This is a genomic window from Pseudomonas asiatica (assembly GCF_040214835.1).
GTDB lineage: Bacteria > Pseudomonadota > Gammaproteobacteria > Pseudomonadales > Pseudomonadaceae > Aquipseudomonas > Aquipseudomonas putida_Z.
Genome location: NZ_CP157874.1, coordinates 4,371,909 through 4,427,137 on the forward strand (window position 1 = coordinate 4,371,909; position 55,229 = coordinate 4,427,137).

The following is a 55,229-nucleotide window of genomic DNA, read 5'->3' on the forward strand; positions in this document are numbered from 1 at the left end:
TAGCGGGCGTTCGATGTCGCAGAACAGGATCACCCGGGTAACGTCGGTCTCGTTCTTGACCCAGTGCACGTAGGTTTCATCGAACATCACGTCCTCGCCGTCACGCCAGGCATATTCCTCGCCATCGACGTAGATGCGGCAAGCATCGGAGTTGGGGGTGGACAGGCCCAGGTGGTAGCGCAGGGAACCGGCGAACGGGTCGCGGTGCGGGTTCAGGTGGCTGCCGCCGGGCAGCAGGGCGAACATCGCGCCCTTGACGTTGGGTATGCTGCTGACCAGCTCGACGGTACGCGGGCAAAGGGTTTCGGCAGAAGGCAACGGTTTGTCGTACCACTTCAGGTAAAAGCGCTTCCAGCCTTTCTTGAAGAACGAACCGAAGCCTGCGTCGTTATCCTTCTCGGCGGCGCGGATGTAGCCCTCGTCGAACAGGCGCATGGCCTCTTCGCGGATTTCCTGCCAGTTGTCCTTCAGCACGTCCAGCTCGGGGAAGCGCTGGCGGTCCAGGTAGGGCTTGGACGGTACGCCGGAAAACAGGTACATCAGGCTGTTATAAGGGGCGAACAGCGCCGAATGGTTGACGAACTGGCGCAACACCGGCAAGCGAGCCTTGCCGCGCAGGTGCACGAACAGCACGCTGCCAAAAAACACCAGCAAGACACCCGCCTTGGCTGCAAAGGAAAAGGTCATGCTTTCACTCCTTGAGGAAGAAACAGGGCTGCGCGCCCTGCACTCCGATAAATCATCCTGCCATCATAAACTGATGCCGCCAGGGTAAAAACAGCCTGGGCAGCAACTCAATCATGAAGATTTTGCAATAAACCACGCTGGCGAGCATTGCTGCGGGTCAGCAGTAGGGCATGAAACCTGGTGGCGCCTTGCGCCCCGTTCGCGACACAAGGCCGCTCCTACAAGGGATTGCGACCTGTTGTAGGAGCGGCCTTGTGTCGCGATGGGCTGCAAAGCAGCCCCAGAACTTACTGCTGGTTTTCCTGCTCGCTGAACATGTCGCTGAACAGCATGCTCGACAGGTAGCGCTCGCCGGAGTCCGGCAGAATCACGACGATGGTCTTACCCTGCATTTCCGGCTTTTCGGCCAGGCGCACGGCCGCCGCCATCGCCGCACCACAGGAAATGCCACAGAGGATGCCCTCTTCCTGCATCAGGCGGATGGCCATGGCCTTGGACTCTTCGTCGGTCACCGTTTCCACCTGGTCGACGATCGACAGGTCGAGGTTCTTCGGCACAAAGCCTGCGCCGATGCCCTGGATCTTGTGCGGGCTGGGCTTGAGCTCTTCGCCGGCCAGGGTCTGGCTGATCAGCGGCGATGCCACTGGTTCCACCGCCACCGACAGGATCGCCTTGCCCTGCGTATGCTTGATGTAGCGCGAAACACCGGTGATGGTGCCGCCGGTGCCGACGCCCGCCACCAGCACGTCGACCGCGCCGTCAGTGTCGTTCCAGATTTCCGGGCCGGTGGTTTTTTCGTGGATCGCCGGGTTGGCCGGGTTTTCGAACTGGCCCGGCAGGAAGTACTGGGCCGGGTCGGAGGCGACGATTTCGTTGGCTTTCTCGATGGCGCCCTTCATGCCCTTGGCCGGGTCGGTCAGCACCAGCTCGGCACCCAGCGCCTTCAGCACCTTGCGGCGCTCCAGGCTCATGGAGGCGGGCATGGTCAGCATCAGCTTGTAGCCACGGGCGGCGGCGACGAAGGCCAGACCGATGCCGGTGTTGCCCGAGGTGGGTTCGACGATGGTCATGCCCGGCTTGAGCTTGCCGCTGCTTTCGGCGTCCCAGACCATGTTCGCGCCGATGCGGCATTTGACCGAGTAGCCCGGGTTACGCCCTTCGATCTTGGCCAGGATGGTCACGCCGCGCGGGGCAATGCGGTTGATCTGCACCAGCGGTGTGTTACCGATGGAGTGGGCGTTGTCTGCAAAGATACGGCTCATGGCAGGGGTCCTTGGCATGAAAAAAAGCAGGGAAAGACCTCAAGGGTAAGCCCGGGCCGGTGGCCCGTAAAGCCTGTTCGAACTCACGCGGACTCGTTGCGGTCAACCGCATATCCTGCGTTGGAGACACTTCGATGAGAGCCCGTTATCGCTGGCCGCTGATCGGCCTGGCCAGCCTGATCGTGCTGTTGGTGGCGCTGCACCTGGCCCTGCCCTACCTGGTGCGCGACTACCTCAACGACAAACTGGCCGACATGGGCGACTACCGTGGCCAGGTGGCCGATGTGGACCTGGCCTGGTGGCGCGGCGCGTACCAGATCAATGGGCTGAAGATCGTCAAGACCACCGGCAAGGTGCCGGTGCCGTTTCTCGACGCGCCGCTGATCGACCTGTCGGTGAGCTGGCACGCCCTGTGGTACGACCGCGCAGTGGTTGCCGAAGTGGTGTTCGACCGGCCGGAGCTCAACTTCGTCGATGGCGGCAACAAACAGAACTCGCAGACCGGTCAGGGCACCGACTGGCGCCAGCAACTGGAAAAACTGCTGCCGATCACCCTTAACGAGGTTCGCATCGACAAAGGCGTGCTGACTTTCCGCAACTTCAACTCCAAGCCACCCGTCAACCTGAAGGCCACTCAGCTCGATGCCAGTATTCGCAACCTCACCAACATTCGTGACGAAAAGGGCCGACGTGATGCCAGCTTCGATGGCACGGCGCTGATCGTAGGCGATGCCAAGGTGGAAAGTCGCGCCACCTTCGACCCGTTCAGCGATTTCGATGACTTCGAGTTCCGCCTGCGCGCCACGGGTATCGAGTTGCGCAAGCTCAACGACTTCGCCAGCGCATATGGCAAGTTCGACTTCAATGCCGGGCACGGCGATGTGGTGATAGAGGCCGAGGCGACCAACGGCCGTTTGAATGGGTACATCAAGCCACTGTTGCGGGATGTGGATGTGTTCGACTGGCAGCAGGATGTGCAGGAAAAGGACAAAGGCTTCTTCCGCTCAGTCTGGGAAGCGCTGGTGGGCGCGACCGAGACGGTATTGAAGAACCAGCCGAAGAACCAGTTCGCGACCCGGGTAGAGCTCAGCGGTAGCGTGCACAAGCAGGATATCAGCGCCTTCGAGGCGTTTCTGCAGATCCTGCGCAACGGGTTCATTCAGGCGTTCAATGCGCGGTATGAGCGTGACGCGCCGGATTCCGACTAGGATCGAGTGACGGGGCATTCAGGGACTGAATACCTGGTCTGCGTTTCCAGTCGGCGAACCCCGCGTTATAGTCGGTGACAAATCGAAAACAGGTGTTGGGCCTCTTCGCGGGCACGCCCGCTCCCACAGGTACCCCACAGATCCGGAAGTTTGTGCAATTCCTGTGGGAGCGGGCGTGCCCGCGAAGAGGCCCTGACAGGCATACGGCAGAGGACAGACCCATGAAGTTCGAAGGCACCCGCGACTACGTCGCCACAGACGATCTGAAACTGGCGGTAAACGCGGCCATCACCCTCGAACGCCCCTTGCTGGTCAAGGGCGAACCCGGCACCGGCAAGACCATGCTCGCCGAGCAGCTGGCAGCTTCGTTCGGTGCGCGCCTGATCACCTGGCACATCAAGTCCACCACCAAGGCCCACCAGGGCCTCTACGAGTATGACGCGGTCAGCCGCCTGCGTGACTCGCAGCTGGGCGTGGACAAGGTCCACGATGTGCGCAATTACCTGAAGAAGGGCAAGCTGTGGGAGGCCTTCGAGGCCGAGGAACGGGTCATCCTGCTGATCGACGAAATCGACAAGGCCGACATCGAGTTCCCCAACGACCTGCTGCAAGAGCTCGACAAGATGGAGTTCTACGTCTACGAAATCGACGAGACCATCAAGGCCAGACAGCGCCCGATCATCATCATCACCTCCAACAACGAAAAGGAGCTGCCGGACGCCTTCCTGCGCCGCTGCTTCTTCCACTACATCGCCTTCCCCGACCGCACCACCCTGCAGCAGATCGTCGACGTGCACTACCCGAACATCAGCCAGTCGCTGGTCAGCGAGGCGCTGGACGTGTTCTTCGACGTGCGCAAGGTACCAGGCCTGAAGAAAAAGCCGTCCACCTCCGAACTGGTCGATTGGCTCAAGTTGCTGATGGCAGACAACATCGGTGAAGCGGTGCTGCGCGAACGCGACCCGACCAAGGCCATTCCACCGCTGGCCGGGGCGCTGGTGAAGAACGAGCAGGACGTGCAACTGCTCGAGCGCCTGGCCTTCATGAGCCGGCGCGGCAACCGCTGACAGGAGCCGGGCCATGCTGCTCAACCTGTTCAATGAAATGCGCGCGGCCAAGGTGCCGGTGTCGGTACGCGAACTGCTCGACCTGCACCAGGCCCTGCAAAAGCGCGTGGTGTTCGCCGACATGGACGAGTTCTACTACCTCGCCCGCGCCATCCTGGTGAAAGACGAGCGCCACTTCGACAAGTTCGACCGCGCCTTCGCCGCCTACTTCAAAGGCCTGGAGAACCTCGACCGGCACATCGAGGCGTTGATCCCCGAAGACTGGCTGCGCAAGGAGTTCGAGCGTTCGCTGACCGATGAGGAGCGCGCGCAGATCCAGTCGCTGGGTGGCCTGGACAAGCTGATCGAGGAGTTCAAGAAGCGCCTCGAGGAGCAGAAGGAGCGTCACGCCGGCGGCAACAAGTGGATCGGCACCGGCGGCACCAGCCCGTTCGGCTCGGGCGGCTTCAACCCCGAGGGCATCCGCGTGGGCGAGGCCGGCAAGCGCCAGGGCAAGGCGGTGAAGGTGTGGGACCAGCGCGAATACAAGAACCTGGACGACCAGGTGGAGCTGGGCACCCGCAACATCAAGCTGGCCTTGCGCCGGCTGCGCAAGTTCGCCCGTGAAGGCGCCGCAGAAGAGCTGGACATCGACGGCACCATCGACCACACCGCGCGGGATGCCGGGCTACTGAACATCCAGATGCGCCCCGAGCGGCGCAACACGGTGAAGCTGCTGTTGCTGTTCGACATCGGTGGCTCGATGGACGCCCACGTCAAGGTCTGCGAAGAACTGTTCTCGGCGTGCAAGACCGAGTTCAAGCACCTGGAGTACTACTACTTCCACAACTTCGTGTACGAGTCGGTGTGGAAGAACAACCTGCGCCGCACCTCGGAGCGCTATTCCACCTTCGACCTGCTGCACAAGTACGGCGATGACTACAAGGTTGTGTTCGTCGGCGATGCGGCCATGGCGCCCTACGAGATTACCCAGCCGGGTGGCAGCGTGGAGCACTGGAACGAAGAGGCCGGGTATGTGTGGATGCAGCGCTTCATGGAGAAATTCAGGAAGATCATCTGGATCAACCCGTACCCGAAGCAGGCCTGGGACTACACCGCATCGACCCACCTGGTGCGGGACTTGATCGAAGACAAGATGTACCCGCTGACCTTGCAGGGGTTGGAGGAAGGGATGCGTTACCTGTCAAAGTGATTTTGCCGGTACCGGCCTCTTCGCGGGCTCGCCCGCTCCCACAGGTATTGCGCAAGCCTTGAGGCCTGTGGGGTACTTGTGGGAGCGGGTTCACCCGCGAAGAGGCCGGCAGCCTTAACGCCAACGGTCCAGATATACCTGCTGCTCCCGCCACGCCTCATCCTGCACCACCGCCCGGAACCGCACCACCGCCCCCGGCATGCACTGCGCCAGTTGCACCAGCGCCAACGGCGTCAATGCCCCCAGCCGCGGATAGCCGCCAATGGTCTGCCGGTCATTGAGCAACACGATCGGCTGCCCATCCGGCGGCACCTGCACCGCCCCCAACGGAATCCCCTCGGAAATCATCGGCGCGCCCTGGTAGACCAGCTGCGGCCCCAGCAGGCGGATGCCCATGCGGTCGGCACGGCTGTCCAGCGTCCACTCGCGGTTGAACGCCTCGAACAGGCTGGTACCGCTGAAGTCACCGATCTGTGCGCCGATCACCAGGTCAAGCACTGGCTTTTGTGCGTACTGTGGCCGCAGCGCTGCCGGTACCTCACGCAAGGTCGCTGAAGCGCTGGAAAATGCCAGCAGCTGGCCTTTGCCGAGCGCAGAGCCCTGGCCATCGATACCGCCCAGTTCTTCCCGCACGACCGTGGCACGGCTGCCCAGCACATCCTCGCCCAGGAAGCCGCCAGGTGCTGCCAGGTACGCCCGCACGCCCTGCTTCGGCTGCTTCAGGGTCAACCGCTGGCCCTTGACCAACGCAAAGCTGCGCCAGGGCGCCAGCGGCTGATCATCGACCCGCGCATCCAGGTCGGCACCGGCCAGGGCCAGCACACAATCCTGCTCTGCGACCACACAGAAACCACCTAGCGCCACCTCGACCACCGGCGCCGCCAACGGGTTGCCCAGCAGCCAGTTGGCCCAGTGCATCGCCACCCAGTCCAGCGCCCCGCCCTGGGTCACGCCCAGGTGGCGTACGCCAAAGCGCCCGGCATCCTGCAACTGGCACAGCGGCGTACTGGCCTCGATCTTCAACTGCTTCATGCTTGTGCCTCCACATCACCGCCCAACGCCACGAACTCGCTGCGCGTAACCGGCACGAAGCGCACCCGGTCACCGGGTTGCAACAGGCTGTAGCCCTCGCGTTCACGGTCGAACAGGCGCACCGGGGTACGCCCGATCAGGTTCCAGCCACCCGGCGATACCGCCGGATAGGCCGCCGTCTGGCGCTCGGCAATGCCGACGCTGCCGGCCGCCACGCGCTTGCGCGGGGTGCTAAGGCGCGGGCTGGCCAGGCGTTCGTCCACCAGGCCCATGAAGCCGAAACCGGGGGCGAAACCCAGGGCGAACACCGGGTACTCGCGCTCGCTGTGCAAGCGGATCACCTCTGCTTCACTCAAGCCACTGCTGGCCGCCAACACCGGCAGTTCCGGGCCGACGCTGGCGTCGTACCACACCGGGATCTCATGGCGGCGGCCACCGCTGCCCGTGTCTGGCTGCAAGCCCTCCAGCGCACGGATGATCAGTGCCCTCGCCTCACCCGGTGGCAGGTCGAACTGCACCATCAGCGTGGTGTAGGACGGCACCAGGTCCAGCAAGTGCTCGCCGAACGCCGCACGCAAGCGCTGGCTGGCAGCAAGCATCCACGGCATGTTGCCCTCGTCGATGGAATCGAACAGGCGCACCATCAGGCTGTCGATGGCCACAACTTCAATACGCGGCTTCATCGCGACTCCAGGGCATCGAGGGCCTGGCGAATCTGCCGCACTGCCGCAACCGAACTGTCGTTGTCGCCGTGTACGCACAGGGTGCTGGCCGCCAGCCTCAACGCACTGCCATCGTCCGCCACCAGCGTGTCGCCACGGGCCAGGCGCACGGCCTGCTCCACCACCAGCGCCGGGTCGTGGTGCACCGCGCCGGGCAGGCGCCGCGACACCAGGTGCCCACTGGCGGTGTAGGCGCGGTCGGCGAATGCTTCGAACCACAGCGGCACGCCAATTTCATCGCCCAGGGCCTGGGCGGCGCGGTTGTCGGCGGTGGCCATCAGCATCAGCGGCAGGCCGCCGCCATAGGCCGCCACAGCCTCCAGTACGGTACGCAGCTTGAGCGGGTCGGCCATCATGTCGTTGTACAGCGCACCATGGGGTTTCACGTAGGCCACACGGCCGCCCAACACTTTGCAGATGCCGTCCAGCGCACCGATCTGGTAATGCAGCAGGTCGCGGATTTCCTCCGGGCTGCAGGCCATGGAACGGCGGCCGAAGCCGACCAGGTCCGGGTAGGCCGGGTGCGCGCCGATGGTCACGCCGTGCTCCAGCGCCAGGGCCACGGTGCGGCGCATGATGCTGGGGTCGCCGGCGTGGTAGCCGCAGGCGATGTTGGCGCAATCGATGTAAGGCATGACTTCGGCATCCAGGCCCATGCGCCAGCTGCCGAAACTCTCGCCCATGTCGCAATTGAGTAGCAGGCGTTCCACCGCACGGCCTCCGTTGTCGTTGTTCATATGCCTACCTTAACGCGCCTGCAGCTGTTTGCCGCGGGTTTCCGGCAGGCTCAGCGCCGCCACGATCACCACCCCGTAGGACACGGCGGAGAACACGCCGATACCCAGGCCCAGCGGTACCTTCTGGCCGAGCACGCCGATCAGCAGCGGGAACAGTGCCGCGATGACCTTGCCGATGTTGTAGCAGAAGCCCTGCCCCGAACCGCGGATACGCGTGGGGAACAGTTCGGTGAGGAACGCGCCCATGCCGCTGAAGATGCCCGAGGCGAAGAAGCCCAGCGGGAAGCCCAGCCACAGCATCACGCCGTCGCTGACCTGCATTTGCGTGTACAGCAGCACGATGACGAACGAGCCCACGGCGAACAGGATGAAGTTCTTCTTGCGCCCCAGCAGGTCGGACAGGTACGCACTGACCACATAGCCGACGTAGGAGCCGACGATCACCATGGCCAGGTAGCCACCGGTACCCAGCACGCTCAGGCCGCGCTCGTTCTTGAGGAAGGTCGGCAGCCACGAGGTAATGGCGTAGTAGCCGCCCAGCGCGCCGGTGGTCAGCAGGGACGCACGCACGGTGGTCCAGAGCATGCCCGGGGCAAAGATCTCGTAGAACTGCGCAGGTGCCTCGGCGTTTTCCACCGCCTTGGCCTCGCGGTATACCTCGGGGTCCTTGACCAGGCGGCGGACGAAGATCACGAAGATCGCCGGTACCAGGCCCAGCAGGAACAGCGCGCGCCAGGCCTGCTCGGCCGGCAGCCAGGAGAACAGCAGTGCGTAGAGGATGGCGGTGAGGCCCCAGCCAAGGGCCCAGCCGGACTGCACCATGCCCACCGCCTTGCCACGGTCCTGGGCGCGGATCACCTCGCCGATCAGCACCGCGCCGGCGGTCCACTCACCGCCAAAGCCGAAGCCCATCAGGGTACGGGCGATCAGCAGCTGTTCGTAGTTCTGGGCGAAGCCGCAGAGGAAGGTGAAGAAGGCAAACCACAGCACCGTCAGTTGCAGGGTGCGCACGCGGCCAATGCGGTCGGAGAGAATGCCGGCCACCCAGCCACCCACGGCCGAGGCGATCAAGGTGCTGGTGTGGATCAACCCGGCTTCGGTGGTGGTGATGCCCCACAGCATGATCAGCGTCGGAATGACGAAGCTGAGCATCTGTGTGTCCATGCCATCCAGGCCGTAGCCGATCTTGCAGCTCCAGAACGTCCGGCGCTGCTGTGAGTCGATGTCGCGATACCAGGCGAAGGGCCCGGACGAAGATGGGGAGCTGACCTGCTGCTGCACGCCGGTGGGGTTCATGCTTGCCTCGGCTTGTTGGTATTGTTTTATGGGCGACAATGAGTCGCGGCCTGGCTGCCATTGTTCAGACGCCGCGCCATTTGCGTCCAACGAGAAAAACCGCCGGTCTGGAACAAGAAAAACTGATCATGAACCTTCGCTTCCTCGAAACCTTCGTCTGGGTCGCCCGGCTCAAGAGCTTCCGCCTGACCGCGGAAAAGCTGTTCACTACCCAGGCCTCGGTTTCCAGCCGCATCGCCGCGTTGGAGGCCGACCTGGGCGTCAAACTGCTGTTGCGCGACTCACGTGGCGTCAGCCTGACCCCGGAAGGCGGCAAGGTGCTGGAATATGCCGAGCGCATGCTGGAAACCGCCAAGGCCATGAAGCAGTCGCTGGACAGCGACCGGGCCAAGGTCGGGCGCATCCGTATCGGGGTGATGGACACGGTGATCCACACCTGGATGAGCGCGCTGGTGGCGGAGCTGACCGAGCGTTACCCGCAAGTGGAGATCGAACTGGTGGCCGACACTGCGCTGAACCTTCGCGAGCAATTGCAGAAGGGCTTTCTCGACGTGATCCTGCAGACCGACCTGCTGCGCGAGCAGTCGATCCGTAGCCTGGACCTGGCGCGCTACCCGATGGGTTGGGTGGTGGCCGCCGGCTCGCACCAGCACCGCGACTACGCTTCGCTGGCCGAGCTTGGGCGTGAGCGCATCATCACCTTCTCGAAGAACTCGCGGCCGCACCAGGAAGTGCTGAGCCTGCTGCTGAGTGCCGGGGCCGAAACGCCGCGGCTGAACTGCGTGAACTCGGTGGCGGCGATTACCCGGCTGTTGCGCGACGGGTTTGGCATTGGTGCGTTGCCGCCGGCGCTGGTGGATGCCGAGTTGAGCCGGGGTGAACTGGTATTGCTGCAGGGGCTGCAACCGCCGCCGAGCCTGGAGCTGGTGGTGGCCTGGCAGACTGGGGTGGCGTTGGTGGATGAAGTGGTCGGGGTTTGCCGGCAGGTGCTGGAGCGGTATGCGCGGGATGTGGGTGGGCAGCGCATAGTGTTGGTCTGACAGATTTGCAGTGCCTGTGCTGGCCTCTTCGCGGGTAAACCCGCTCCCACAGAGTCACCACAGGTCTTGAGGGCTGCGCAGTACCTGTGGGAGCGGGTTCACCCGCGAAGAGGCCAGCACAGGCACTGCAAAAATCAGCGCCAGCTCTCTTTCACCGCCCCACGCCGCCCGCCCAGGATCACCCAGCCAATCGCCAGCAACAGGCTCTCGACCACGAAGGCCAGCACAAACCCTGCACCAAGCCCCCAGCCAACCGCCTCGGGCACCAGCAGGATCTGGTAGCTGTAGCCATTGAGGGTTTCTTCGCGCAACTGCGGGTCGGCCTGTACCAGCACGTGCCAGGTACGCTGCGCCCATGGCGCTTGCAGCGCCTGCCATTCGTTTTCCAGCAGTTCGTTGCGGATCATCAGGCTTTCGATGCTGTTGGCATCACTGTTGAACACCGGGTCGTCGCTGCTGCGGTAATGCCGCAGCAGCGCCTGCAGGTCACCATTAAAGAAACGTTCGGCGGTCTGCCGGAAGCCGTCGAGCGCCTCGCGTGATTCGAACAGGTGCGCCTCGACCCGCTGGCTGTAGTCCTTCACCAGCCCCGGGACCTGGATACCGGCCAGCAGGCCGAAGGTAAACAACAGCAACCGCAGGTAACTTCTGAACATGCCGCGTCCTTAGCTCTGGCCGTGCGCTACGCACTCGCCGTGCCGCCACAGGGCCCACTGACCCGGCTCGTAGCGCTGCCAGGTCTCGTTCTCGGTCAAGGCCTCGGTGGCGATCACCGTGACCACGTCATTAGGGGTGGTTTCGGTGTGAAAATCGACGATCAGGTCGACATCCTTCAACCGCGCCGCACCAAAAGGTGCCCGGCGGGTAATGTGCACCAGCTTGGTCGAACAGAAGCAGAACAGCCAATCGCCGTCGCTGAGCATGCAATTGAACACGCCCTGGCCGCGGTAGCCGGCACAGGCTTCGACCAGCACCGGCAGCAGCTGTTCCACCGGCACGGGCTCGGGGAAGGCGCTGCGAATGCGGTTGAGCAGGTCGCAGAAGGCCGCCTCGCTGTCGGTGTCGCCCACCGGCCGGTAGAAACTGGCCTGGCCCTTGAAGTCGCCCAGCTGGCCATTGTGCGCGAAGCACCAGTTGCGGCCCCACATCTCCCGCACGAACGGGTGGGTGTTGGACAGGCACACCTTGCCGACGTTGGCCTGGCGTATGTGGCCGATGACCACTTCGCTCTTGATCGGGTAACGCTGCACCAGGTTGGCCACTTCCGATTCGCTGCTCGCGGCCGGGTCCTGGAACAGGCGCAGGCCACGGCCTTCGTAGAAGCCGATGCCCCAGCCGTCACGGTGCGGGCCGGTACGGCCGCCGCGCTGCATCAGGCCGGTGAAGCTGAAGACGATGTCGGTGGGGACGTTGGCACTCATGCCCAGCAGTTCGCACATAGGCGTGTCTCCGCTTACAGACGTGGCTCGACCCGGCCGCCGCCTCGGGAGACGGCTGGGGCGGCAGGGGGTGGCGCATCACGGTAACGGTCGCGGCGCTCTGCGGCCAGCGGGCCCTGGGCGCCAATCTGGTCATCTTCGGCAGCCTGGCGCTGGGCAGCGGCCTCGGCCTGCGCGCGGCGCTCGCGGGCGCGCTTTTCCAGCGGCAAGCGCAGCAGTACGAAAAGGAAATACAGGGAAAACGCGCCCATGCCGTACATCGCGAAGTCGGATACCGCGCGCCAGGCGTTGTTGCCGACCTTGAAGGCGACATCCAGGGCGGTGATGGCAATGGCCGGGGCGAAACTGTCCTTGACCGGGTCGACGATGGTCGGGGTCAGCAGCAGCACCGCCAGCACCACCCGCAGCGGTTCGCGCAGCCAGCGCCACATCCAGCCGGTGAGCTTGAAGCCCACCATCAGGCAGCCCAGGGCGGCAACGGCGTAAAGGCCCCAGGCGAGGGTGTAGTCGTTCTCGGTCATGGTGTTCGTGCAAGCCAGGCAAAGAGATGCCTATGATAAACACTTTTCCGGGCGCAGACAGTGTTTGCCTGTACCGGCCTCTTCGCGGGTAAACCCGCTCCCACAGGATCACCACAGATCTTGAAACTGTGCAGTGCCTGTGGCTCTCACAGGAACACCACAGTTCTTGAAAGCTGTGCGGTCCCTGTGGGAGCGGGTTTACCCGCGAAGAGGCCGGCACAGGCAACCCCAATCAAGAGATCCTCAATGCCAACCAAGCCCCAACCCCCGATTGCCCACCAGGCCCAGGCCAGCGACCCGTACGCCTGGCTGCAACAGCGTGACACCCCCGAGGTGCTTGCCTACCTGCAGGCCGAGAACGCCTACCAGGAAGCCTGCCTGGCCGACCAGGCGCCGCTGCGCGAACAACTGTTCGAAGAGATCAAGGGCCGCATCCTGGAAACCGACCTGTCGCTGCCGGCGCCCTGGGGCCCCTACCTGTACTACACCCGTACCACCGCGGGCGACGAGTACCCGCGCCACTACCGCTGCCCGCGCCCGGCCGACGACTCCAACACGGTCGATGAAAGCCAGGAACAACTGCTGCTCGACCCCAACGCCCTGGCCAATGGCGGTTTCCTGTCCCTCGGCGCGTTCAACGTCAGCCCCGACCACCGCCTGCTGGCCTACAGCCTGGACACCAGCGGCGACGAAATCTTCACCCTGTACGTGAAGGACCTGGCCAGTGGCAGCGTCACTACCCTGCCCTTCGACGACTGCGACGGCAGCCTGACCTGGGCCAACGACAGCCAGACGCTGTTCTTCGCCGAACTGGACGACACCCACCGCCCATGGCGCCTGCGTCGCCACACCCTGGGCAACGAAGGCGCGCAGACCGTGTTCGAGGAGCCCGACGGGCGCTTCTTCCTGCACTGCTACCGCACCAGCTCCGAACGCCAGCTGGTGCTGCTGCTCAACAGCAAGACCACCAGCGAAGCCTGGGTACTGGACGCGGAAACCCCGCAGGCACCGTTCACCTGCCTGGCGCCACGGGTCGAAGGCCACGAGTACTTCCCCGACCACGGCCAGCTCGACGGCCAGTGGCGCTGGTTCATCCGCACCAACCAGGACGGCATCAACTTCGCCTTGTACCACGCCCCAGTCGCACCGGTGCCCAGCCGTGAGCAATGGCAGGTGCTGGTAGCGCACCGCGACGCGATCATGCTCGAAGGCCTCAGCCTGAATGCCGGCGCGCTGACCCTGAGCCTGCGCGAAGGCGGCCTGCCGATCATCGAGGTACGCCCGCAGGGCCTGGCGGCCTACCGCGTCGAACTGCCCGACGCGGCCTACAGCCTGTACGTGCAGGACAGCCTGGAGTTCGCCAGCCCACGCCTGCGCCTGCGCTACGAAGCACTCAACCGCCCGGCCCAGGTACGCCAGCTGGAGCTGGCCAGCGGTGCCCAGGCGGTGCTCAAGCAAACCCCGGTGCTGGGGCCGTTCGATGCCGACGACTATGTCAGCGAGCGCCTGTGGGCTACCGCAGCGGACGGCACCCGGGTGCCGATCAGCCTGGTGCGCCGCCGCCAGGACCTGGGCCAGACCGTGCCGCTGTACCTGTATGGCTACGGCGCCTATGGCGAAAGCCTCGACCCGTGGTTCTCGCACGCGCGCCTGAGCCTGCTGGAGCGCGGCGTGGCCTTTGCCATCGCCCATGTGCGTGGCGGCGGTGAACTGGGCGAAGCCTGGTACCGCGCCGGCAAGCAGGAGCACAAGCACAACACCTTCAGCGACTTCATCGCCTGTGCCGAGCACCTGATCGCCGAGGGTGTCACGGCTGCCGACCGCCTGGCCATCAGTGGTGGCAGCGCCGGTGGCCTGCTGATGGGCGCGGTGCTCAACCTGCGCCCCGAGCTGTTCCGCTGTGCGATTGCCGAAGTGCCGTTCGTCGACGTGCTCAACACCATGCTCGACCCCGAGCTGCCGTTGACAGTGACCGAGTACGACGAATGGGGCAACCCTGAGGAGCCGGAGGTGTATGAGCGGATCAAGGCCTACGCACCGTACGAGAATGTGAAGGCACAGGCCTACCCGGCGATGCTGGTGGTGGCGGGCTACAACGACAGCCGCGTGCAGTACTGGGAAGCGGCCAAGTGGGTGGCGCGGCTGCGTACGCGCAAGACCGACGACAACCTGCTGCTGCTCAAGACCGAGATGGGGGCTGGGCATGGCGGGATGAGCGGGCGGTATCAGGGGCTCAAGGATGTGGCCCTTGAGTACGCGTTCGTGTTCGGCGAGCTAGGTATCGTTTGAGAAAGCTGGGGGCGCTTTGCGCCCCTTTCGCGACACAAGGCCGCTCCCACAGGGATCGCGCATGTCCTGAATCCTGCGCGATCCCTGTGGGAGCGGCCTTGTGTCGCGATGGGCTGCAAAGCAGCCCCAAAATCCCACAGCCAACACGGCCCTCTCAGTCAATCATCCTGCACCGCCGGCTTCGGCGGGTCCTGGCGCAACCCCGGCAATGGCTGGTCCTTCGGTGGCCCGGGCACCGGCATCGGCGGCAACAGGGGCGCCCCCGGCTGGCTGTCATAGGCCTTGGGCGGCGTACTCGGGGTAATCTGCGGATATGGCGTAGGCGTCGGCGTACCCGGTGCACCGGGCACCGGCGTGCTCAACCGGGGTGGCGTGCTGGCAGCTTCGGCCATGGGCAGGCCGGCGAACAACAGCACAACGAGGATCGCGCGAAACATCAGCAACCTCCTGTCGGGAACCTTCCTACAGGCTACGCCTAAATCACGGCTTTCGCCTGTCCGCCTGCCCCGCAAGCGCGCTAGACTCAATGCATAACCGTCATTTGCCTGATCAGAACAAAGGAAACACCATGAGCTCCACCTCTTCCGCCGCCGCCACCGCGCGCCTGGACCGCATCCTGGCCGATGCCAAGCGCGACAAGGAAATGGGTTACCGCGACAAGGCCCTGAAAATGTACCCGCACGTCTGCGGCCGCTGCGCCCGCGAGTTCTCCGGCAAGCGCCTGAGCGAGCTGACCGTGCACCACCGCGACCACAACCACGACAACAACCCGCAGGACGGCTCCAACTGGGAGCTGCTGTGCCTGTACTGCCACGACAACGAGCACTCGCGCTACACCGACCAGCAGTACTTCAGCGAAGGCTCCACCAGCACCCCGAGCATCGCCAAGGCCACCCACAACCCGTTCGCCGGGCTGGCGGGCATGCTGAAGAAAGACTGACCATCGATTCGCCCCCCGCTGCTACCGGGCAGCCCGTATAATCGCGCTTTTTTTCGCGAAGGGCCCCGGTACGTGGCAAACAAACGATACAGCTGCATCGGCCTGTTCAACCCCAAGTCGGCAGAAAACGTCGGCTCGGTGATGCGCGCCGCGGGTTGCTACGGCGTCAATTCGGTGTTCTACACCGGCAAACGCTACGAGCGTGCCCGTGACTTCGTCACCGACACCAAGCGCGTGCACTACGACATCCCGCTGATCGGCATCGACGACCTGCAGCGCATCATCCCGCTGGGCTGCACGCCGGTGGCCGTGGAATTGGTGGAAGGCGCGCGGCCATTGCCGGAATACACCCACCCGGACCGGGCCATCTACATCTTCGGGCCGGAAGACGGCAGCCTCAGTGCCGATGTGCGGGCGTGGTGCGAAGAGACCATCTACATTCCGACCGAGGGCTGCATGAACCTGGCAGCGACGGTGAATGTGGTGCTGTATGACCGCATGGCCAAGGGGCTGAATACCCGTTCGGGGCCCAAGTTCAAGTAGTAAAAAGGCCGCCACTGCGGCAGCAGGACCGGCCCTTTCGCGGGTAAACCCGCTCCCACAGACTGTGCATTCCCTGTGGGAGCGGGTTTACCCGCGAAGAGGCCGGCACTGACAACACAGGGCGGCCAGGTGCCGAACTCCGTCAGAACAGCACCGGTCTTGCTCAGGTCACGAAGCGTTGATCCAGATGGTCTTCAGCTCCGTGTACTGGTCATGGGCCCAGATGGACTTGTCGCGCCCACCGAAGCCGGACTCCTTGTAGCCACCGAATGGCGTGGTGACATCCCCTTCGCCGAAGCAGTTGACCGTAACCACGCCCGCACGGATTTCACGCGACAGGCGCAGCGCATTGCGCAGGCTGCCGGTGTAGGCCGAGGCCGCCAGGCCGTAGACGGTGTCGTTGGCCAGCTCGATCGCCTCGTCGATGGTCTCGAAGCTGGTCACGCTCAGCACCGGGCCGAAGATTTCCTCGACGAACAGCTTGTTGTCGCGGCCAACGTTGTCGACGATGGTCGGCTGCACGAACACGCCGTCCTCGGTCTCGCCACCCTGGACGATACTGAGCTTGTGCTCGGCGGCGTATTCCAGGTACGACTTGACCTTCTCGAAGTGCGACTTGCTGACCATGGCGCCCAGGCGGTTGTCCGGGTCCAGCGGGTCGCCCAGCTTCCAGTCCTTCAGGTGCTTGGCGATCAGGCCCAGCAGCTGATCCTTCACGTCCTTGTGCACGATCAGGCGCGAAGAAGCGGAGCAGTTTTCGCCCATGTTCCAGAACGCACCAGCGGTGACGAACTGGGCCACTTCGTCCAGGTCCTCGCAGTCGTTCATGACCACGGCCGGGTTCTTGCCACCCAGCTCCAGGACGATGCGCTTGAGGTTGGACTCGGCGGCGTACTTCAGGAACAGGCGGCCGGTGTCGGTGGAGCCGGTGAAGCTGACCATCGGGATGTCCATGTGGCGGCCAATGGCCTCGCCCACTTCACGACCACCGCCAGGCACCAGGTTGAACACGCCTGCAGGAATGCCCGCCTCATGGGCCAGTTCGGCCACGCGCAGGGCGCTGAGGGTGGTTTCCTTGGCCGGCTTGACCACGATCGAGCAACCGGCGGCCAGCGACGGGGCAATCTTCCAGGCCAGCATCAGCAGCGGGAAGTTCCACGGCAGTACCAGGCCGACCACGCCGATGGCCTCGCGCACCACCATGGTCACGGCGGCATTGCCGGTCGGCGCCGTGGCGTCGTAGATCTTGTCGATCAGCTCGGCGTGCCAGCGGATGGTGTGGATGGTTTCCGGCACGTCGACGTTCTGGCACTCGCTGACCGGCTTGCCGCTGTCCAGCGCTTCCAGCACGGCCAGCTCGTGGGCGTTGTCTTCCAGCAGCTGGGCGAACTTCAGCAGCACGTGCTTGCGGTCGTTCGGCTGCATCTTCGACCAGGTGCCCTGTTCGAACACGCGCTTGGCGGCGGCCACGGCCACGTTCACGTCGTTGACGTCGCAGGCGGCGACTTCGGCCAGCTGCTTGCCGGTGGCCGGGTTGGTGGTGACGAAGGTGTTGCCCGAGATGGCATCACGGAACTCACCGTCGATGAACGCCTGGGTACGCAGTTGCAGTTCGGCGGCGAGGGCCGCGTATTGTTCCTTGCTCAGCAAATCGGCCATTTTCAAGCACCTCCGGTGATCTGTGCGATGTTGCGCTTGAGTTCAGTGACCACGCGCTGCAGTTCCTGCTTCTCGGCGGCATCCAGGTCGTACAGCGGCTTGCGTACGCCACCGGTGCTCAGGCCGTTGAGGGCGCAGCCGTACTTGATCGACTGGACGAACTTGCCGCCTTCGAGGAAGTCCATCAGCGGCATCATGGCGCCCATGATCTTGCGGCCTTTGTCGAAGTCCTTCTCGATCACACAGGCCTCGTACAAGGCCACGTGCTCGCGCGGGATGAAGTTGGAACCGGCGCAGACCCAGCTCTTGGCACCCCAGGCAAAGAACTCCAGGGCCTGGTCGTCCCAGCCGCACGACAGCTGGATGTTCGGGCGCTGGATGGCCAGGCGGTGCAGCTGGCCCATGTCACCGGAGCTTTCCTTGATGGCGACGATGTTCTTCACGTCGGCCACGGCGTCGAAGAACTCTTCGCCCATGCTCACGCTCATGCGGCCCGGGTAGTTGTAGAGCATGATCGGCAGGCCGGCGGCGGCGTCGACGGCTTTGACGTGCAGGGCGATTTCCTGCTGGGTCGGCAGTGCGTACGGCGGGGTGCCCACCAGCAGTGCGTCGGCCTTGATTTCCTTGGCGTGCTGGGCGAAAGCCACGGCGTCTTCGGTGCGGATGCCACCGGTGCCGACGATCAGTGGCAGGCGGCCGGCCAGCACGTCCTTGGCCTGGGCGGCCAGGTCGATGCGCTCCTGGGTGGTGTGGGCGTAGTACTCGCCGGTGGAGCCACCAATGATGACGCCGTGGATTTTCGACTCGACCAGGTATTCGAGGACCTCGGCGAACGCCGCCTTGTTGATCGAGCCGTCCGCAGCCAGTGGAGTGATTGCCGGGGTGTAGATGCCTTCGAATTTCACGGTAGGTTCTCCAGTGCGTTGCTCAGTGTTGTAAAGGCCGCAGCGGATCGACGCTGCGGCGGGTCGTCATGAATTCAGCTCAGCGAAGCCGCTTGTTGCAGGTTGAGCGAGCGGGTTTCCGGGGCCAGGGCAACGGAGAAGGCCAGGCCGACGAAGGTCACCGCGGCGGCGGCATACATGGTGGCGCCGATGCCATAGCTATCGAGGGCGATGGGCACCAGCCAGGTGCCGACCGCAGCACCGACCCGCGACATCGAGGTGCCCACGCCAACGGCACCGGCACGGATTTCGGTAGGGAACAGTTCGTTGGGGTACACCAGCTGCAACACCTGGGCGCCACCGATAAACAAGGCGTAGGCGCCGAACAGGGCGAGGATCAGCATCTCGTTGCCGTTGCTGAAAGCGCCCAGGCCCAGCAACGCCAGCCCCGACCAGAAGAAGCTGTGCAGCAGCGTGGTGCGGCGGCCGATGGTGTTCAGCAGGCGGGTGCCGATGATGCAACCGACCACGAACAGGCAGGTGATGGCGACCGACCCGATGGCGGCCCAGTCCCCTTTCAGGTTCAGTGCACCCAACACTTTCGGAGCGAAGGCGTAGACGGCGAACACCGGGATCACCGAGCAGGTCCAGAACATGGTGACGAACAGCATGCGCTTGCCGTAGCCGGAGTGCAGCAGGCTGAAGAACGACAGCTTGCGGGTCTTGGGCTCTTCCGGCAGGTTCTTCAGCGAGAAATCTCTGCCGTAGACGCGCTTGATCACCTGCTCGGCTTCGGCCGAACGGCCTTTGCTGATCAGCCAGCGCGGCGATTCGGGGGTGCCTATACGGATCGCGAACAGCAGCGCGCCGATCACCGAGGCACTGGCCAGCACCAGGCGCCAGGCATCATCGCCACCGTGGCGCAGGATCGCTTCACCGACCATGTAGGCGCAGGCGGCACCGGCGAACCACAGCACGGTCAGGGTGGCCAGGCGTGGGCCACGGTTCTTCTTGGGCAGGAACTCCACCAGCAGCGAGGTGGCCACCGGGTATTCGATGCCCACCGCGATGCCGATGGCGAAGCGCAGCAGGAACAGGACCATCGCCGATTCCACCCAGAACTGCGCGATCGAGGCCAGGATGAACAGGGTCGGGCCAACGAAGAACACGCGCTTGCGGCCGAAGCGGTCGGTCAACCAGCCGCCGAAGAAGCCACCGAAGAAAATGCCGATCAGCGCCGAAGCGGCGATCATGCCCTGCCAGAAACTGGTCAGGTTGAGGCCTGCCGACATCTGCACCATGGCAACGCCGATGATGCTCAATACATAGCCATCGACGAACGAGCCGCCACCGGAACGCAGGGTCAGCAACTGGTGAAAGTTGTTGATCGGTACATCTTCAATCGAAACATTTGGACTTGTCATTGTTGTTCCTGCCACTTCTGTTACATGCACAAATTCAAGGCGAGCGTGCCCGCGAAACTGAAAACAGCGTTCAGCCCCGGGTGACCGGCCTGTTGGCCGATCATCAATTTCGGGCAAAGGGTGCCCGTGCCGGCTAAATCGCCACCGGCATCAAGTGTTCAAAGTTGCAACGCCGTCAGCGGTCAGCTTTCTTTGCCAGCGCGGAACTGCCCCCACATCAGGTTGGCGTTCAAGCCCAGGGAAACCAGGGGCTGCGGCGGGTTTGCACAAGGCCCGGGAGCGTTGAGCAAGAACTCGATCAGTTCGTTCTTGTCGCCGGCCAGCCAGTCGGCCAGCAACTTGCCGGTGACAGTGCCACGGGTAACACCCAGGCCGTTGCAGCACATTGCGCCGACAACATTGGGCGCCAACTTGCCAAAGAACCCCATGTGGTTACGCGACAGTGCCAGTGCACCGCCCCAGGTGTATTCGAAGTTCACTCCGGGCAGCATCGGGAAACGCCGGGCGAACGATTCGCGGTGGCGCTGGACGAAGCGGTCCAGGTATTTGCGGTTGCTGCGCCCGTCGGGGTTGTAGCTGAAGCTGTTGCGGATCAGCAGGCGGTTGTCGACGGTGCGGCGCATGGTGGTGCCGAACGGGTCGGCCGGGATCACGCCCCAGTAGGGTTTGCCGCCCAGGCGCGCCTGCTCTTCCTCGGTCAGCGGGCGGGTGATGCTGCCGTAGGTGAACACCGGCAGCATGCGGCCCTTGAGGAAGCCGAAGCTCATGCCGAAGGCGTTGGTGGTGAGCACCAGCTTGTCGGCGGTGATCGAACCGTTGGCATGACGCAGCACTACCTTGTCGCCGTAGTCGACCTCGGTGATGGGCGTACGTTCATACAGCGAAACGTTGGACGGCAGGCTGTCGGCCAGGCCTTTGACCAGCGCCGACGGCTGCAGCAAGGCGGTGCCGGGGGTGAACAGGCCCTTGCGGTAGAAATGCGTGCCGATGTGCTCGGGCAGGTCGCGGCCTTCGATCACTTCGTAGGGCTGGCCGAGCTTGTCCAGACCGCGGCGGTAGGCATCCAGCACGGCGATGCCGCGGTCTTCGACGGCCGCCTGGTACTTGCCGCAGTGGCGGAACTGGCACTCGATATCGTAGCGCTCGATCAGCTCCTTGATGTAGGACTGGCCACCCAGGTTGAGCTTGAGGACGGTCTTGGCGATGTCGATGTCGCCGATGTAGTCCTCGGCGCCGATGTCGTGCGGCAGGTCGATGGCAAAGCCGGCGTTGCGCCCGGAGGTGCCAAAGCCGACCTCCTGGGCCTCGATCAGCACGATCTCGTCGTCCGGGAAGTTCGTTGCCAGCTGCCGTGCGGCAGCCAGGCCGGTGAAACCGGCGCCGACCACCACCCAGCGCGCCTGACTGTGGCCACTGTGGGCCGGCCTTGGCGTGCGGGGCTTGCTCAGGTGATACCAGCCACAGGTGGCATCATCGGCAGGTAACGAACTAATTCTTGTCATGTCACTAACCTGGTTCTTGTTGTCGACGGGTGGTCAGCGCCAGTTGCCTGACCTTGGTAACTCATATCTGAATCGGTACATCCAGCCCTTGCGGCGCGGCGTACTCGGCCATGCGCCGGCGCGACAGCTCGAAGTGCTCGCGCACCAGCTGGCCGGCAGCTTGCGGGTCGCGGCGCTCGATGGCCTGGATCATCTGGTCGTGCTGCTCGCAGGCGATCTCGAGGTCGTGCTGCATGTCATCGGTGGTCGGGTGGCGGTAGAAAATCTTGCCCAGCCGGGTGTGGTCGATCAGCAGGCGACGCAGGCTTGGCAGCAGGTAGTCGTTGTGCGCCATCTTGCCGATTTCCAGGTGGAAGGCGTCGTTGTAGAGCACACGGTTTTCCACGTCGCGCTCTTCGATGGCCTGGCGGAACAGGGCCTGGATACCTTTGAGCACTTCGATCTCGGCGGCGCTGGCATAGGTGGCGGCCAGCTGGGTGGTGGCGATGTAGATCAGCGGGGCGGCGACGAAGAAGCTGTGCAGCGACTCGTGGTTCATGGCAGCGACACGTGGCGCGCGGTTGGCTTCCAGTTCGATGTAGCCTTCGGCGGCGATCTGGCGCAGCAGCTCACGCACTGGCGGGCGCGACAGGCCGAACTCGTCGCACAGGGCCAGTTCGTCCACCACCGCGCCCGGGGCCAGTTCCATGCTGAGGATCCGGCGGCGCAGCGCTTCGGCGAGGACGGCCTTGCGGTCCTGCGGCACTTCTGCACTGAGTGGTTGGACGGTGGCTTTCATGGCGGCCTTCTTTGTTGTCATAGAGCTGTGTCTACTATTTGTATAACGACTATAGGGCACTGTTAGACAATATGTCTACAGCATTTTCGATGAACGGTGAAATCTGTCTGGGCCTTTGTTTTCAGGGGGTCCAGCGGGTTCAAGGGTGAGATTAAACACCCCTTGGGGCTGCATTGCCAAACCGGGCAGAAAATTATCCATATCAGACAAATGGGCAAAATTTGCCGGCCCTTTCGCGGGTAAACCCGCTCCCACAGGATCACCACAGGACTTGAGCACAGTGGTACCCCTGTGGGAGCGGGTTTACCCGCGAAAGGGCCGGCACAAACAAAAAAGCCACCTGCAGGCAGGTGGCTCTCTTCCATTCACACAAATTTCTTCACGCGGTTGCCAAGGCCTCCCGCCGCGCATGCCGCTTGCTGGTAATCACCCCCAGCACCAGGATCACCAGGGCCAGCGCCAGGGTCAGCGATACCTCCATGCGGTGCTTGGGCATGACGAACATGGTGCCGAGGGCAAAGATGATGAAACCGATCACCGCATAGGTCAGCCATGGGTACAGCCACATGCGGAAGGCAATCTCGACATTCTGCCGCTGCAGGATGGCGCGCATGCGCAGTTGCGAGAAGGCAATCGCCAGGTACACCAGCAACGCGATCGACCCGGAACTGGCCAGCAGGAAGGCAAACACCTCGGCCGGGGCGAAGTAGTTGACGATGGTCGCCAGCATGCCGATCAGCGTGCTGCCGATCACCGCCGCACGTGGCACGCCCACCTTCGAGGTGCGCTGGATGAAGCCTGGCGCATCACCGCGCTTGCTCAGCGAGTAGAGCATCCGCGACGAAATGTAGATCGACGAGTTCAGGCAGCTGGCCACCGCCACCAGTACCACGATGTCCACCAGTTGCTTGGCGTAAGGAATGTTCATGATTTCCAGCGCCCGCTGGTACGAACCCTGTACCGGCAGCAGCGGGTCGTTCCACGCCACCACCGAGATGATCACGAAGATCGACAGCAGGTAGAACACGCTGATGCGCCAGATCACCGAACGGGTGGCCTTGGCGATGTTGCGCGCCGGGTCTTTCGATTCGGAGGCGGCGATGGTGACCGCTTCGGTGCCCAGGTAGCTGAACATGGTGGTCAGCAAGGCACCGATGATCGCGGTCCAGCCATTGGGCATGAAGCCGCCCTGCTGCTCCAGCAGAAGTGGCAGGCCACTGACTTCACGCCCCGGCAATACGCCAGCCAGGGCTGCGGCGCCCAGGGCGATGAAGGCGACGATGGCGATGACCTTGAGCATGGCGAACCAGAACTCGAACTCGCCGTACTTGGCCACGCTGAACAGGTTGGTGGCGGTCAGCAGCACGGTCATGCTAAGGGCGAAGAACCAGGCATCGATGTGCGGGAACCAGTTGTTGAGCACCACGCCGGCGGCAATGGCTTCGATGGGAATCACCAGCACCCAGAACCACCAGTACAGCCAGCCGATGGTAAAGCCGGCCCAGCGGCCGATGGCGCGGTCTGCGTAGGTGGAGAACGAGCCGGTATCGGGGCTGGCGACGGCCATTTCCCCGAGCATGCGCATCACCAGCACCACCAGCGCGCCGGCCAGTGCATAGGCGACGATGGCTGAAGGGCCGGCCGCCGCAATGGCGTGCCCGGAGCCGATGAACAACCCGGCACCGATCACCCCGGCGATGGAGAGCATGGTCACATGGCGTTGCTTGAAGCCTTGCGCCAGCTGATTGCTGGCGCCACTCGCGCTTGTCATTGTCATCCTGATCCCTGCTTTTGTTTTCTTTGTGGGGGGACGTGAAGCTCCTGGATCGAAACCCAGCGTGGATGAGCTTCGCGCCCGGTCACGGTACGCCAGCGAGGGGGCGGTCAAGTTGACTGGATCCGCCACGGACTTGACCATAAGTGACATCGGTTCCTTTGAAAGGCGCATGGCAGAGCCTTCTATGCGACAGGGGATGTCGTTCGGCATACCGAGTGAACGATGACGGCGGCCAGCGGGTCAGCTGCTTACACTTCACGAGGAGGCCTTGCCATGCTCGATATCCATTCCGCGACGGCATCGTCGCAGCACAATGTTCATGGGCTGGAACGGGTCAGCTCGCTGGCCGGGGGGGCGCTGATGTTCAGCAAGGGGATGCGCCATGGCGGCCTGGTCGGCTTGCTGCAGATGGTGGTGGGAGGTTTGGCGGTGGCCCGCGGTGTCAGCGGGCATTGCTCGACCAAGGCCTGGTGGCAGCGGCATCGCCAGGAATACCAGCGGCTGCGTGCGGACATCGAGCGCAGTGCGGCGGAGCTGGAGGCGTTGCGGGCCAGTGCCGACGCGGCGACGCAGGGGGTGACGGTGACCGGGAAGGATCCGTTGGCTGGCAGTTGAGTTTTGCACTGCCTGTGCCGGCCTCTTCGCGGGTGAACCCGCTCCCACAGGGACGGCACCGTCTTGAGGGCAGTACATTACCTGTAGGAGCAGCCTTGTGCTTCGAAAGGGCCAGTATGATCAAAGAGGGTCTGTGGCTGTAATTGCCTCTTCGCAGCACAAGGCTGCTCCTACAGGGCAACGAGAAACCTGTGGGAGCGGGTTCACCCGCGAAGAGGCCGGTACGGGCGAAAGAGGTGCTCAGCGCAACGCCTTGCTCTGCAACACCTCGGAGCGCCGCCCCAGCACGTTCTCGCTGATCTGTATGAAGTCTTCGGTGCTGACGCTGGGCAGGCGCATCAGCCCGCGCGCCACATCGTCCAGCGAGCGTTTGGCCTGGGTGTGGATGCGGATTTCCTTGTCCAGCGCCTGCAGCAACATCACCCCCCGCGCCACCTGCGCCGGGGTGGCATGCTCGCCCTTGAGCCGGGTGACCTTGGCGCCCTGCTTGCTCAGGCGCGCCTGCCAGGCCTGGTAACGGTCGTCACTCACCCCGCCCGAGCGGCGCAGCAACTCGCTGGCGTAGTAGTCGGTCAGGCTTTCCACCAGCCAGTCACTGCCGTCACGCCCATGGATCTGCGCAAACAGTTGCACCACTTCGCGCAGCAACGGGCTGCTGCCGTTCTCGCTGACCATAGGCCGGGCACTGTGCAGGTACAACGAGCCCTGCGCGGCCATCGCCCCGCGCCACATGCCGTCGCGGGCACCGACCAACAGCAGCTTCGGCGGGTTGCGCGGGAACACCGCCTGCAATTGCGGCCAGACAAAGGTCAGCATGGTCAGGTTGTCCATGCGCCGCATACCCTGCCCCACCGGTGCGGCCACGGTGACGTCGGTTTCGCCCAGGCGGGCGCGGCGGCTACCCAGGTCGCCGGCGAGCATCCAGCCGGTAGGGCGGTCGAACAGGCGCGAAACGTTGTCGATGCGGAACTTGTCCTTGCCGATGCGCGGCCAGGAAGTCTCGATGCTCTTCCAGCCTTCGGGCAGGTCGAACGCCAGCCGCGCCACCAGCTCGGTGCCATCCTGCTGGTCGAGGCGCGCAGGCGGTACCAGCTGGTCGCCGAGGAACAGCGCCCAATGCGGGGTGATGCGCGACGAATAGGCGCCGCTGCCGCGTTTCTGGTCCAGCTGCACGCGGTAGCTGAGGCTGGTCTTGCCGGCCGCCGGTTGCCACACGCCGCGCTGGCCCTGCAGTTGCCATTGGCCATCAGCCTGGAAGCCGCTGTAGGCCCCGGCCTTGCCCAGGTCGAAGTCCAGGCTGCGCACGGCACTGCCTTCGGCCAAGGTGAGGCGGACCTCCGCCTGGCCACTGGCCGGCAACAGGCGCACCTGGTAGTCGAGGTCGACCTTTTTCGCCCAGGCCGGCGAACTGGCCATCAGGCCAAACAGCAACAACAGCTGGCAACGCATACAGAAACTCCTTGTTTCCCCGTGGCAGCGGGCCGCGCCGGTCAGCTGGCGCGGAAGATCAGGTGGTCTTCCCAGTCGTCTTCGTGCACATCGTGTTCACTGAGCATGCGCCCCGACTGGGAAATGCGCTGTTCATGGACCTGCTGGCGATCGCCGCAGACCAGGTGGTGCCAGGCCGGCAGGTCCTTGCCCTCACTGACCAGGCGGTAGCCGCAGGTGCTCGGCAGCCACTTGAACTGGTCGGCCTTGCCCGGGGTGAGCTGGATGCAGTCAGGTACCTGGGCGAAGCGGTTGGGGTAATCGCTGCACTGGCAGGTGTGCAGATCCAGCAGTTTGCAGGCGATGCGCGTGTAATAGACGCTGTTGTCGTCCTCGTCCTCGAGCTTTTGCAGGCAGCACAGGCCGCAGCCGTCGCACAGCGACTCCCACTCTTGCGGGCTGAGTTGTTCGAGGGTCTTGCGCCGCCAGAACGGCGCGTTTTCAGCGATCATGACACGGGTTTCCTGCATTCATCGTGGGGCCACGGCGCGCGGCGGCGCCAGTCTAGAGCCTGGCCTTCGGCAAAGCCAGACCGCTTGTCAGTCGCGACGCAACGCAGTAGCGTGCGCGTTTCCCGTCCTTTTGCAGGAGCCGCCATGAGCGCCACCCCCCGCATTGCCGATTACGCCATCAACGAGCAGTTCATCAACCGCTGGTCGCCACGTGCCTTCACCGCCGAGCCGATCAGCGAAGAGACCCTGCTGAGCTTCCTCGAAGCCGCACGCTGGGCACCGTCGGCGTACAACTCGCAGCCTTGGCGCTTCCTGTATGCCCGCCGCGACACGCCGAACTGGGAGCGCTACCTGAACCTGCTGGTGCCGTTCAACCGCAGCTGGGCGCAACAGGCTTCGGCGCTGGTGCTGGTCATTTCCAAGACCACCTTCGCGGCACCCGGCGCCACTGAAGAAAAGCCGGCGCTGTGGCACACCTTCGACACAGGTTCCGCCTGGGGGCACCTGGCCCTGCAAGCCAGCATCAGCGGCTGGCACACCCATGGCATGGCCGGTTTCGACCAGGAACTGGCGCGTCAGGAGTTGAAGGTTCCGGAAGGCTACGTGCTGCATGCCATGGTGGCGATTGGCAAGCTGGGTGACAAGGCCAGCCTGGACGAAGCCCTGCAGGCGCGGGAAGTACCGAGCCCGCGCAAGCCACTGAGCGAGCTGGCTGCCGAGGGTGATTTCAGCCTGTAAGCCTTGCATTGGCTGTACCGGCCTCTTCGCGGGCTCGCCCGCTCCCACAGGTACAACACACCCTTCGAGGGCGGCGCAATACCTGTGGGAGCGGGCAAGCCCGCGAAAAGGCCAGCACAGGCACTACAAAATCAATAGCCCCGGGCGAAGTCCACTTCACCTCGCAACCCCTGCCCCGCCACATACGCCCGCACATTCTCGACAAACAACCGCACCATCGCCGCCGGCGAGGTGGGCGCCGAGCTGTGCCCGGTCAGCAGCAAGCCCCACGCCGTCCAGAACGGGTGTTGCCTGGGCAACGGCTCCTGCCGGCAGACATCGATCACCGCCCCAGCCAGGTGCCCTTCCTTCAGCGCCTCGACCAGGTCAGCGTCGACCACCGCCGCCCCACGCCCGGCATTGATGAACAGCGCCGTGGGCTGGAAGCACTTGAACAGTGCCGCGTCATACAGGTCGTGGGTGGCCGGGGTATCCGGCAGCAGGTTGAGCACGTAGTCGACCTGGCCAACCATGCGCGGCAGGTCGGCCAACGCCGCGACCTCGACGAACGGCGCCTGCTCGCGGGCGCTGCTGGCAACGCCATACAGCACCACGCCAAACGCCTGCAGGAACTCGGCCACCCGCTGGCCAATGTCGCCAGTGCCGACGATCAGCACCTTGCGGCCTTCCAGGGTACGCCCCGGGCGGTCGTCCCAACGCCGCTCGACCTGGCTGACCAGGCGCGACAGCACCTCGCGCTCATGGCCGAGCATGTAGGTGAGCATGTACTCAGCCATCACCTGGCCAAAGATGCCCACGGCGCGGGTCAGGCGATAGTCGCGCGGCAGGCCCTCGGCCAGCAGCGGGGTGATACCGGCCCAGGTGGACTGCATCCAGACCGGCTTGTGGCCCTGGCGCAGCAGGCTTGCCAGCAGGTCCGGCTGGCCCAGCCACACCGGGCACTGTGGCGCCTGGCCGGCCAGTTCGGCGGAGTCGCCGCTGGTCAGGATCTCCAGCTCTGGCGCGGCTGCGCGCAAAATCTCGGCGTATCGAGCATGATCATGCTCAGCAATCAGTACTCGCATGATCAGGCAGGGTCGTTACGGCGCAGCAACTCTTCGGGCAGATGCTCGATGTAGTCGTCTTCCGGCGGCGGCATCTGCAGGTGGTAACCCTGGTTGTCGAGGTTTTCCAGCACCTTGGCGATATCCTCGCGGGCCAGCTTGCGCTCGGGGGTAAGCACCAGGTCGAAGGCGTGCACGGGGGTGCCGAAGAACGGCAGCAGGCCTTCGGGCACGCGCTCCAGGCCGTCGGCCTTGAGCACGTACAGGTACATTTCGTTCTTGCGGGGGCTCTTGTAGATAGAGCAAATGCGTTTCATCGGGTCTCTCCGGCGCCTGCCAGGCTGTCCAGCAGGGCCTGGCCCATGCGCTCACGGCGCCAGCCGCGCAGCGAATCGGGCAATTGATAGGGGCCATTGGGGTAGCCGCTCTTGAGCAGCGCTTCCAGGGCTTTCTTGCGCAGCATCAGCTCGGGGGCAATGCCCAGGCGCTCACCTTCGGCCTGGCCGATGGCACGCAGCTGCTTGAGGATGCCGCTGGCCTCGATCGGCAAAGGCTCGGGCAAGGCCTGTGGCCATTGCTCGGCTGGCAAGCTGGCGGCACGCTTGATCAGCTGGATGAGGAACTCACCGTCCTGACGAATGGTGCGCGGATGCATCTCGTCGATCTTGGCCAGCGCCGACAGGTTGTTCGGCTGGCTCTTGGCCATGGGCCACAGCGAGTGCTCCTTGAGAATGCGGTTGCGCGGCACGTCGCGGTTGCGCGCTTCACGCTCGCGCCAGGCGCACAGCTCACGCAGCACTGCCAGTTGCTGGGGGGCCAGCTTCCAGGCCAGCTTGACGTCGCGGTACAGGCTTTCGGGCTCGACTTCGCGGCGCAATGCGGCCACCAGCTCGGCGCCGTCCTCCAGCACCCAGGCGTACTTGTCGTCACTCAGGCGCGGGCGCAACACGGTGAACAGCTCGGCCAGGTGCACGGCATCCTCGGCGGCATAGCTGACCTGGGTTTCCGAGAGCGGGCGCTGCAGCCAGTCGGAACGGGTTTCGCCCTTGGGCAGGTCGATCCCCAGCACTTCCTGCACCAGGCGCGAATAGCCCATGGAGAAGCCCAGGTTCAGGTAGCCGGCGGCCAGTTGGGTGTCGAACAGCGGCTGTGGCAGCTTGCCGGTCAGGCGCAGCAGCACTTCGAGGTCTTCGCTGCAGGCGTGCAGCACCTTGACCACGCCGCTGTCATCCAGCAGTTCGGCCAGGGGTTGCCAGTTGCCGATCAGCAACGGGTCGATCAGGAAGGCACGCTGGCCATCGCCGATCTGGATCAGCCCGGCTTTCGGGTAGAAGGTGTCGACCCGCATGAATTCGGTGTCGACGGCGACAAAGGGCAGCTGATGCCAGTCGCGGCAGTGTTCGGCCAGGCTCTGGTCGTCACGGATCCAGTGTATTTCGATGGCCACGAGGCTCTCCCACTAACATTGGCGCGCAGTATATACGGCGCGGGCACTGCTGGTGAAACCCGGGCCATCCTTGATATCGATCAGCGGTGCTGTTGGCGTGTGCAGGCAGCAGCAACTCTCGTGCGCAAAATCCGCAAGCTTCGCGCTCCCACAAAGACCGCGCAAGCTAGCGGTTTTTGAATGCGCTTTGCCTCAGCGCTTGGCCGCCAGCCATGGCCGGCAGCTGGCGAACATGTCCAGCGACTGCTGGTAGACCTCGGTGTGCACCTGCAACAGGCCGAGCATCGAGTGGAACAGGTTGTCCTGCGACAGCGGTGCATCGCTGAGCTTGGCCAGGCAGTCGGTGTCGACGCCGAAGTCCTCCTTGTAGCTGTCGGAGAACCAGGTCAGCAGCGGCACGTGCTTCTGCTGCTCGGGGGCGATGGCGTAAGGCGTGCCGTGCAGGAACAGGTTGTACTCACCCAGCGACTCGCCATGGTCGGACAGGTAGATCATCGCCGTGTCGACCTTGTCCTGCTTGCTGCGCAGGGTGTCGATCAGCGAGGCCAGTACCTTGTCGGTATAGGCCAGGGTGTTGTCGTAGCCGTTGACGATTTCCTGTTCGCTGCACTGGTCCAGCGCGTTGCTCTGGCACACCGGGGCAAAGCGCTGGTCGGCGCCGGGGTAGCGCTTGAAGTATTCAGGCCCGTGGCTGCCCATCTGGTGCAGCACCAGCACGGTGTCCTTGTCGAGGTTGTCGATCAGCTCACCCAGGCCCTGCAGCAGGATCTGGTCATGGCATTCACCATCAGCGCACAACTGCGGGTCCTGGAGTTTGCTGACATCGATGAACTGCACGCGGTCGCAGGTGCCCTTGCAGCCCGACTGGTTGTCACGCCACTGCACCGCCAGGCCGGTACGCTGGAGGATGTCCAGCAACCCTTCGCGGTTCTTCGCCACGCGGGCATCGTAGTCCTTGCGCTTCATGCCAGAGAACATGCACGGCACCGAAACGGCGGTTTCCGTGCCGCAGGAGTGCACATCGGAGAACGCCAGCAGGCCCTGTTCCCTGGCAAGGTTCGGTGTGGTATCGCGGTTGTAGCCAAGCACGCCGAAGTGGTCTGCCCGCGCACTTTCGCCCACCACCAGCACGGTCAGCGACTTGCGTTCGTGCTTTTGCCAGGCGGCATCACGCTTGGCATCTTCGCCATAATGCTGGAAGGGCCGCGATGCGGTACCGACGCGCTCGCTGACATAACCGATGGAGGCACCCACGATATTGCTGGGGGTGAGCATCAGGCGCAGTTCGTGGTGGTTGCGAAACAGCGACGACAGGCCCTGGTAGTTGACCAGTGCCACCGAGCCCAGGGCCACCACGCAGGCACCGCCAACCACCAGCTTGCCGAGCAGTTCACGGTGCCAGGCGCGATAGGCGATCGGCGCCTTCCACAACAGCACCGAAGGCACTACACCGAGGCCCAGGATATACAAGGCAAACTTCAACGAAAGCAGGTCACGCACTTCCGCCACGTTGGTTTCCGCGATATTGCGGAACATGCCCGCGTCAATAAGTACGCCGTACTGGCTCATGAAGTAAGCCACGCCCGCGCCGCTCATGAACAACACGACAAGTATTGGCTTCAATATATAACGGAAGGCGAACAACGTGAGGATCAGGTTGAACGCGAACAGCATCAGCACGGCAAACGCCAGGCTCAGCCAAAGCCCCGGAAAACCGGGCGGCACGACTTGTTCAAGATGCTGCCAGAGGAAGACATTGAAGCCGATCAGCAGGTAAAGGCTGGCCAGCAGCGTGACCCATTCAGTCCGCAGGGATTTGAAGTTGAGCATCAGTGTTCGCAATCAAGAGTGATTATCAGCCCGAGGGCCTGCGCGGCACCGGGGAAACTTGGCTGAACTCTAGAAAGCATGCCATCAATATTTTGTGAAAAAGACGCCAACAAATTCGTGAGCAGGCGCCTTTTCTACATTAAAAGAAGTTCATTCAGCGCTTGTTCAGCCTGGCAGGCGTGCCTTGGCATACGGCTCGCGGTCGATGTCCAGCACTTCCACGCACAGCTGGATATCAAGCCCGGGTTGCTCGGGGATGGCGTCACGCAACACGTCGAGCAGGCTGGTGGACAATTGCGTCTTGACCTCGGGCGAGCGCCCGCTGAGGATGGCCAGGCGCACATGGGCAAAGGCACGCTCGCCGGGCGCAGTGCCCACCCGATAGTGCTTGAAGGCTTCGGCGCGGCTTTTGATATCGGCCTCGTCGGCGAACTGGCCACTTCCGACCAGGGCATGGTTCAGGCGCAGCAGCAGGACGTCGACATTCAGCTCACGCAGGTTGTCGCTGTATTCGAGGTTCAGGTGAGGCATGGCGCAGGTTCCGGGTCACGGGGGAGATGCGACAGCCTACCCCAGTCCCCTACCTGCGCAAAGACGACTATCCTCAAAGGTCAGAACCATCCGCCAACCCCCCGACAGAGGTGAAGAAATGCCAGTTCCGCATGATCTGCTCGCTGACCTGCACGTTACCGCTGATGCATTCCAGGCGCTCATGGACAAGGACCAGACGCTGCACTCACTGCACAAGGAATACAACGCAAAAGACAAAGAGGTGGTCGCTGCCGAAGGCAACGGCACCAACGACGAAACCGTCAACCGCCTGCGCAAGGAGCGCTTGCAGATCAAGGACAAGATCGAACGGATCATTCATCCGCCCAAATCCAGATAGATACCACAGGCCTGCACGGCCCCCTGTAGGAGCGGCCTTGTGTCGCGATGGGCTGCGCAGCAGCCCCGAAAATCTCGACAGAGACATAGATTTTGGGGCTGCTGCGCAGCCCATCGCGACACAAGGCCGCTCCTACAACCGCATCATCACGAGCCAGCAGCCGCAGCCTTCAACGCCCCATCCAGGTCCTCGACCAGGTCACGGTAATCCTCGATCCCCACCGACAACCGCAGCAGGTTCTCGCTGATCCCCATCACGCCCTTCTGCTCCGGGCTCAGCGAGCAGTGCGACATGCTCCAGGAGTGGTTGATCATGCTTTCCACCCCGCCCAGCGAGTCGGCCAGCACGAAGATCTGCAGCGCCTCCACCAGGCGGTTGAGCGCGGCGCGGTCGCCCTTGACCTTCATCGCCACCACCGCCCCGCCACTGCGCATCTGCCGTTTGCACAGCTCATGCTGTGGGTGGCTCTCCAGCCCCGGGTAATACACCTGCTCGATCTGCGCGTGGCTTTCGAGGAAGCGAGCCACCTGCAGGGCATTGGCACACTGGCGCTCCATGCGCACATCCAGGGTCTTCAGACCGCGCAGGGCCAGGTAGCAGTCGAACGGCCCCTGCACCGCGCCAATCGCCATGCTGATGCGGCGCAGGCGCGCCAACAGCGCATCATTGGCAGCTACCACCACGCCACCGGTGAGGTCGGAGTGGCCGCCGATGTACTTGCTGGCCGAGTGCATCACCAGGTCCACGCCCAAGGTGATCGGGCGCTGGTTCCACGGCGAGCAGAAGGTGTTGTCGATGCAGGTGAGGATGCCCCGCGACTTGGCCAGGTCGCACACCGCCTTGATGTCGACCAGGTGCAGCAACGGGTTGGTCGGCGACTCGATCCAGATCAGCTGGGTTTCCGGCTTGATGGCGGCGGCCACCGCCTCGAGGTCGTTGAGGTCGACGTAGGTGGTGGTCAGGCCCGAGGTGCGGCTGCGGTAGTCTTCCATGATGCGGAAGGTGCCGCCGTACACGCCGTTCATCACCACCACGTGGGCATCCTTGGGCAGCAGCTCCAGCACGGTGGCGGTGGCGTTCACACCCGAGGCGCAGGCGACCGCGCCAACGCCCTCTTCCAGGGCGGCGACACAGGTTTCATAGGCATGCCGGGTGGGGTTGCCGACGCGGCTGTAGGAGTATTCCGGCTTGTCGTCCAGGCTGCGTTTGGTGAACGAGCTGGCGGTGACGATCGCCGGGAAAATAGCGTTATCGGCGACGCTGAACTGCTCACCGGCGTGAATGGTACGGGTGGCGAAATTGCGCGGCTTGTCGGACATGGTCAGGCCCATTGGCAGAGTGAAAGCTGCAACTATCGCACAACCCAAATCTTCTGGCCTTGGGGTAATCTGTGAAATATTTTTCTCCACGGCCCACGCGCGATATGGACAGCTTCGACCAGCACATTCTCACCCTGCTTCAGCGCGACGCCTCGATCTCGCTCAAGGACCTGGCCGAGGCCGTAAACCTGTCTACCACGCCGTGCTGGAAGCGGGTCAAGCGCCTGGAGGAAGACGGCTACATTGTCGGCCGTGTCGCCCTGCTCGACCCGGAACGGCTGGGGTTGGGGCTGACGGTGTTCGTCCAGCTCAAGACCCAGCGCCACGACAGCGCCTGGCTGGAGCAGTTTGCCGCGACCGTGACCGGGTTCGAGGAAGTGATGGAGTTCTACCGCATGTCGGGGGACTGGGATTACATGCTGCGGGTGGTGGTGGGGGATATTGCGGCGTATGACCGGTTTTACAAAAAGCTGATCACCAGTACTGATGGGCTGTCGAACATCACTTCCAGTTTTGCCATGGAGCAGATGAAGTACACCACGGCTTACCCGGTGCATCGTTCCTGATCGGTGCTGGATTCTTCGCGGGCTTGCCCGCGAAGAGGCCAGCACAGGCAACCGATCAATCCGCGGCCAGCACCGCCGCAATCCGGTTCCCGGCCTTGGCTTTCTCGACCTTGATCGCCACGAACTTCGAGGTCGGGGTATAGGTCCCCTCGCCATAGCTTTCCAGCGGCACCAACGGGTTGGTCTCCGGGTAATAGGCCGCCGCCTGCCCCTCGGGCACGTCATACGCCACCAGGCGGAAGCCCGACACCCGCCGCTCCACGCCATCCTCCCACAGCGACACCAGGTCCACATGCTCGCCCGGCTCGAAGCCCATCCGGCGGATGTCCACCTCGTTGACGAACACCACTTCACGCAGGCCGAACACCCCGCGATAACGGTCGTCCAGGCCATACAGGGTGGTGTTGTACTGGTCGTGCGAGCGCAGGGTCTGCAGGATCAGGTCGGGCTTGTCGCCGCGCGCCAGCACCTTGGCATTCACCAGTTGCTCCGGCAGCTGGTGCGGGCTGAAGCGCGCCTTGCCTGTGGCCGTGCGCCAGGTACGGTCGGCGGCGTTGTTGCCCAGGTGGAAGCCGCCCGGGTGCTGCAGGCGCTCGTTGAAATCGGTAAAGCCGGGGATCACATCGGCAATCATGCTGCGGATACGGCCATAGTCGGCAACTGCGTATTCCCAGTCGATCGGCTGCTTGCCCAGGGTCGCCTGGGCCATGCCGGCGATGATCCACGGCTCCGAGCGCAGGTGCGGCGAGCGCGGGCGCAGCTGGCCGTGGGAGATGTGCACCATGCTGAAGGTGTCCTCCACGGTCACGCCTTGCGGCCCGCTGGCCTGCATGTCGATTTCGGTACGGCCCAGGCACGGCAGGATCAACGCATCGCGGCCGGTGACCAGGTGCGAGCGGTTGAGCTTGGTGGAAATCTGCACGGTCAGCGCGCAATTGCGCATGGCCGCATGGGTGCGCGGCGTATCCGGCGTGGCCTGGGCAAAGTTGCCACCCAGGCCGATGAACACCTTGGCCCGCCCCTCTTCCATGGCCTTGATCGCCAGCACCGCGTTGTGCCCGTGGGCACGCGGCACGCGGAACTGGAAGCGTTTTTCGATGGCATCGAGCAGCGCCGCCCCGGGCTTCTCGTCGATGCCCATGGTGCGGTCGCCCTGCACGTTGCTGTGGCCACGCACCGGTGACAGGCCGGCGCCGGGCTTGCCGACGTTGCCGCGCAGCAGCTGCAGGTTGACGATTTCCTGAACGGTCGGCACCGAGTGGCGGTGCTGGGTGACGCCCATGGCCCAGCACATGATCACCCGTTCGGCCTTGCGGTACATGCGCGCGGCCAGTTCGATCTCGGCCTGGGTCAGGCCCGATTGCTCGACGATGTGCGCCCAGGGCGTGGCATCCACGGTTTCCAGGTATGCGTCGATGCCACTGGTGTGCTCGGCGATGAAGGCATGGTCGAACACCGCCGGTTCACCATTGGCCTGGGCTTCGCGTTCCCACTGCAGCAGGTACTTGGCAATGCCGCGCATCACTGCCATGTCGCCGCCCAGGGCCGGGCGGAAGTAGGCCGTGTTGGTTGGTTCGGAGCCATTGCTGAGCATCTCGAACGGGTGCTGCGGGTGCTGGAAGCGCTCCAGGCCGCGCTCCTTGAGCGGGTTGAAGCAGACCACCTGGGCACCACGCTTCACCGCTTCACGCAGCGGCTCGAGCATGCGCGGGTGGTTGGTGCCGGGGTTCTGGCCGATGACGAAGATGGCGTCGGCCAGCTCCAGGTCGTGGAACACCACGGTGCCCTTGCCCACGCCGAGGGTTTCCGACATGCCCACGCCGCTGGCTTCATGGCACATGTTCGAGCAGTCGGGGAAGTTGTTGGTGCCGTAGGCGCGGACGAACAGCTGGTAGAGGAACGCCGCCTCGTTGCTGGCCCGGCCCGAGGTGTAGAACTCGGCCTGGTCGGGCGATTCGAGTGCGCGCAAGTGTTGGGCAACCAGCGCGAAGGCTTCTTCCCAGCTGGTTTCCACATAGTGGTCGGTGGCCGCGTCGTAGCGCATCGGGTGGGTCAGGCGGCCCTGGTACTCCAGCCAGTAGTCGGTCTGCTCGGCCAGGGCGCTGACGCTGTACCTGGCGAAGAATGCCGGGTCCACCGAGCGGCCGGTGGCTTCCCAGTTGACTGCCTTGGCGCCGTTCTCGCAGAACTTGACCATGTCGTTTTCCGGCGACTCGCCCCAGGCGCAGCCGGGGCAGTCGAAGCCGCCGTTCTGGTTGGTCTTGAGCATGGCCCGCAGGTTCTTGAAGGCATTTTCGCTGCCCAGCCAGCTCTTGGTCACGCTCTTGAGCGCCCCCCAGCCGGCGGCGGCGCCCTTGTAGTCCCTGATGTGTTGGTCCTGGCTCATGCGATGAATCCTCACGCTTCGATGCTTTTTTTCAGCCTATGGAGCGTGGGGTAGAGCCGTCCAATCGAAAGATCTTACGGGGTGATAGGTGGTATCGATCATGGGTTGGAACCGCGCCAGGGCCTTCGCGGGTGAACCCGCTCCCACAGGGCCACCACAGGTTTCGAGCCCTGCGCTTTACCTGTGGGAGCGGGTTTACCCGCGAATTGGGCGACGCGGTCAACACTTTGAAATACGTGGCCTGCAGCCATGATAGAGGCCATCGATCAATCGGTCGGACAAAGCAATTTGACGGCCCTGCGCCCAAGTTATAGCTTGAATCGAGTCCCTACCCATTCGAGCGCGAACGTGGAACAGAACAGCCGGGCCCTGATCGACGGCTTCAACCGGAAAATCGACTACCTGCGGATGTCGGTCACCGACCGCTGCGACTTCCGTTGCGTGTACTGCATGGCCGAAGACATGCAGTTCCTGCCGCGCCAGCAAATCCTCAGCCTCGAGGAACTGTTCCAGGTGGCCGAGCGCTTCGTCGCCCTCGGCACCCGCAAGATCCGCCTGACCGGCGGCGAGCCGCTGGTGCGCCAGGGCATCGTCGACCTGTGCGGGCGCATCGCCGCCCTGCCCGGCCTGCGCGAATTGTGCCTGACCAGCAACGGCTCGCAACTCGGGCGCCTGGCCCAGCCGCTGTTCGACGCCGGTGTCACGCGCCTGAACATCAGCCTCGACAGCCTGGACGCCGAGCGCTTCAAGCAACTGACCCGCACCGGCGACCTGCACCAGGTCATCGCTGGCATCGACGCCGCCCGCCAGGCCGGCTTCAAGCGCACCAAGCTCAACTGCGTGGTCCTCAAGGGCCGCAACGATCATGAACTGGTCGACCTGGTGCGCTTTGCCATCGACCGCGAGCTGGACATCACCTTCATCGAAGAAATGCCCTTGGGCGTGATCAGCGAACATGAACGCGGCGAGTCGTTCTGCTCCAGCGATGAAGTACGTGCGCTGCTGGCCGAGCAGTTCACCCTGGTCGAATCGACCGAGTCGTCCCAGGGCCCGGCCCGCTACTGGCGCCTGGCCGAAGCCGCCAACACTCGGGTCGGCTTCATTTCGCCACACAGCCACAACTTCTGCGCCACCTGCAACCGCGTGCGCCTCACCGTCGAAGGCCGCCTGCTGCTGTGCCTGGGCAATGAACACTCGGTGGACCTGAAGCAGGTGCTGCGCGCCCACCCCGGCAACCCCGAACGCCTGGAAAAGGCCATTCGTGACTCGCTGCACCTCAAGCCCTACCGCCATCATTTCGAAGTCGGTGGCGACGTGCAGATCCTGCGCTTCATGAACATGACCGGCGGCTAGGCAGCCGTCTCTGGATTTCCATGATCGTCCACCCCACCCCCGATGTGCTGCGTGTGCTGTTCACCCTCAAGGGTTCGATCGTCAAACGCATTGCCCTGCGCTGCCTGACGGTCACCCTGCTGGCCGCGCTGATCGTGTTGGTCGAGCGGCATTTCCCGGCGTTTTTCTACCCGGTCAGCGCCACCCCGTTCACCTTGCTGGGCCTGTCGCTGTCGATTTTCATGAGTTTTCGCAACAACGCCTGCTATGACCGCTGGTGGGAGGGGCGCAAGGCCTGGGGCAAGCTGATCATCGAAACCCGTTCGTTCGTGCGCGAAAGCCTGGTAATTACCGACGAAACCCTGCGTGCCGAACTGTTGCGCAGCCTGTGCGGCTTTGCCCATGCGCTGAATGCACGGCTGCGCAGCGAGGACGAACTGGCCGCCGCCCGGCCCTGGCTGGCCCGGCCCGAAGCGATCAGCCCGCACAACGTGTGCGACGCCATCCTGCGCGAAATCGGCGGGCACTGCTCGCGGTTGGCCGAACAGCAGCAGATCAGTGACTGGCGCTACAGCCTGCTGGAGCAGCGGCTGGTGGGCCTGACCGAAGTGCAGGCCACCTGCGAGCGGATCAAGGGCACACCGTTGCCGTTCCCCTACACGCTGTTGCTGCACCGCACTATCTACATCTTCTGCCTGCTGCTGCCGTTTGCCCTGGCCGAGCCGCTGGGCTGGCTGGCGCCGCTGTTCACCACCATCGTGGGGTACACATTCTTCGGGCTGGACGCGATTGGCAACGAACTGGAAGACCCGTTCGGGCGCGATGAGAACGACCTGCCGACCGATGCCATGGTGCGGACCGTGGAGCGCGATGTGCTGGCGGGGTTGGGGGAACAACAGCTACCGCCGGCGTTGTTGCCGGTGGACCATGTATTGAGCTGACTGAATGCAGTGGCCTGTGCCGGCCCTTTCGCGGGTAAACCCGCTCCCACAGGGACCCCACAGGTTTCGAACCCTGCGCGGTACCTGTGGGAGCGGGTTTACCCGCGAAGAGGCCGGTACAGGAGAAAACTCAGCCCCGGCTTGCACAGGCCTCGATCGGCTTCAGGTGCTTGACGAAGTTGCACGGCCGGTGCCGCGCATCCAGTTGCTCGGCCAGGATGCCCTCCCACGCCGTACGGCAGGCCCCGGTGGAGCCCGGCAGGCAGCACACCAACGTGCGGTTGGACAGCCCGGCCAGCGCCCGGCTCTGCACGGTCGAGGTGCCGATATCGAGAATCGACAGGGCCCGGAACAGTTCGCCAAAGCCATCGATGCGCTTGTCCAGCAGGCACTCGACCGCTTCCGGCGTGCTGTCACGCCCGGTAAAACCGGTACCGCCGGTGATCAGCACCACCTGCACCTGCTCGTCGGCAATCCAGGTGGCGACCTGGGCGCGGATCTTGTAAAGGTCGTCCTTGAGCAACGCCCGCGCCACCAGGCGGTGGCCGATCTCCACCGAGCGGCTGGCCAGCAGCTCACCGGAGGTGTCGTTGTCGTAGGTACGGGTGTCGCTGACAGTCAGCACGGCGATGTTGAGCGGTACGAAGACCGCGTCGGGTTGGACGCGCACGGTGGGGCTCCTCGAGTGGCAGTGCCGCCACGCTAGAGGCATGGCCCGGGGTCGTCCAATCGATATGGCGTACCGACTGATCAATGACATCTATCGCAGACGTGGGTTAAGGTCTGCATAACCCGACATCAGGCACTTCCATGGACATCAAGCAGCTCAAATTCCTCATCGCGCTCGACCAGACACGCCACTTCGGCCAGGCGGCGGCGCTATGCCATATCACCCAGCCGACGCTGTCCATGCGCCTGCGCAACCTGGAGGACGAGCTGGACCTGGTGCTGGTCAAGCGCGGCCAGCGCTTCGAAGGTTTCACCGAGGCCGGCGAGCGCATCCTGGCCTGGGCCCGAACGCTGCTCGCCGCCCACGACGGCCTGCAGGCCGAGGCCGCCAGCTGCCGCGGCCAGGTGGTCGGCAGCCTGCGCCTGGGCACGGTGCCGCTGGCCAGTTTCAACCCCATGCACCTGCTGCTGCCGCTGCGTGAAAAATACCCCGAGCTGCACTTCCAGATCAGCTCGCTCAGCTCGGAACAGGTCATCGACGGGCTCAGCCGCAACCAGCTCGACCTGGGGATCTGCTACCTGGACCAGGTCAACACCAGCTTCTTCGAAGTGATCGAACTTGGCACCACCACCATGGGCCTGCTGCACGATACCCGGCACTTCAAGTTCACCAGCGACACCCTGCGCTGGGACGAGCTGGGCGACATTCCGCTGGGCCTGCTGAGCAAGGGCATGCACTACCGCCAGTCGCTGGACCTGAGTTTCCGCAGCCGTGGCCTGGAGCCGAATGCGGTACTGGAAAGCGACTCGAGCTTCCAGCTGATCCAGGCCATCAACACCGGCATGTGCTGCGCGGTCATGCCGCTGGGCTGCGGCTTGGAAGACCTGAGCGAGCACCTGCGCATCCTGCCGGTGGCCGACGCCGCCATCCACAGCCCTGTCGGCCTGCTGCTACGCCGCAGCGAACCGCGTTCGGCAATTGCCGAGCAGTGCTTCGATGAGGCGCGGGCGCTGTTTCAGGCCAACTGATCGCTGGTTGCCTGGCGGTACTGGCGCGGGGTGAAGCCGGTCAGTTGCTTGAACTGGCGGCTGAAGGCGCTGTGGTCGGTATAGCCGCAGCACATCGCCACTTCAGTGATCGGCAGTTCCGAATGCAGCAAACGGTGGGCGTGCTCCAGGCGCGCCTTGTGGATCATCTGCCGTGGCGTGAGGTGGAACACCCGCTTGCAGTAGCGCTCCAGCTGGGCCACGGAAATGCCGGCGATACGGGTCAGCTCGCCCATGCTGATCGGCTGGTGGAAATGCCGACGGATATGCTCGTCCACCGCCGCCAGGCGCTGGTAGGCGGGGTGGCTGTCGGCGGCTGACTGCAAGTCGACCGAGATGCCGACCAGGCCGATGATCTCGCCGGCCTGGTTGTACAGCGGGCGCTTGTGGGTCAGGCACCAGCCAGGCTCGCGGCTGCCGTACAGGTGCAGCTCCAGCTGGTCTTCCAGCACCAGGCCTTCCTTGAGAACGCGACGGTCCTGCTCGGTGTAGCCGGGGCCCAGCTGTGCCGGGAACACTTCGGCGCTGGTCTTGCCCAGCAGCGGTTGCAGGCGCTTGAGGCCACAGCGCTGGACCAGGGTGTTGTTGGCCAGCACATAGCGGGCGGCCGGGTCCTTGATGAAGATCGCGGCGTTGGGGATGGCGTCGAGGATCGGCAGCAGCAGGGATACACCGGCGAGCAGGGCCTCGAGGTTGGCGGGGCGGTGCTGGTCGAGGGACTGGTACAGGGTTGCCAGGGGGGTGTTGGTCATCTGCTCTATCTCGGTTTGCTGTGCCGGCCTCTTCGCGGGTAAACCCGCTCCCACAGGTACTGCGCAGCCCTCGAAAGCTGCGGAGATACCTGTGGGAGCGGGTTTACCCGCGAAGAGGCCGGCACAGCGAGTAAATGTCTACAACCCTTATGCGGTATGGCTTACAGCCTATCCACCGCCCTTCCCTCCCACCACTGTTTTTTTGCAACTGTGCCGATTTCGTCATCCCCCCTGCAGAAAACCATCAAGAACCGCCGCCCCGATCGGTCCACTCTATGCCCCACGCAAGCCGCCCCAAGTCCTACAAGAGCGCGGCCCAAAAAGCCGCATCTCGTGACATCAGACCTGCCTATCCAATAACCAACAAAAAGGCGAACCCATGTCAGGCAAATTCAAAAAACAGTTGTCATTGCTGGACCTCACCTTCATCGGCCTAGGCGCCATCTTCGGCTCCGGCTGGCTGTTCGCCGCCAGCCACGTCTCGGCCATCGCCGGCCCGGCCGGCATCCTGTCCTGGTTCCTTGGCGGCTTCGCCGTACTGTTGCTGGGCATCGTCTATTGCGAACTGGGCGCCGCCCTGCCGCGTGCCGGGGGCGTGGTGCGCTACCCGGTGTACTCCCACGGCCCGCTGCTGGGCTACTTGATGGGTTTCATCACCCTCATCGCCTTTTCCAGCCTGATCGCCATCGAAGTGGTCGCTTCGCGCCAATACGCCGCCGCCTGGTTCCCCGGGCTGACCAAGGCCGGCTCCAGCGACCCGACCGTGCTCGGCTGGCTGGTGCAGTTCGCCCTGCTGGGGCTGTTCTTCTTCCTCAACTACCGCAGCGTGAAAACCTTCGCCAAGGCCAACAACCTGGTCAGTGTGTTCAAGTTCATCGTGCCGCTGCTGGTGATCGGCGTGCTGTTCACCTTCTTCAAGCCGGAAAACTTCGAGGTCCAGGGCTTTGCCCCGTTCGGTCTGTCCGGCGTTGAAATGGCGGTATCGGCCGGTGGCATCATCTTCGCCTACCTGGGCCTGACGCCGATCATTTCGGTGGCCAGCGAGGTGAAGAACCCGCAACGCACCATCCCCATCGCGCTGATCCTCTCGGTACTGCTGTCCACCGCGATCTACGCCCTGCTGCAACTGGCCTTCCTCGGCAGCGTGCCGACCGGAATGCTGAGCAACGGCTGGGCCGCAGTGACCAAGGAACTGGCCCTGCCCTACCGCGACATCGCCCTGGCCCTGGGTGTGGGCTGGCTGGCCTACCTGGTGGTGGCCGACGCGGTGATCTCGCCCAGCGGCTGCGGCAACATCTACATGAACGCCACCCCGCGCGTGGTCTATGGCTGGGCGCAGACCGGCACCTTCTTCAAGTACTTCACCCGTATCGACGCCGAGTCCGGCATCCCGCGCCCGGCGCTGTGGCTGACCTTTGGCCTGTCGGTGTTCTGGACCCTGCCGTTCCCGTCCTGGGAAGCGCTGATCAACGTGGTTTCCGCCGCCCTGGTACTGAGCTACGCCGTGGCCCCGGTCACCGTCGCCGCCCTGCGCCGCAACGCCCCCGACATGCCGCGCCCGTTCCGGGTCAAGGGCATGGGCGTGCTCGGCCCGCTGTCGTTCATCATCGCCGCGCTGATCGTGTACTGGTCGGGCTGGAAGACCGTGTCGTGGCTGCTGGCCCTGCAGATCGTGATGTTCGTGCTGTACCTGCTGTGCGGCCGCTTCGTGCCGACCCAGCACCTGTCGCTGGCCCAGCAAGTGCGCTCATCGGCGTGGCTGATCGGCTTCTACGCGGTGACCATCCTGCTGTCGTGGCTGGGCAGCTTCGGCGGCCTGGGAGTACTCGGCCACCCGTTCGACACCGTGGTCGTGGCCGCTTGTGCGCTGGGCATCTACTACTGGGGCGCTGCCACCGGCGTGCCTGCCCACCTGGTGCGCCTGGAAGGTGAGGACGAAAGCGAAGCCAGCCATGAACCTCTGGTAGGCCAGCGCCCGGCTGCACTGGCTCCGTAACGGCTACTGGCCCTATCGCCGGCAAGCCGGCTCCCACAGGGGCCGCGCTGCCCCAGAGGCCGATGCAATACCTGTGGGAGCTGGCTTGCCGGCGATGAGGCCCGCACAAACAGCACAAGACTTGGCTGATCAAAGAATGGACAAGCTCATGAAACAGATTCACGTCATCGACTCGCACACCGGCGGGGAACCGACCCGCCTGGTGATGAAAGGCTTCCCGCAACTGCATGGCCGCAGCATGGCCGAGCAGCGCGACGAGCTGCGCGAGCTGCACGACCAGTGGCGCCGTGCCTGCCTGCTGGAACCACGTGGCAACGATGTGCTGGTCGGTGCGCTGTACTGCCCACCGGTATCGGCCGACGCCACTTGCGGGGTGATCTTCTTCAACAACGCTGGCTACCTGAACATGTGCGGCCACGGCACCATCGGCCTGGTCGCCTCGCTGCAGCACCTGGGCCTGATCGCACCGGGCGTGCACAAGATCGACACCCCGGTCGGCCAGGTCAGCGCCACCCTGCATGAAGACGGCGCCATAACCGTCGGCAACGTGCCGTCCTACCGCTACCGCCGGCAGGTACTGGTGGACGTGCCCGGCCATGGCCTGGTGCGCGGCGACATCGCCTGGGGCGGCAACTGGTTTTTCCTCGTCTCCGAACACGGCCAGCGCATCGAGCTGGGCAACCGCGAGGCGCTGACCGAGTACACCTGGGCGATGCTCAAGGCCCTCGAAGCCCAGGGCATCACCGGTGAAAACGGTGCCCCCATCGACCACGTCGAACTATTCGCCGACGACGCCAACGCCGACAGCCGCAACTTCGTGATGTGCCCCGGCAAGGCCTACGACCGCTCGCCCTGCGGCACAGGCACCAGCGCCAAGCTGGCCTGCCTGGCCGCCGACGGCAAGCTCGACGAAGGCCAGACATGGGTACAGGCCAGTATCACCGGCAGCCAGTTCCAGGGCCGCTACGAGCGCGACGGCGAACGCATTCGCCCGTTCATCACCGGCCGCGCCTACATGACCGCCGACAGCACCCTGCTGATCGACGAACAGGACCCGTTCGCCTGGGGCATCTGACCCCGGCTTTTTCCAAAAAATCGAATATCGCGAGGAGTGACAACAATGACCAACAACATCTTCACCGGCACCATGCCCGCCCTGATGACCCCCTGCACCGCCGAGCGCAAGCCGGACTTCGACGCCCTGGTGCGCAAGGGCCGCGAGCTGATCGAGGCCGGCATGAGCGCCGTGGTGTACTGCGGCTCGATGGGCGACTGGCCGCTGCTGACCGAAGCCGAGCGCCAGGAAGGCGTGGCGCGCCTGGTGGCCGCCGGCATCCCGACCATCGTCGGTACCGGCGCGGTGAACACCCGTGAAGCAGTATCCCACGCCGCCCACGCGGCCAAGGTTGGCGCCGCCGGCCTCATGGTCATCCCTCGCGTGCTCAGCCGCGGCGCCTCGCTGATTGCCCAGAAGCACCACTTCTCGGCCATTCTGGCAGCCGCGCCGAAGCTGCCGGCGGTGATCTACAACAGCCCGTACTACGGCTTCGCCACCCGCGCCGACCTGTTCTTCGAACTGCGCAGCGAGTTCCCCAACCTGATCGGCTTCAAGGAGTTCGGCGGCGGTGCCGACCTGCGCTACGCCGCCGAGCACATCACCTCCAAGGATGACGATGTGACCCTGATGGTCGGCGTCGACACCCAGGTGGTGCATGGCTTCGTCAACTGCAACGCCACCGGCGCCATCACCGGCATCGGCAACGCTCTGCCGCGTGAGGTGCTGCACCTGGTGAGCCTGAGCAAGCAGGCGGCCAAGGGTGATGCCAAGGCCCGCCGCCTGGCGCGTGAGCTGGAGGCGGCGCTGGCGGTGCTGTCGTCGTTCGATGAAGGCTGCGACCTGGTGCTCTACTACAAGCACCTGATGGTGCTGAACGGTGACAGCGAATACAGCCTGCACTTCAACGAGACCGACGTGCTGACCGACGCCCAGCGCAACTATGCCGAGCAGCAGTACGCGCTGTTCCGCAGCTGGTACGCCAGCTGGTCGGCTGAGCAGAACCTGGCCTGATCACCTGATTCCAGGCCGAGCCGCAGCCCCTGTGGGAGCGGGTTCACCCGCGAACACCGGCGAAGCCGGTGCCAGGCACCGAGTCGCCTGCTTCGCGGGTAAACCCGCTCCCACAAGGGCCGCGGTCTCCCTTGATATTGATTCCAAAGGAGGCTCCATGACCCTCACAGGCAACCTGCTGATCGGCCAGACGCCGGTAACCGGCAGCCGCGACGCCATCCGTGCCATCGACCCGGCCACCGGCCAGGCGCTGGAACCGACCTACCTCGGCGGCACTGGCGAACACGTGGCCCAGGCCTGCGCCCTGGCCTGCGCGGCGTTCGATGCCTACCGCGAAACCTCGCTCGAGCAACGGGCACAATTCCTCGAAACCATCGCCACGCAGATCGAAGCGCTGGGCGATGCCCTGATCGATCGCGCCGTGGCCGAAAGCGGCCTGCCCAAGGCGCGCATCCAGGGCGAACGTGGCCGCACCTGCACCCAGCTGCGCACCTTCGCCCGTGTGGTGCGGGCCGGCGAATGGCTGGATGTGCGGGTCAACAACGCCCTGCCCGAGCGCCAGCCCCTGCCGCGTGCCGACCTGCGCCAGCGCCAAGTGGCCCTGGGGCCGGTGGCGGTATTCGGCGCCAGCAATTTCCCATTGGCCTTCTCGGTGGCCGGTGGCGACACCGCCTCTGCCCTGGCCGCCGGTTGCCCGGTGGTGGTCAAGGCCCACGGTGCCCACCCAGGCACCAGCGAGCTGGTCGGCCAGGCAGTGGCAAAGGCCGTGAAGCAGTGCGGCTTGCCGGCCGGTGTGTTTTCGCTGTTGTACGGCTCCGGTCGTGAAGTGGGCATTGCGCTGGTCAGCGACCCGCGCATCAAGGCCGTTGGCTTTACCGGCTCGCGCAGCGGTGGCATTGCGCTGTGCCAGGCGGCCCAGGCCCGCCCGGAGCCGATCCCGGTGTACGCCGAAATGAGCTCGATCAACCCGGTGTTCCTGTTCGACACCGCCCTGCAGACCCGCGCCGAGGCGTTGGCACAAGGCTTCGTCGCCTCGCTGACCCAGGGTGCCGGCCAGTTCTGCACCAACCCCGGCCTGGTGATTGCCCGCCAGGGGCCGGCGTTGCAGCGTTTCATCGACGCCGCCAGCGAACACGTACGCCAGGCTGCGGCGCAGACCATGCTTACCCCGGGCATCTTCAGTGCCTACCAGGCCGGTGTCGGCGCCCTGGCCGCAAACGCCAATGCCCAGGCCGCCGCCAGTGGCCAGGCCGGGCAAGGCCCCAACCAGTGCCAGGCGCAGCTGTTCGTGACCCAGGCCGAAGCGTTCCTCGCCGACCCGGCGTTGCAGGCCGAAGTCTTCGGCGCGGCGTCGCTGGTGGTGGCCTGCGCCAACGATGAGCAAGTGCGCCAGGTGGCCGAGCATCTGGAAGGCCAACTGACCGCCACCCTGCAACTGGACGAAGCCGACATCGCCAGCGCCCGCGCGCTGCTGCCGACCCTTGAGCGCAAGGCTGGCCGCATCCTGGTCAATGGCTGGCCGACCGGTGTAGAGGTATGCGACGCGATGGTCCACGGCGGGCCGTTCCCGGCCACCTCCGATGCCCGCACCACTTCGGTGGGCACGGCGGCGATCCTGCGCTTCCTGCGCCCGGTGTGCTACCAGGACTTCCCCGATGCCCTGCTGCCGCAGGCGCTGAAACACGGCAACCCGCTGCAACTGCGGCGCCTGCTCGACGGTAAACGGGAAGGCTGAGCATGGTCGAAACCGCTGAAACCGATATCGCCGTGGTCGGCGCCGGCATTGTCGGCGTCGCCTGTGCCCTGCAACTGGCCCGCCAGGGCCGCCGGGTAACCCTGGTGGACCGCCAGGCACCCGGCCAGGGCGCGTCCTACGGCAACGCCGGGCACCTGGCCACCGAGCAGGTATTCCCGATTGCCGACCTGTCGATTCTCAAACGCCTGCCGCGCATGCTGCTGGACCCGATGGGCCCGCTGCGCCTGGACTGGAAGTACCTGCCCAAGGCCATGCCGTGGTTCACCCGCCTGCTGCTCAACCTGCGCCCGGGCCCGTTTCAGCGCAGCGTGGCCGGCATCCGCACGTTGAACGAAGGCAGCCTGGGTGCCTGGCAGCGGCTGCTGGGTTCGATCGGGCGCAGCGAGCTGTTCCAGGAAGATGGCTCGTTGCTGGTGTTCGAGCGGCCGGAGTCGCACCAGACCCTGGAGGCCTTGCGCGCACGCATGCAACAGCAGGCGGTGCCGGTGGACTTCTGGTCGGCCGACACCGTGCGCGAGGCGGCGCCGCAACTGAGCCCGTCGTTGCAGGGTGGGCTGTTCTTCCCACGTACCGGGCACTTCATCGACCCCTACCGGGTGGTGTGCGAACTGTTCGAAGCGGCCAAGGCCAGTGGCGTGCGCTTTATCCAGGCGCAGGTCGATGGCGGGCAGCTGCACAGCGGTGGGGTCAGCCTGGCCAGCGACCAGGGCACGCTCGAGGCCCGCCAGGTGCTGATCAGTTGTGGCGCGCATTCTGCACGGTTGACCGGCGCGCTGACCGGCAAGCAGGTGCCACTGGACACCGAGCGCGGCTACCACCTGATGTTGCCTGGCGAGCATCAGCGTTTGCCGTTTGCAGTTACATCGCTGGAGCGCAAGTTCATCATGACGCCCATGGCCGAGGGCTTGCGCCTGGCCGGCACGGTGGAATTCGCCGGGCTGGACGCGCCGCCGAGCATGCAGCGGGCGTGGCAGTTGCACCGCTTGAGCAAGGGGTTGTTCCGGAGGGACCTGAGTGTTGAGGGAGCGACGCCGTGGATGGGCTTCCGGCCTTCGTTGCCAGATTCGTTGCCGGTGATCGACCGGGTGTGTGATGGGCGGGTGCTGTTGGCGTTCGGGCATCAGCACCTGGGGTTGACCCAGGCGGCGGTGACGGCGGAATGGGTGGGGAGGTTGGCTGACAGGGAGAGTGGGGCTGATATGGCGGCTTACCGGTTGGATCGGTTCTAGATTCGTGGGGCCGCTGTGCGGCCCATTCGCCGGCAAGCCAGCTCCCACAGGTACTGCATAGACCTCAAGCCCTGTGCGGTACCTGTGGGAGCTGGCTTGCCGGCGATTGGGCTGCAAAGCAGCCCCTTTCATGCCTCAGCGATAACGCTCGAGCCAGTGCGCATACGGCGCCGGCAAGGTCCAGGAGGCTTTCTCCACGCCCAACTCCTTGGCCGCAAAGTAAGCCCAGTGCGGGTCTGCCAGGTGCGCACGCCCTACCGATACCAGGTCCAGCTGGTTGGCCTGCAGCGCCGCTTCCGCCAGTTGCGGCGTACCAAACCCCCACGCCGAGGTCACCGGCAGCTTCGCCTCACGGCGCACGCGCTCGGCAATCGGCCCCATGAACGCCGGGCCCCATGGGATCTTGGTGTCGGGAATGGTGAAGCCGACACTCACGCTCAGCAGGTCGAGGCCGCCAGCCTTGAAGCGGCGCGCCAGTTCGATCGACTCTTCCAGGGTCTGCTCATCGCGGCCGTCGTATTCCAGCACACCAAAACGCGCGGTCAGTGGCAGGTTCTCTGGCCATACCTCACGCACCGCTGCCAGGGTTTCCAGCAGGAAGCGGCTGCGGTTGTCAAAGCTGCCACCGTAGGCGTCGGTACGCTTGTTGGAGTGTTCGGAGAAGAAACTCTGGCCCAGGTAGCCATGGGCAAAGTGCAGTTCGATCCACTCGAAACCGGCATCGCGCGCACGGCGGGCGGCATCGACGAAGTCCTGCTTGACCCGGGCGATGTCGTCCAGGGTCATCTCGCGCGGCACTTGTGGCAGGTGCGCGCCGAAGGCGATGGCGGACGGGGCGATGGTTTCCCAGCCGCGGGCGTCGTCGGCGGCAATGTGGTCGTCACCTTCCCACGGGCGGTTGGCGCTGGCCTTGCGCCCGGCGTGGGCAATCTGGATACCCGGCACGGAACCGGCGGCCTTGATTGCCTGCACCACCGGCACGAAAGCCTGGGCGTGGGCATCGCTCCAGATACCGGCGCAACCGGGGGTGATGCGCCCTTCCGGTGCCACGGCAGTGGCCTCGACCACCAGCAGGCCGGCACCGCCACGGGCCAGGCCGGCCAGGTGCACGTGGTGCCAGTCGTTGATCATGCCGTCCTCGGCCATGTACTGGCACATCGGCGGAATGGCAATGCGGTTGCGCAGGGTGACGTCCTTGAGGGTATAGGGTTCGAACAAGGCGGACATGAGCAAGCTCCCGGGCTGTCTGATTACGATAGTTCGATCATAATCGAACTATGGCAATTAATGATAGCCCCGTTATCATGACGACCATGCGAGCCTATCAACATCCCAATTCTGAAGACCTGACTCTAGAGCGTGTGCTCTATGCGCTGAGCGACCCGGTGCGCCTTGGCATTGTCCGCCACCTGGCCGGCGTGGCCGAGGCCAGCTGCGGTGAGCTCGATGGCGGGCGGCCGAAGTCGAGCATGTCGCACCACTTCCGCGTGCTGCGTGATGCAGGGTTGGTGCATACACGCAATGTAGGAACCACCCACATGAATTCGCTGCGCCGTGAAGTCATGGAGGGGCGGTTCCCAGGGTTGCTGATTTGCATTTTGCAGCAGCAGTGATGTTTCAACTATCCCGTTTACGCGGTAACGCGCAACTCAAGTCGGGTTAATATGCACGGCCGTAAATCCGGCCACATAGTCACCGGCTAGGTTTTTTCGACTGCCATAACAATATCTCTGCAATTTGTCGATGATTTCAAAATCACCAATCTGACCATATTTATTCTTTTCAGCAGACTCACACGTTTCGTAGTACTTTTCGTCTGATTGAGTACGCACCACTACATAGTCACTCCCATTAATTTTATGGAAGGTTCGATCCTTAGCAATTTGGACCTTGTCACCGTCCATAAAGATCTTGCCCCGCGTAATCGCTAACAGCCCCGTGAGTGGCTCCATACCTGCAAGGCTGTCTTTGCACACCGGAATTGGCGCCTTTTTAATTTCTACCTTGTCGCCAGCCGAGACCTTGGTAACGCTGTAAAAAACGTCATCCTCAAAAACAAGATCACGATTATTCACATGCGACAGTACATCGTCATTGGTGATATCTGCTTGGTAGCTGATATTCTCAGAATTTCTCACATAAACCTTGGGGCTATCCGTCTTACTCAGTCGAAAAATGCGGATAGTGATAGGGTATTCCAGCACATCGCCCATCCCGAGGCCTAACAGAAGAGACTTCGCAACTACCCGCGGCGGTAATTCTTTTAAATCATTCATGTTCAAGCGCTCCATACAAGATGAGCGCTGAATATATCCGCCGCTACTCCACAGAAAAACTAGCAAAAACATCAGTTACCAAAATATTGAAATAGTGCTAACCAATATTCTTTTTGGACAAAGTAAAGCGGCAGGCCCTGCCACCACGCAACATGCACTCTTGATGCTCTACCTCAGCCCCCCCCAATGCCCCGATCAAGGCCAGATCCAACTCGCACACCACGGGGTGCGCCTTGGCCAGGTGATGAAACACGCAATTGTGGGCAACGATCTGCGGCTCGCCCCCCGAGCGGAAGAACACCTGCGCCTCGTACCCGGCATTGTTCATATGCTCGACGATGCGTGCTTCATCCACCACTTGATGCTCCAGGTCCGCCGCCAGCTTGCGCCCCAGCTGGCGCATCAGCGCCAGCAATGCCTCCTGCCCCAGCAAGCCGGCCACTTCCGCAATCAGCAGGTTGGCCAGCAACGGGTACTGCCGCGGGAACAGTTCGCGGGCCTGTTCGGTCAGCTCGTGCAACTGCTCCGGGCGTCGCCCTGTGGGCCGGGTAGCGCCACGCTTGACCAGGCCGTCGCGCTCCAGCGCTGCCAGGTGCTGGCGCACCGCCGTGCGGGTGATGGCCAGGGCCTGCGCCAGGTCGTCGATGCTCATGCCGGCCGGCTGGAGCAGCAACGCATGGAGCAGGTCCTGTTGAGTACGGCCCAGGCCTTCGAGCATCAGAATTTGTCCGGGAACTGTTTGACCAACGCCGCAGCCAGGGCGTCGGACAGGGTCAGGATATGCTCGCGCATCATCGCCCAGGTGCGCGCCTCGCCCACGTAGTCAGCGGCCGCCAGCTGGTCGATCTGGGCCACGTGGTGCCCGCCGTGGGCGCTGAGCAGCGTCAGCAGGGTCGGTTCGGGCAGGTTCGGGTTGGCCTTGGCCAGGAACGCAGCGATGCCCTTGGCATTGCTGGTCAGCTCATTGACCGCGGCTTGCTGGCCTTTTTTGTCCTTGGCCACGGTGGCGTCGCTGTAGTGCTTGATGGCTCCCCAGTGGCCGGCCAGCAGTTTCAGCAACTGATCGGCGGCGGGCTGGCCGTACAGCGGGGCAATGCTGTTGGCGATCCTGGTAGCGTCGGTAACCACCTCCTTGGCAGCGACTTCAGCCTCCTTGGCGTTGCCGGCCTGGTTTGCGACAGCATAGTTGCGCACCCAGAAGATGTGCTCGACCCAAAGGTCGCGCAGGGCCATGCGCGTGGTCATTGCAGCAGATTCGGCGGGTTTGGCGGCGGGGGAGTCGCTGGAGTAGGAGTAGCTTTGGCTCCATGCCGGCTGGGCGCACAGGGCGAGCAGCAGTAAGGCGGCAATCTTGATGTTCATGACGGCACCCTCCTGGAGGGGGATCGACTGACAAGATTAATTTAAGCATCAAAATATGTTTTTATTGGGGCTGAGCTGGGTTTCCGATCAGTGGTTTCCTGAACTGGCCTCTTCGCGGGTAAACCCGCTCCCACAGGGATAGCGCCAAGCCTGTGGCCAGCGCGGTCCCTGTGGGAGCGGGTTTACCCGCGAAAGGGCCGGAACAAGCAACAAAAAAGCCACGAGGTCTCCCCCGTGGCTTCTGTCACAACAATGGCCAATTACAGCGCCATGTCATTCTCAGGCTTGCTCTCGACCGGCTGGCTCGGTGCAACCGTGGTGCCGACGCTTTCGTCGATCACCGGTGGCTTCTCGAGCTGCAGCACTTCAGCGGTGTAGTTCCACTCTTTCTGGGTGGCCGCCGCCGAGTCGTTCAGCTTGGTGCCGTAGCTCGGCACGATCTGCTTGATCTTGGCCTGCCACTCAGGGGTAGCGACCTTCTCCTTGAACACGGTTTCCAGCACGTTCAGCATGATCGGTGCCGCAGTCGAAGCACCTGGCGATGCACCCAGCAGGCCGGCGATGGTGCGGTCTTCGGAAGCGACCACTTCGGTGCCCAGCTTCAGCACGCCGCCCTTCTCGGCATCACGCTTGATGATCTGCACGCGCTGACCGGCCTGCCACAGGCGCCAGTCTTCCTTCTTGGCGTTCGGGAAGTAGGTGCGCAGGGCTTCGAAGCGGTCGTCGTCAGACAGCATCAGCTGGCCAGCGAGGTATTCCACCAGCGGATACTGATCGATGCCGACCTTGGTCATCGGCCACACGTTGTGGGTGGTGGTGCTGCTCAGCAGGTCCAGGTACGAGCCGTTCTTCAGGAACTTGGTCGAGAAGGTGGCGAATGGGCCGAACAGGATCACGCGCTTGCCATCCAGCACGCGGGTGTCCAAGTGCGGAACCGACATGGGTGGCGCACCGGTCGAGGCGATGCCGTAGGCCTTGGCCATGTGCTGCATGGCCACGGTCGGGTTCTCGGTCACCAGGAACGAGCCGCCCACCGGGAAGCCTGCGTATTCCTTGGCTTCAGGAATGCCCGACTTCTGCAGCAGCTTCAGCGCGCCGCCGCCGGCACCGATGAACAGGAACTTGGCGTCAGTGGCCGATTCGCTACCGTCCTTCAGGTTCTTGTACTCGACGTGCCACGAGCCGTCCTTGTTGCGGGTGATGTCCTGCACTTCGCTGGACAGCTTCAGGTCGAAGTTTTCCTGGGTTTTCAGGTGGCCGACAAACTGGCGGGTGATCTCGCCGAAGTTGACGTCGGTGCCGATTGGCGTCCAGGTCACGGCCAGCTTCTGGTTAGGATCGCGGCCTTCCATCATCAGCGGGACCCACTTGGCGATCTGCGCGTGGTCCTCGGAGTACTGCATCGGGCGGAACAGCGGGCTGGCCTGCAGTGCGTCGTAACGCTTCTTCAGGAACTTGATGTTGTCATCGCCCCACACGAAGCTCATGTGCGGCGTGGTGTTGATGAACGAATGCGGGTTCTTCAGCACGCCCTGGCGGACCTGCCACGACCAGAACTGACGGGAGATCTGGAAGGCCTCGTTGATTTCGATGGCCTTGGTGATATTGACGTTGCCGTCCTTGTCTTCCGGGGTGTAGTTCAGCTCGGCCAGCGCGGAGTGGCCGGTACCGGCGTTGTTCCAGCCGTTGGAGCTTTCTTCGGCCACGCCATCCAGGCGCTCGACCATTTCCATCGACCAGCTTGGCTCCAGCTCGTGCAACCACACGGCCAGGGTCGAGCTCATGATGCCGCCGCCGACCAGCAGCACATCTACTTTCTTGGTTTCTGCGGCGTGCGCTTGCATGACGCTTGCAGCGACAGCCAGACCCAGCAAGGTCTTGCCAGCTTTCTTGAACATTGATCGATTCCAGTCAGGAGAACAGGGGGTGGGCCTGTGGCTGGCCCAAGTAAAGCATGTTCTGCAGCGCAGGCTTGTTGTTGATCATTGTTCAGCAGCCAGAGAACCAGAAAACGACTCGGCCTTTTGTCGAATTGACCGACAAGGCTGAATCGTTTTTCCGATTGTAGCTCAAATGCCAGCACAAACAAATTGCCACCCGGAGCGTCAAGGCGACGGGTTGCCTCAGTGGCAGATTGTCACGCGGAAAAACAAAAACCCCCGATCACGTAAATGACCGGGGGCCTTGGATCACGCCGCAAGCGTCGCGATCAGGGTACCGCCAAGATTACTGCTGCTGAGGCAGCTTATCGATCGGGCCGCAGCCACCGATGATCTTGGAGATGGAAACCGAAGGGTGGAACAGGTAGTCGTAGGTGCAGTTTTTCGGCTGGTTGTAAACCTGGCCAGTGCAACCCGACAGCAGGGCAACACCCGAAACGACAGCAACGGCTACGGTAGCCTTGAACAGCTTTTTCATACTAAGTCCTTTAAATGAATCATCTTCGGCCATCATTCTGATGGCGGCGGGATGATACAGAACCTAGGCATTGGATCCAAGTCGCAAAGTGCACTGGCTGGTTGCACGTGTGCAACAACAAGTTGCCCTTGTAGGAAATTTCTCGCACTTCTGAAAATTCAGAGCTTGTTTCCAATTTCCTGGTAGACGGTTGAAAAGCGGGCCGGTGGCGACGATAGTCTTGAGCTCTGCCTACGCACCACCAACAGGAGTTCCCCATGCTCGGCGTCACCGACTACGGCGCGTTCGTCATCGCCTTCATCATCGTCCTGGCCATCCCCGGCCCGGGCAACTTCGCCCTGATCACCGCCACCGGCAAGGGCGGGATCAAGGCCGGCATGGCCGCGACGTGCGGGGTGATCCTGGGTGACCAGGTGCTGCTGTGGCTGGCGGTGGCCGGCGTTGCCACCCTGCTGGCGGCCTACCCTGCCGCCTTCCACGTGGTGCAGTGGGCCGGTGCTGCGTACCTGGCCTACCTGGGCCTGCGCATGCTGCTGAGCAAACCCGGAGGCGCGCCGCGGGCCAGCCGCATGGACAACGGCCAGTACCTGCGCCAGACCATGATGATCACC

54 protein-coding genes (2 of these 54 cut by a window edge) are annotated in these 55,229 nt (G+C 63.9%); 21 read left to right on the plus strand and 33 right to left on the minus strand.

The window, feature by feature from the left end:
• Both ABNP31_RS19465 and cysK read right to left on the minus strand, forming a co-directional pair.
• Positions 1-687 carry the 5' portion of an aspartyl/asparaginyl beta-hydroxylase domain-containing protein gene (locus tag ABNP31_RS19465; RefSeq protein WP_085618090.1) on the minus strand. 249 nt of this gene lie to the left of the window's left edge, so only the first 687 of its 936 coding nucleotides appear in the window; the start codon lies at positions 685-687; its stop codon lies beyond the left edge, outside the window.
• Between the two features lie 287 nt (positions 688-974).
• Positions 975-1,949, minus strand: a complete 975-nt coding sequence (gene cysK, locus ABNP31_RS19470; RefSeq protein WP_013973746.1) for a cysteine synthase A — start codon at positions 1,947-1,949, stop codon at positions 975-977.
• A 134-nt stretch (positions 1,950-2,083) separates the two neighbouring features.
• Here cysK and ABNP31_RS19475 point away from each other — a divergent pair, with 134 nt between their 5' ends.
• The 3 genes from ABNP31_RS19475 to ABNP31_RS19485 all read left to right on the plus strand — a co-directional run bounded on the left by ABNP31_RS19475 (position 2,084) and on the right by ABNP31_RS19485 (position 5,416).
• Entirely contained in the window at positions 2,084-3,157 is a 1,074-nt protein-coding gene (locus ABNP31_RS19475) for a DUF748 domain-containing protein (RefSeq protein WP_137164624.1), read from the plus strand.
• Between the two features lie 221 nt (positions 3,158-3,378).
• Entirely contained in the window at positions 3,379-4,224 is an 846-nt protein-coding gene (locus tag ABNP31_RS19480) for an AAA family ATPase (protein WP_013973748.1), read from the plus strand.
• A gap of 13 nt (positions 4,225-4,237) precedes the next feature.
• Entirely contained in the window at positions 4,238-5,416 is a 1,179-nt protein-coding gene (locus ABNP31_RS19485; RefSeq protein ID WP_013973749.1) for a vWA domain-containing protein, read from the plus strand.
• A 114-nt stretch (positions 5,417-5,530) separates the two neighbouring features.
• On the opposite strand, the gene ABNP31_RS19490 is transcribed toward ABNP31_RS19485, so the two are convergent.
• The 4 genes from ABNP31_RS19490 to ABNP31_RS19505 are packed head-to-tail and all read right to left on the minus strand — an operon-like array spanning position 5,531 to position 9,203.
• Positions 5,531-6,448 (minus strand): biotin-dependent carboxyltransferase family protein, encoded by a 918-nt coding sequence (locus ABNP31_RS19490; protein WP_350012681.1) that lies wholly within the window; start codon positions 6,446-6,448, stop codon positions 5,531-5,533.
• Positions 6,445-7,131 carry a 5-oxoprolinase subunit PxpB gene (gene pxpB / locus ABNP31_RS19495; protein ID WP_085665287.1) on the minus strand — a complete coding sequence of 229 codons (687 nt, stop codon included), beginning with the start codon at positions 7,129-7,131 and terminating at the stop codon, positions 6,445-6,447. Before pxpB ends, ABNP31_RS19490 begins: the two co-directional genes overlap by 4 nt.
• Positions 7,128-7,907, minus strand: coding sequence for a 5-oxoprolinase subunit PxpA (locus ABNP31_RS19500; RefSeq protein WP_085665286.1), 780 nt, complete (start codon positions 7,905-7,907; stop codon positions 7,128-7,130). Before ABNP31_RS19500 ends, pxpB begins: the two co-directional genes overlap by 4 nt.
• Before the next feature lie 9 nt (positions 7,908-7,916).
• On the minus strand, positions 7,917-9,203 hold the full coding sequence (locus ABNP31_RS19505) for an MFS transporter (RefSeq protein WP_013973753.1): 1,287 nt from the start codon (positions 9,201-9,203) through the stop codon (positions 7,917-7,919).
• Between the two features lie 128 nt (positions 9,204-9,331).
• Here ABNP31_RS19505 and ABNP31_RS19510 point away from each other — a divergent pair, with 128 nt between their 5' ends.
• Entirely contained in the window at positions 9,332-10,243 is a 912-nt protein-coding gene (locus ABNP31_RS19510; protein ID WP_015271343.1) for a LysR family transcriptional regulator, read from the plus strand.
• A gap of 134 nt (positions 10,244-10,377) precedes the next feature.
• On the opposite strand, the gene ABNP31_RS19515 is transcribed toward ABNP31_RS19510, so the two are convergent.
• The 3 genes from ABNP31_RS19515 to ABNP31_RS19525 are packed head-to-tail and all read right to left on the minus strand — an operon-like array spanning position 10,378 to position 12,203.
• Positions 10,378-10,899 (minus strand): DUF2937 family protein, encoded by a 522-nt coding sequence (locus ABNP31_RS19515; RefSeq protein WP_003259551.1) that lies wholly within the window; start codon positions 10,897-10,899, stop codon positions 10,378-10,380.
• 9 nt (positions 10,900-10,908) lie between these two features.
• The gene (locus ABNP31_RS19520; RefSeq protein WP_013973756.1) at positions 10,909-11,682 is read right to left on the minus strand and encodes a class II glutamine amidotransferase; all 774 of its coding nucleotides are present in this window, start codon (positions 11,680-11,682) and stop codon (positions 10,909-10,911) included.
• Between the two features lie 14 nt (positions 11,683-11,696).
• Positions 11,697-12,203, minus strand: a complete 507-nt coding sequence (locus tag ABNP31_RS19525) for an MFS transporter (protein WP_085665283.1) — start codon at positions 12,201-12,203, stop codon at positions 11,697-11,699.
• A 246-nt stretch (positions 12,204-12,449) separates the two neighbouring features.
• On the opposite strand from ABNP31_RS19525, the gene ABNP31_RS19530 reads away from it, so the two are divergent.
• A complete protein-coding gene (locus tag ABNP31_RS19530) occupies positions 12,450-14,492 on the plus strand; it encodes a S9 family peptidase (protein WP_238066826.1) in 2,043 nt (680 codons plus the stop codon).
• 158 nt (positions 14,493-14,650) lie between these two features.
• Here ABNP31_RS19530 and ABNP31_RS19535 read toward each other — a convergent pair whose 3' ends face one another.
• Positions 14,651-14,929, minus strand: a complete 279-nt coding sequence (locus tag ABNP31_RS19535; protein WP_085618071.1) for a hypothetical protein — start codon at positions 14,927-14,929, stop codon at positions 14,651-14,653.
• A gap of 131 nt (positions 14,930-15,060) precedes the next feature.
• Here ABNP31_RS19535 and ABNP31_RS19540 point away from each other — a divergent pair, with 131 nt between their 5' ends.
• Together ABNP31_RS19540 and ABNP31_RS19545 are read left to right on the plus strand one after the other, a co-directional pair.
• A complete protein-coding gene (locus ABNP31_RS19540; RefSeq protein WP_003259546.1) occupies positions 15,061-15,432 on the plus strand; it encodes a YajD family HNH nuclease in 372 nt (123 codons plus the stop codon).
• Positions 15,433-15,504: 72 nt separating this feature from the next.
• Positions 15,505-15,975: an RNA methyltransferase gene (locus ABNP31_RS19545; protein WP_025340213.1), complete on the plus strand. Its 471-nt coding sequence runs from the start codon at positions 15,505-15,507 to the stop codon at positions 15,973-15,975.
• A 168-nt stretch (positions 15,976-16,143) separates the two neighbouring features.
• Here the strand turns inward: ABNP31_RS19545 and ABNP31_RS19550 are convergent, their stop codons facing one another.
• The 6 genes from ABNP31_RS19550 to gabP all read right to left on the minus strand — a co-directional run bounded on the left by ABNP31_RS19550 (position 16,144) and on the right by gabP (position 23,999).
• Positions 16,144-17,634 (minus strand): aldehyde dehydrogenase, encoded by a 1,491-nt coding sequence (locus tag ABNP31_RS19550; RefSeq protein WP_025340214.1) that lies wholly within the window; start codon positions 17,632-17,634, stop codon positions 16,144-16,146.
• A 2-nt stretch (positions 17,635-17,636) separates the two neighbouring features.
• Positions 17,637-18,539, minus strand: a complete 903-nt coding sequence (locus ABNP31_RS19555; protein ID WP_085665280.1) for a dihydrodipicolinate synthase family protein — start codon at positions 18,537-18,539, stop codon at positions 17,637-17,639.
• Positions 18,540-18,613: 74 nt separating this feature from the next.
• The gene (locus tag ABNP31_RS19560; RefSeq protein ID WP_075046027.1) at positions 18,614-19,942 is read right to left on the minus strand and encodes an MFS transporter; all 1,329 of its coding nucleotides are present in this window, start codon (positions 19,940-19,942) and stop codon (positions 18,614-18,616) included.
• A gap of 182 nt (positions 19,943-20,124) precedes the next feature.
• Positions 20,125-21,444: an NAD(P)/FAD-dependent oxidoreductase gene (locus ABNP31_RS19565; RefSeq protein ID WP_238066827.1), complete on the minus strand. Its 1,320-nt coding sequence runs from the start codon at positions 21,442-21,444 to the stop codon at positions 20,125-20,127.
• Between the two features lie 61 nt (positions 21,445-21,505).
• Positions 21,506-22,222, minus strand: coding sequence for a GntR family transcriptional regulator (locus ABNP31_RS19570; protein ID WP_085665278.1), 717 nt, complete (start codon positions 22,220-22,222; stop codon positions 21,506-21,508).
• Positions 22,223-22,601: 379 nt separating this feature from the next.
• The gene (gabP, locus tag ABNP31_RS19575; protein ID WP_025340219.1) at positions 22,602-23,999 is read right to left on the minus strand and encodes a GABA permease; all 1,398 of its coding nucleotides are present in this window, start codon (positions 23,997-23,999) and stop codon (positions 22,602-22,604) included.
• A gap of 273 nt (positions 24,000-24,272) precedes the next feature.
• Between gabP and ABNP31_RS19580 the strand changes: the two genes are divergently transcribed.
• The gene (locus ABNP31_RS19580) at positions 24,273-24,614 is read left to right on the plus strand and encodes a DUF2892 domain-containing protein (RefSeq protein ID WP_075046031.1); all 342 of its coding nucleotides are present in this window, start codon (positions 24,273-24,275) and stop codon (positions 24,612-24,614) included.
• Positions 24,615-24,854: 240 nt separating this feature from the next.
• Here the strand turns inward: ABNP31_RS19580 and ABNP31_RS19585 are convergent, their stop codons facing one another.
• Positions 24,855-26,063, minus strand: coding sequence for a hypothetical protein (locus ABNP31_RS19585; RefSeq protein ID WP_085618063.1), 1,209 nt, complete (start codon positions 26,061-26,063; stop codon positions 24,855-24,857).
• Positions 26,064-26,104: 41 nt separating this feature from the next.
• Positions 26,105-26,554, minus strand: a complete 450-nt coding sequence (locus ABNP31_RS19590; RefSeq protein WP_025340222.1) for a YcgN family cysteine cluster protein — start codon at positions 26,552-26,554, stop codon at positions 26,105-26,107.
• Between the two features lie 144 nt (positions 26,555-26,698).
• Between ABNP31_RS19590 and ABNP31_RS19595 the strand changes: the two genes are divergently transcribed.
• The gene (locus ABNP31_RS19595) at positions 26,699-27,292 is read left to right on the plus strand and encodes a nitroreductase family protein (RefSeq protein ID WP_075046033.1); all 594 of its coding nucleotides are present in this window, start codon (positions 26,699-26,701) and stop codon (positions 27,290-27,292) included.
• 131 nt (positions 27,293-27,423) lie between these two features.
• Here the strand turns inward: ABNP31_RS19595 and ABNP31_RS19600 are convergent, their stop codons facing one another.
• From ABNP31_RS19600 to ABNP31_RS19620, 5 genes are all read right to left on the minus strand, one after another.
• The gene (locus tag ABNP31_RS19600) at positions 27,424-28,356 is read right to left on the minus strand and encodes a D-2-hydroxyacid dehydrogenase (RefSeq protein WP_085665277.1); all 933 of its coding nucleotides are present in this window, start codon (positions 28,354-28,356) and stop codon (positions 27,424-27,426) included.
• Positions 28,357-28,358: 2 nt separating this feature from the next.
• Positions 28,359-28,652: a YcgL domain-containing protein gene (locus tag ABNP31_RS19605; protein ID WP_015271354.1), complete on the minus strand. Its 294-nt coding sequence runs from the start codon at positions 28,650-28,652 to the stop codon at positions 28,359-28,361.
• Entirely contained in the window at positions 28,649-29,782 is a 1,134-nt protein-coding gene (gene rnd / locus ABNP31_RS19610) for a ribonuclease D (protein WP_075046034.1), read from the minus strand. Before rnd ends, ABNP31_RS19605 begins: the two co-directional genes overlap by 4 nt.
• Before the next feature lie 192 nt (positions 29,783-29,974).
• A complete protein-coding gene (locus ABNP31_RS19615) occupies positions 29,975-31,612 on the minus strand; it encodes a phosphoethanolamine transferase (protein WP_350012682.1) in 1,638 nt (545 codons plus the stop codon).
• A gap of 165 nt (positions 31,613-31,777) precedes the next feature.
• Positions 31,778-32,143 (minus strand): 5-carboxymethyl-2-hydroxymuconate Delta-isomerase, encoded by a 366-nt coding sequence (locus tag ABNP31_RS19620; RefSeq protein ID WP_085665276.1) that lies wholly within the window; start codon positions 32,141-32,143, stop codon positions 31,778-31,780.
• Between the two features lie 118 nt (positions 32,144-32,261).
• Here ABNP31_RS19620 and ABNP31_RS19625 point away from each other — a divergent pair, with 118 nt between their 5' ends.
• A complete protein-coding gene (locus ABNP31_RS19625; RefSeq protein WP_085665275.1) occupies positions 32,262-32,501 on the plus strand; it encodes a YdcH family protein in 240 nt (79 codons plus the stop codon).
• A 146-nt stretch (positions 32,502-32,647) separates the two neighbouring features.
• On the opposite strand, the gene ABNP31_RS19630 is transcribed toward ABNP31_RS19625, so the two are convergent.
• Positions 32,648-33,832, minus strand: a complete 1,185-nt coding sequence (locus ABNP31_RS19630; protein WP_085665274.1) for a trans-sulfuration enzyme family protein — start codon at positions 33,830-33,832, stop codon at positions 32,648-32,650.
• Positions 33,833-33,924: 92 nt separating this feature from the next.
• Here ABNP31_RS19630 and ABNP31_RS19635 point away from each other — a divergent pair, with 92 nt between their 5' ends.
• A complete protein-coding gene (locus ABNP31_RS19635; protein ID WP_039613985.1) occupies positions 33,925-34,386 on the plus strand; it encodes an Lrp/AsnC family transcriptional regulator in 462 nt (153 codons plus the stop codon).
• Positions 34,387-34,441: 55 nt separating this feature from the next.
• Here the strand turns inward: ABNP31_RS19635 and ABNP31_RS19640 are convergent, their stop codons facing one another.
• A complete protein-coding gene (locus ABNP31_RS19640) occupies positions 34,442-36,772 on the minus strand; it encodes an FdhF/YdeP family oxidoreductase (protein ID WP_085665273.1) in 2,331 nt (776 codons plus the stop codon).
• A gap of 348 nt (positions 36,773-37,120) precedes the next feature.
• On the opposite strand from ABNP31_RS19640, the gene moaA reads away from it, so the two are divergent.
• The gene (moaA, locus tag ABNP31_RS19645) at positions 37,121-38,125 is read left to right on the plus strand and encodes a GTP 3',8-cyclase MoaA (RefSeq protein ID WP_075046042.1); all 1,005 of its coding nucleotides are present in this window, start codon (positions 37,121-37,123) and stop codon (positions 38,123-38,125) included.
• Positions 38,126-38,145: 20 nt separating this feature from the next.
• Entirely contained in the window at positions 38,146-39,045 is a 900-nt protein-coding gene (locus ABNP31_RS19650; RefSeq protein WP_075046043.1) for a bestrophin family protein, read from the plus strand.
• 130 nt (positions 39,046-39,175) lie between these two features.
• On the opposite strand, the gene moaB is transcribed toward ABNP31_RS19650, so the two are convergent.
• The gene (moaB, locus tag ABNP31_RS19655) at positions 39,176-39,715 is read right to left on the minus strand and encodes a molybdenum cofactor biosynthesis protein B (protein ID WP_003259533.1); all 540 of its coding nucleotides are present in this window, start codon (positions 39,713-39,715) and stop codon (positions 39,176-39,178) included.
• A 140-nt stretch (positions 39,716-39,855) separates the two neighbouring features.
• Here moaB and ABNP31_RS19660 point away from each other — a divergent pair, with 140 nt between their 5' ends.
• Entirely contained in the window at positions 39,856-40,743 is an 888-nt protein-coding gene (locus ABNP31_RS19660) for a LysR family transcriptional regulator (protein ID WP_085665272.1), read from the plus strand.
• Here ABNP31_RS19660 and ABNP31_RS19665 read toward each other — a convergent pair.
• Positions 40,731-41,513, minus strand: a complete 783-nt coding sequence (locus tag ABNP31_RS19665; RefSeq protein ID WP_350012683.1) for an AraC family transcriptional regulator — start codon at positions 41,511-41,513, stop codon at positions 40,731-40,733. The two genes, ABNP31_RS19660 and ABNP31_RS19665, sit on opposite strands and share 13 nt — an antisense overlap.
• 379 nt (positions 41,514-41,892) lie before the next feature.
• On the opposite strand from ABNP31_RS19665, the gene ABNP31_RS19670 reads away from it, so the two are divergent.
• The 5 genes from ABNP31_RS19670 to ABNP31_RS19690 all read left to right on the plus strand — a co-directional run bounded on the left by ABNP31_RS19670 (position 41,893) and on the right by ABNP31_RS19690 (position 48,562).
• Entirely contained in the window at positions 41,893-43,509 is a 1,617-nt protein-coding gene (locus ABNP31_RS19670) for an APC family permease (protein WP_085665270.1), read from the plus strand.
• A 148-nt stretch (positions 43,510-43,657) separates the two neighbouring features.
• Positions 43,658-44,584, plus strand: a complete 927-nt coding sequence (locus ABNP31_RS19675) for a 4-hydroxyproline epimerase (protein WP_350012684.1) — start codon at positions 43,658-43,660, stop codon at positions 44,582-44,584.
• 45 nt (positions 44,585-44,629) lie between these two features.
• Positions 44,630-45,577 (plus strand): dihydrodipicolinate synthase family protein, encoded by a 948-nt coding sequence (locus ABNP31_RS19680; RefSeq protein WP_013973780.1) that lies wholly within the window; start codon positions 44,630-44,632, stop codon positions 45,575-45,577.
• A 157-nt stretch (positions 45,578-45,734) separates the two neighbouring features.
• Complete coding sequence (locus ABNP31_RS19685; protein WP_350012685.1) at positions 45,735-47,312, plus strand: aldehyde dehydrogenase (NADP(+)); 1,578 nt, start codon at positions 45,735-45,737, stop codon at positions 47,310-47,312.
• Positions 47,313-47,314: 2 nt separating this feature from the next.
• Positions 47,315-48,562, plus strand: coding sequence for an NAD(P)/FAD-dependent oxidoreductase (locus ABNP31_RS19690; protein WP_350012686.1), 1,248 nt, complete (start codon positions 47,315-47,317; stop codon positions 48,560-48,562).
• Positions 48,563-48,697: 135 nt separating this feature from the next.
• Here the strand turns inward: ABNP31_RS19690 and xenA are convergent, their stop codons facing one another.
• Positions 48,698-49,789, minus strand: a complete 1,092-nt coding sequence (gene xenA / locus ABNP31_RS19695) for a xenobiotic reductase XenA (RefSeq protein ID WP_025340240.1) — start codon at positions 49,787-49,789, stop codon at positions 48,698-48,700.
• 50 nt (positions 49,790-49,839) lie between these two features.
• On the opposite strand from xenA, the gene ABNP31_RS19700 reads away from it, so the two are divergent.
• Positions 49,840-50,175: an ArsR/SmtB family transcription factor gene (locus ABNP31_RS19700; protein WP_085665266.1), complete on the plus strand. Its 336-nt coding sequence runs from the start codon at positions 49,840-49,842 to the stop codon at positions 50,173-50,175.
• 36 nt (positions 50,176-50,211) lie between these two features.
• Here ABNP31_RS19700 and ABNP31_RS19705 read toward each other — a convergent pair whose 3' ends face one another.
• From ABNP31_RS19705 to ABNP31_RS19725, 5 genes are all read right to left on the minus strand, one after another.
• The gene (locus ABNP31_RS19705; protein ID WP_085665265.1) at positions 50,212-50,838 is read right to left on the minus strand and encodes a hypothetical protein; all 627 of its coding nucleotides are present in this window, start codon (positions 50,836-50,838) and stop codon (positions 50,212-50,214) included.
• Between the two features lie 97 nt (positions 50,839-50,935).
• Entirely contained in the window at positions 50,936-51,556 is a 621-nt protein-coding gene (locus tag ABNP31_RS19710) for a helix-turn-helix transcriptional regulator (RefSeq protein WP_350012687.1), read from the minus strand.
• Positions 51,556-52,200, minus strand: a complete 645-nt coding sequence (locus ABNP31_RS19715; protein ID WP_085665263.1) for a hypothetical protein — start codon at positions 52,198-52,200, stop codon at positions 51,556-51,558. Before ABNP31_RS19715 ends, ABNP31_RS19710 begins: the two co-directional genes overlap by 1 nt.
• A 260-nt stretch (positions 52,201-52,460) precedes the next feature.
• Positions 52,461-54,098 (minus strand): malate dehydrogenase (quinone), encoded by a 1,638-nt coding sequence (mqo, locus tag ABNP31_RS19720; RefSeq protein ID WP_075046052.1) that lies wholly within the window; start codon positions 54,096-54,098, stop codon positions 52,461-52,463.
• 328 nt (positions 54,099-54,426) lie between these two features.
• Positions 54,427-54,618: a YhfL family protein gene (locus ABNP31_RS19725; protein ID WP_003254720.1), complete on the minus strand. Its 192-nt coding sequence runs from the start codon at positions 54,616-54,618 to the stop codon at positions 54,427-54,429.
• A gap of 257 nt (positions 54,619-54,875) precedes the next feature.
• Here ABNP31_RS19725 and ABNP31_RS19730 point away from each other — a divergent pair, with 257 nt between their 5' ends.
• Positions 54,876-55,229, plus strand: the 5' portion of a protein-coding gene (locus ABNP31_RS19730; RefSeq protein WP_025340245.1) for a LysE family transporter. The gene runs 264 nt beyond the window's last position; only the first 354 of its 618 coding nucleotides appear in the window; it begins with the start codon at positions 54,876-54,878; its stop codon lies off the right edge, out of view.

What these genes read in the sequence shown, in the direction of transcription:
- cysK (WP_013973746.1), bottom strand. Translation starts at nt 1,949, where the DNA reads ATGAGCCGTATCTTTGCAGACAACGCCCACTCCATCGGTAACACACCG.
- ABNP31_RS19475 (WP_137164624.1), top strand. Translation starts at nt 2,084, where the DNA reads ATGAGAGCCCGTTATCGCTGGCCGCTGATCGGCCTGGCCAGCCTGATC.
- ABNP31_RS19480 (WP_013973748.1), top strand. Translation starts at nt 3,379, where the DNA reads ATGAAGTTCGAAGGCACCCGCGACTACGTCGCCACAGACGATCTGAAA.
- ABNP31_RS19485 (WP_013973749.1), top strand. Translation starts at nt 4,238, where the DNA reads ATGCTGCTCAACCTGTTCAATGAAATGCGCGCGGCCAAGGTGCCGGTG.
- ABNP31_RS19490 (WP_350012681.1), bottom strand. Translation starts at nt 6,448, where the DNA reads ATGAAGCAGTTGAAGATCGAGGCCAGTACGCCGCTGTGCCAGTTGCAG.
- pxpB (WP_085665287.1), bottom strand. Translation starts at nt 7,131, where the DNA reads ATGAAGCCGCGTATTGAAGTTGTGGCCATCGACAGCCTGATGGTGCGC.
- ABNP31_RS19500 (WP_085665286.1), bottom strand. Translation starts at nt 7,907, where the DNA reads ATGAACAACGACAACGGAGGCCGTGCGGTGGAACGCCTGCTACTCAAT.
- ABNP31_RS19505 (WP_013973753.1), bottom strand. Translation starts at nt 9,203, where the DNA reads ATGAACCCCACCGGCGTGCAGCAGCAGGTCAGCTCCCCATCTTCGTCC.
- ABNP31_RS19510 (WP_015271343.1), top strand. Translation starts at nt 9,332, where the DNA reads ATGAACCTTCGCTTCCTCGAAACCTTCGTCTGGGTCGCCCGGCTCAAG.
- ABNP31_RS19515 (WP_003259551.1), bottom strand. Translation starts at nt 10,899, where the DNA reads ATGTTCAGAAGTTACCTGCGGTTGCTGTTGTTTACCTTCGGCCTGCTG.
- ABNP31_RS19520 (WP_013973756.1), bottom strand. Translation starts at nt 11,682, where the DNA reads ATGTGCGAACTGCTGGGCATGAGTGCCAACGTCCCCACCGACATCGTC.
- ABNP31_RS19525 (WP_085665283.1), bottom strand. Translation starts at nt 12,203, where the DNA reads ATGACCGAGAACGACTACACCCTCGCCTGGGGCCTTTACGCCGTTGCC.
- ABNP31_RS19530 (WP_238066826.1), top strand. Translation starts at nt 12,450, where the DNA reads ATGCCAACCAAGCCCCAACCCCCGATTGCCCACCAGGCCCAGGCCAGC.
- ABNP31_RS19535 (WP_085618071.1), bottom strand. Translation starts at nt 14,929, where the DNA reads ATGTTTCGCGCGATCCTCGTTGTGCTGTTGTTCGCCGGCCTGCCCATG.
- ABNP31_RS19540 (WP_003259546.1), top strand. Translation starts at nt 15,061, where the DNA reads ATGAGCTCCACCTCTTCCGCCGCCGCCACCGCGCGCCTGGACCGCATC.
- ABNP31_RS19550 (WP_025340214.1), bottom strand. Translation starts at nt 17,634, where the DNA reads ATGGCCGATTTGCTGAGCAAGGAACAATACGCGGCCCTCGCCGCCGAA.
- ABNP31_RS19560 (WP_075046027.1), bottom strand. Translation starts at nt 19,942, where the DNA reads ATGACAAGTCCAAATGTTTCGATTGAAGATGTACCGATCAACAACTTT.
- ABNP31_RS19565 (WP_238066827.1), bottom strand. Translation starts at nt 21,444, where the DNA reads ATGACAAGAATTAGTTCGTTACCTGCCGATGATGCCACCTGTGGCTGG.
- ABNP31_RS19570 (WP_085665278.1), bottom strand. Translation starts at nt 22,222, where the DNA reads ATGAAAGCCACCGTCCAACCACTCAGTGCAGAAGTGCCGCAGGACCGC.
- gabP (WP_025340219.1), bottom strand. Translation starts at nt 23,999, where the DNA reads ATGACAATGACAAGCGCGAGTGGCGCCAGCAATCAGCTGGCGCAAGGC.
- ABNP31_RS19580 (WP_075046031.1), top strand. Translation starts at nt 24,273, where the DNA reads ATGCTCGATATCCATTCCGCGACGGCATCGTCGCAGCACAATGTTCAT.
- ABNP31_RS19585 (WP_085618063.1), bottom strand. Translation starts at nt 26,063, where the DNA reads ATGCGTTGCCAGCTGTTGTTGCTGTTTGGCCTGATGGCCAGTTCGCCG.
- ABNP31_RS19590 (WP_025340222.1), bottom strand. Translation starts at nt 26,554, where the DNA reads ATGATCGCTGAAAACGCGCCGTTCTGGCGGCGCAAGACCCTCGAACAA.
- ABNP31_RS19595 (WP_075046033.1), top strand. Translation starts at nt 26,699, where the DNA reads ATGAGCGCCACCCCCCGCATTGCCGATTACGCCATCAACGAGCAGTTC.
- ABNP31_RS19600 (WP_085665277.1), bottom strand. Translation starts at nt 28,356, where the DNA reads ATGCGAGTACTGATTGCTGAGCATGATCATGCTCGATACGCCGAGATT.
- ABNP31_RS19605 (WP_015271354.1), bottom strand. Translation starts at nt 28,652, where the DNA reads ATGAAACGCATTTGCTCTATCTACAAGAGCCCCCGCAAGAACGAAATG.
- ABNP31_RS19615 (WP_350012682.1), bottom strand. Translation starts at nt 31,612, where the DNA reads ATGCTCAACTTCAAATCCCTGCGGACTGAATGGGTCACGCTGCTGGCC.
- ABNP31_RS19620 (WP_085665276.1), bottom strand. Translation starts at nt 32,143, where the DNA reads ATGCCTCACCTGAACCTCGAATACAGCGACAACCTGCGTGAGCTGAAT.
- ABNP31_RS19625 (WP_085665275.1), top strand. Translation starts at nt 32,262, where the DNA reads ATGCCAGTTCCGCATGATCTGCTCGCTGACCTGCACGTTACCGCTGAT.
- ABNP31_RS19630 (WP_085665274.1), bottom strand. Translation starts at nt 33,832, where the DNA reads ATGGGCCTGACCATGTCCGACAAGCCGCGCAATTTCGCCACCCGTACC.
- ABNP31_RS19635 (WP_039613985.1), top strand. Translation starts at nt 33,925, where the DNA reads ATGGACAGCTTCGACCAGCACATTCTCACCCTGCTTCAGCGCGACGCC.
- ABNP31_RS19640 (WP_085665273.1), bottom strand. Translation starts at nt 36,772, where the DNA reads ATGAGCCAGGACCAACACATCAGGGACTACAAGGGCGCCGCCGCCGGC.
- ABNP31_RS19650 (WP_075046043.1), top strand. Translation starts at nt 38,146, where the DNA reads ATGATCGTCCACCCCACCCCCGATGTGCTGCGTGTGCTGTTCACCCTC.
- ABNP31_RS19660 (WP_085665272.1), top strand. Translation starts at nt 39,856, where the DNA reads ATGGACATCAAGCAGCTCAAATTCCTCATCGCGCTCGACCAGACACGC.
- ABNP31_RS19665 (WP_350012683.1), bottom strand. Translation starts at nt 41,513, where the DNA reads ATGACCAACACCCCCCTGGCAACCCTGTACCAGTCCCTCGACCAGCAC.
- ABNP31_RS19670 (WP_085665270.1), top strand. Translation starts at nt 41,893, where the DNA reads ATGTCAGGCAAATTCAAAAAACAGTTGTCATTGCTGGACCTCACCTTC.
- ABNP31_RS19675 (WP_350012684.1), top strand. Translation starts at nt 43,658, where the DNA reads ATGAAACAGATTCACGTCATCGACTCGCACACCGGCGGGGAACCGACC.
- ABNP31_RS19680 (WP_013973780.1), top strand. Translation starts at nt 44,630, where the DNA reads ATGACCAACAACATCTTCACCGGCACCATGCCCGCCCTGATGACCCCC.
- ABNP31_RS19685 (WP_350012685.1), top strand. Translation starts at nt 45,735, where the DNA reads ATGACCCTCACAGGCAACCTGCTGATCGGCCAGACGCCGGTAACCGGC.
- ABNP31_RS19690 (WP_350012686.1), top strand. Translation starts at nt 47,315, where the DNA reads ATGGTCGAAACCGCTGAAACCGATATCGCCGTGGTCGGCGCCGGCATT.
- xenA (WP_025340240.1), bottom strand. Translation starts at nt 49,789, where the DNA reads ATGTCCGCCTTGTTCGAACCCTATACCCTCAAGGACGTCACCCTGCGC.
- ABNP31_RS19700 (WP_085665266.1), top strand. Translation starts at nt 49,840, where the DNA reads ATGGCAATTAATGATAGCCCCGTTATCATGACGACCATGCGAGCCTAT.
- ABNP31_RS19705 (WP_085665265.1), bottom strand. Translation starts at nt 50,838, where the DNA reads ATGAATGATTTAAAAGAATTACCGCCGCGGGTAGTTGCGAAGTCTCTT.
- ABNP31_RS19710 (WP_350012687.1), bottom strand. Translation starts at nt 51,556, where the DNA reads ATGCTCGAAGGCCTGGGCCGTACTCAACAGGACCTGCTCCATGCGTTG.
- ABNP31_RS19715 (WP_085665263.1), bottom strand. Translation starts at nt 52,200, where the DNA reads ATGAACATCAAGATTGCCGCCTTACTGCTGCTCGCCCTGTGCGCCCAG.
- mqo (WP_075046052.1), bottom strand. Translation starts at nt 54,098, where the DNA reads ATGTTCAAGAAAGCTGGCAAGACCTTGCTGGGTCTGGCTGTCGCTGCA.
- ABNP31_RS19725 (WP_003254720.1), bottom strand. Translation starts at nt 54,618, where the DNA reads ATGAAAAAGCTGTTCAAGGCTACCGTAGCCGTTGCTGTCGTTTCGGGT.